Below are 57,671 nucleotides of genomic sequence, written 5' to 3'. Positions count from 1 at the left end.
ACACTATTTTTCAACGCTCTCCGGGAAGCAATTGATGAAGAAATGTCCCGCGACTCTAGCGTATTTATCTTAGGCGAAGACGTAGGACACTACGGCGGTTCTTATAAAGTAACTAAAGACCTGTGCAACAAGTATGGTGATCTGCGAGTTCTAGACACACCCATTGCCGAAAATAGCTTTACAGGCTTGGCTGTAGGAGCAGCAATGACAGGATTAAGACCTATCATCGAAGGGATGAATATGGGCTTTTTGCTCCTAGCATTTAACCAAATTTCTAACAATGCGGGTATGTTACGCTACACATCTGGTGGTAACTTTAAAATCCCGATGGTAATTCGTGGCCCTGGGGGTGTGGGAAAACAACTAGGTGCAGAACACTCTCAACGACTAGAAGCATATTTTCAAGCAGTTCCAGGATTAAAAATCGTCGCTTGTTCCACACCATATAACGCTAAAGGGTTACTGAAAGCCGCCATCCGCGATGATAACCCAGTCTTGTTCTTTGAACACGTTTTACTTTACAACTTAAAAGAAAATCTACCAGAAGAAGAATATGTACTACCACTAGATAAGGCGGAAGTAGTACGTTCTGGAAAAGACGTGACAATCTTGACCTATTCACGAATGCGGTATCATGTCCTGCAAGCGGTGAAAACCTTGGAAAAACAAGGATATGATCCAGAAGTTATTGATCTAATCTCCCTCAAACCTCTAGATTTTGATACTATCGGTGCTTCCATTCGCAAAACCCACCGTGTCATTGTGGTCGAAGAATGTATGAGAACTGGAGGGATAGGTGCAGAGTTAACCGCTTCCATCAATGATAGATTATTTGATGAGTTAGACGCGCCTGTACTGCGGTTATCTTCCCAAGATATTCCCACACCTTACAACGGTAATTTAGAACGGTTGACCATTGTCCAACCAGAGCAAATTGTCGAAGCTGTCCAGAAGATGGTAGCTGCGCGAGTTTAGGTGATTGGTGATTGGTGACAGGTGACATGGAACAAATTTTTCTCCTCCTCACCCCCTCACCCACTCCCCCTCTGAAATAACCTCTCACACCTGACAAAAAGAAAGCTATTATAACCTTTGTCAGTTGTGAGTGAAAGTATGCAAAAACAGCGATCGCTATTGGCGTTAATTATAGTATTGGTAATCGCCGCAATTACGGTGATATACACCATTCCCGTGCCTTTAGGACTAGACTTACGGGGAGGATCACAGCTTACAATTCAGGTGAAAACCACTGAAGACATTCAGGAAATCACCGAAAGAGAGTTAGAAGCTGTACAGAAAGTTATTGAAGGTCGTGTTAACGGTCTTGGTGTTTCTGAACCAGTTATTCAAACTGTTGGTACTGATAAAATCTTAGTCCAATTACCTGGAGTCAATGACCCAGAACAGGCAGAAAGGGTATTAGGTGGTACAGCACAGTTAGAATTTAAAGCCCAAAAACCAGATACAGATACCCAATTATTGGCGTTGAGAGCGTCACAAATTGAACTAAAAGACAAGCAAAAAGAGTTAAGAAAAAGCAATGATCAAGAGGCGATTGAGAAAAATCGGGCAGGATTAAAAAACAATAATGAAGCACTTGCCGAATTATTTGAAAGTACCGATCCACCATTAACAGGTAAATATCTCCAAGATGCTCAAGGAGAGTCAACCCAAGGTACTAACTGGGATGTAGCTTTACGGTTTGATGCCAAAGGTGGAGAACTGTTTGCTAACCTGACTAAAAACCTCGCTGGAACAGGGCGCACCATTGGTATTTTCTTGGATAATGAATTAATTAGTTCCCCTGGAGTTCCCGTAGAATTTGCCGCCACAGGTATTACTGGCGGAAGAGCAGTAATTCAAGGTAGCTTTACAGTAGAAGAAGCCAATGATTTAGGTGTACAGTTAAGAGGTGGCGCGTTACCCGTACCAGTAGAAATAGTTGAGCGCAGAACCGTAGGTGCGACATTGGGTAAAGATAGCATTAAAAGCAGTATTTACGCGGCTATTGGTGGTCTGATTTTAGTATTAATTTTTATGGTTGCATACTACAGACTACCGGGAGCTATTGCTGATGTATCCCTCGTTGTTTACTCTCTTTTCACTTGGGCTACCTTTGCTTTGTTAGGTGTTACCTTAACCTTACCGGGAATAGCTGGTTTTATTCTTAGTATTGGGATGGCGGTAGATGCAAATGTATTAATTTTTGAACGCACCAGAGAAGAATTACGATCAGGTAAGTCTTTATATCGTTCCGTAGAATCTGGTTTTTACCGGGCATTTTCCAGTATTTTAGATAGTAATGTTACTACCTGGATTTCTTGTGCAGCCCTATTTTGGTTAGGTTCTGGCTTAGTTAAAGGTTTTGCCCTGACCTTGGCTTTGGGAGTTGGCGTAAGTATGTTTACTGCTATTACCTGTAGTCGAACCTTGATGTTTATAGCTATTTCCAATCCTGCTTGGCGAAAAACAAACCTGTACTGTCCGAATCTGCAAGTAGTAAATAAAGCAGAGGTGGCAAAATGACGTTACATATAAATCAAAAAAGATCACTCTGGTGGGGTATTTCCGCTGTTATTATTCTCAGTGGCATCATCTCAATGGTGATATCTTGGCAAAATCCCAACATTAAAGCACCTCTGCGTCCTGGTTTAGATTTTATCGGTGGCACAAGATTGCAGTTAGTTAGGGATTGTAATCAGCCTGGTAACTGTGACCAACCCATAGATATTAATGTTGTCCGAGAAGTTGCCAAAGAACAAGGATTCGCCGACAGTAGTATTCAGTTAATCTCGGAGGATAACCGAGAAAATAATGGTATTACCATCCGCACCAAAGACCTGACCACTGAGGAACGCACCCAGTTACAAACAGCTTTAATTGAAAAAGTCGGTGCTTTTGATCCGCAAAAAAATCAAATTGACTCCGTCGGCCCAACACTAGGAAAAGAACTGTTTAGATCCGGGGTTTTAGCTTTAGTAGTTGCTTTTATTGGTATTACTCTTTACCTAAGCGTCCGCTTCCAGCTAGACTATGCAGTTTTTGCCTTGGTGGCTTTGTTTCATGATATCTTCGTGACTGTGGGGATATTCTCAATTTTGGGTTTGGTTGCAGGGATAGAAGTAGATAGTCTGTTTATTGTGGCACTGCTGACTATTACAGGTTTCTCGGTTAATGATACGGTGGTAATCTATGACCGGATTCGGGAAAATATAAAAACCCATCCTCAAACACCAATCGCAGAGATTGTTGATGATGCTGTTAATCAAACTTTGTCTAGGTCAATCAATACTACTTTAACAACACTGCTGTCATTATTGGCTATTTTCCTGTTTGGTGGGGAAACATTACGGTTCTTTTCCCTGGCTTTAATTATTGGTTTTATCGCCGGTGCTTATTCTAGTATCTTCATTGCTAGTACCTTACTGTCTTGGTGGCGAGAACGCACTGAAAAAGATACAATAGAAACAATTGATACAGCTATCGGTTCTGAGGATAGTTAGCTTAACCCTACGTCTGCCTAGAATAACCTATGGACTCACAGGAAGAACCAGCAATTAATGACTTTGATGTTGATACTTCTGATACTATTTTTGTTGAACAAGTACAGCGTTTACACCAGCTAACGGTATATGGTAGATGGTTATTTGTTGGCTGTTTGTGGGTAATAATTGTTCCTGTGAGTTTGTGGGACTTACGTAACGAGTTTTTATTGTGGAAACAATATTTTACTTGGGTAGCGGTGCGATACGCGCTGGCTTTTCATCCTTTTGCTGCTGTGGGTTTAGCCTTTTGTATTGGCATGACAGTTTCTGTGTTAGTTTGGCAAAGTCGCAATATTTTGATCGGTTTACCACAACCAGAAAAACAACGTTTAGAAAAACAGGTTTTTCGGATACGTCAACAAGGTTCTAGTCATCCTTTGTGGAAGTGGATAATTGGTAATTGGTAATAATTGGTAATTGGTTTATTAAACTTAACCTATTTACTGGTTCTAAAAAATGCTTTTTTAGGAAAATTTAATTAGTATCTGTTATACCAAATACTCCTTTTCCCAATTTAGCGCATCTTCATACAGAATTGGTATTAGGAATAGTAGCAGTAAAGGGTGTCAAGTTGATATTTTCCATGCTGGTAAAAATGTTAGACTGAAAATATAAGAAAATATAAACTTGCTAGATTTCACCGCATAACATGGGCAATATTTGGGAACTCGATTTTTACTCCCGTCCAATTTTGGACGAAAACCAAAAAAAAGTTTGGGAAGTTTTAATTTGCGAAAGTCCATCGGATGTCCGCGCTAAAACTGATTCCCTGTTTCGCTATGCTCAATATTGCCCTAGTACCCAGGTAAACTCAGTTTGGTTAAGGACGGCATTACAGGAAGCAATTGATAAAGCAGGTGAAGCTCCTATAAAAGTTCGCTTTTTCCGGCGGCAAATGAATAATATGATTACTAAAGCCTGTCAAGATGCGGGTATTCCAGCCTTACCTAGTCGTCGGACTTTATTTCTCAGCCAATGGATAAAACAGCGGATGGAGGAAGTTTATCCCCAAGAACCAGGATATCAGGGGAAAACAAACCCATCTGTACGGTTAGAAAGACCTTTACCCCAACGTTTACCAGATGCCTTAGAAGGTAAACAATGGGCATTTGTAACTTTAGAAGCTAGTGATTTTGCAGATATGCCAGAGTGGGAAATTGGCTTTGGTGAGGCTTTTCCCTTAGAATTAGCGCAATTATCACCAGAAACTCGTATTCCCGGAATTTTAATTTTCTCCCCCAGGGCTTTACCTATTGCTGGTTGGATGTCTGGTTTAGAGATGGCCTACTTGAGATATGAGACAAAACCAGAAAATAGACTGATTTTAGAAACCGGCGCAACAGAAAGCTGGGTTGTGGCTAATATCAGAACTCCCCAACTCCTCAAAGAAGCCGAAGGTTTTGAACAAACTAAGCAAAACGCCAATGGAGTGCATTTTATTGGTGTACAGTCTGACCCCGCAGCACAGTCTTTTGAGGGTTTTTGGCTGTTACAAGAGGTGAATGTTTAAAAGGTGATTGGTGATTGGTTAATAAACCTCCCCATCTCCCTCTGCTTCCCCTGACTCCCCATCTCCTAAAACTCCTGATCACTGGCAACTGACTAATGAGATAATGGCCAGGTCTATCTAAGGTTGACCATCTAACGTCCACAATTCAATAAGGGAAATGGGTTCTGCAAATTTGTCACAAGATACACTAGCGGAACAGCTGCTAGAAATTGCTTTGAAATCTGGCGCAGAGTCTGCGGAAGTGTATCAGTCGCGATCGCTTTCTCGACCTGTGTTTTTTGAGGCCAACCGCCTAAAACAAATAGAAACCAGTCAATCTGAAGGTACTGCACTGCGACTGTGGCGAAAGGGTTGCCCAGGACTCACAGTAGCCTATGGTTCTGTAGATCCTCAAGGGATGGTAGAAAGAGCATTAGCTTTAAGTCAACTCAATGAACGAGAACCTGTAGAATTAGTCACTAACTCCAAGCCCAATTATCCCGACTTGGGGAAAGATGTGTCAGTGCAAACCTTAATAGATTGGTCTAAACAGGCGATCGCCCTGATTCGGGAAGTATATCCTGATGTTCTCTGTACCAGTGACTGGGAATGCGATGTGGAAAATACCAGGTTAGTCAATAGCCAAGGTTTAGATTGCTACTACACCGACACTACTCTCAGTTGCTATATGGCAGCAGAATGGGTGAGAGGTGACGATTTCCTCAGTGTCGCTGATGGACAAACCCAACGAGGAGAACTTAACCCAGAAAAATTAGCACACCAAATCCTACAAAGACTAAACTGGGCTAAAGAAAACATTTCCACCCCCAGCGGGAAATTCCCCATATTATTTACCTCCAAAGCTGCGGATATGCTGTGGGGAACAGTACAAGCTGCATTAAATGGTAAACAAGTTTTAGAAAGGGCTTCCCCTTGGGCAGAAAGAATAGGTAAAGCCATTGTCAGTCCCACCCTTACCCTCTACCAAAATCCCGAAGCAGGACCCTATAGTTGTCCCTTTGACGATGAAGGCAACCCCACCAAATCCTTAGTATTCATCGAAAACGGTATTTTACGGAATTTTTACAGCGATCACACCACTGGCAGACAATTAGGAATAGGTAGTACAGGTAACGGTTTTCGCCCTGGCTTGGGTAGTTATCCCACTCCCGGCCTATTTAACTTCCTCATTCAACCCGGTACTGCATCCTTGCAAGAACTAATTCAAACCATGGATGAAGGTTTAATTGTTGACCAAATGTTAGGAGGAGGAGGAGGAATTTCCGGTGATTTCTCCATCAATGTAGACTTAGGTTACTGGGTCAAAAACGGAAAAATTATTGGTAGAGTCAAAGATACAATGGTGGCAGGTAACGTTTACACCACCCTCAAACAAATAGTGAAAATAGGTGGCGATCCAGAATGGAATGGATCTTGTTACACCCCATCATTGATACTAGAAGGACTCTTCACCACAGGGAAAAGTAGTTAATAGTTACGGTTGATCATCTCAGAGTTAAAAAAATGTAATTTGACTAAGGAGTAATTATAGAAAATCATGATTAATAGATACACTCAGCTTGAATTTTGAAGTTTAAACTCATATAAATATGCTGCTTCCCCAACAGCTGATCAGCAAGTTTCGCAACTTATGGAAGCCCAGACACAATTTAGCGATATCTTCCACGGGCTATGCTAACGCTGAAGCTGCCATTATTGGTATTGTTGCCGCTTTATCAGCAGTATTACTTAAACAAGGATCAGGATGGTTAGGCACATGGCGAGTCCACACAACCTATCTTTTACCAGCATGGTTAGTTTTACCAGCCATAGGAATGTGTTTTGGGTTTTTAGCCGGGTTATTAGTACAGCGGTTAGCAGCAGAAGCATCAGGTAGCGGTATTCCCCAAGTCAAAGCCACCTTAGCCAACTTTCCTGTTAATTTATCTTGGCGAGTAGCAGCAGTAAAACTACTGAGTGCCATGATGACTTTAGGTGCTGGTTTAACCTTGGGAAGACAAGGGCCAACAGTGCAAGTCGGTGCAGGTTTAGCAGCGGGAATGAGTGATTTAGTCCCCACATCCCCAGAACATCGTCGCCAAATGATTGCCGCTGGTGCTGGTGCAGGTTTATCCGCTGCTTTTAACGCCCCCCTGGCCGGCGTATTATTTATCATTGAAGAACTACTCAAAGATTTATCAGGTATAACTTTAGGTACGGCAATAATTGCCTGTTTTATTGGTGGGGTAATTTCCCGCTGGTTAGGTGGTGGCAGTTTACAACTGAACTTAGAATTAATGAATTATTCTAGTCAGTTTTCTTTACTAGAAATTCCGATTTTTTTACTATTAGGTGTACTCATTGGCTTGTTAAGTGCAGTATTTCATCACGGCTTAATTTTCAGCATTAAAACTTATCGGCGATTACATATTAGTTTACCCCTGCGAGTAGCCTTAGCTGGTTTAATTTCAGGTTTAATTGTGGCATTACTACCAGAATATTATCGTGATAATGCTGGTTTACGAGAATATATGATTGCCAGTGAACCTAATTTATTATTAGCAGGAATTACCTTTATTACTCAGTTTATTTTAACTTTAGTCGCCTTTGGTTCTGGCGCACCAGGGGGTTTATTTGCACCTAGTTTAATTTTAGGTTCTTGCTTGGGTCATATTGTCGGCGTTTGTGAATTTCAATTATGGGGTTTGGGATCTATTAACACCTATGCTTTAGCAGGAATGGGAGGATTTTTTAGTGCTGTTTCTAAAGTTCCCATTACAGCTATTGTTATAGTTTTTGAAATGACGACAGATTTTAATTTAGTATTACCTTTAATGATTGTTTCTGTCACCTCTTATTTAGTAGCTGATCAAATTGTCCCTGGTTCACTCTATGACAAACTTTTACTCCTCAATGGAATTAAATTACAAAAAGATGCTCCCATTGAAGGCATATTAACCCAGTTAACCGCCCAGGATGTCATGCAGCGACGGGTAGAAACTTTAGATATAGAAATGTCTATTGAAGAATCTATTCAAGCATTTTCTAGTTCTCATCATCGTGGTTTTCCAGTAGTAGAAAAAAATAAATTAGTGGGGATTATCACTCAATCAGATTTACAAAATCGTTATCCATCTAATCATGGTTTAGTGGGGGAAATAATGACACCTAAACCAGTCACAATTAAGCCTAAACAGACATTAGGAGATGTACTTTATTTACTGGATCGCTATCAAATTAGTCGTTTACCAGTAGTAGAAAAACAAAAATTAATTGGCATTATTACCCGTGCAGATATTATTAGAGCAGAAGCAGATCATCTCAATTGTAAAAATAGTATTTCTGGTCCCCAACCAGAACCTTCCTATGTAGTTTACCAAACCCGATCACCGAGTATTGGTAGAGGGAGATTATTAGTCACATTGGCTAACCCAGAAACCGCAGAAACTATTTTAAAAATGGCGGCTACAATTGCCCGCGATCGCCATTATGAATTAGAATGTCTGCAAATTATCTTAGTATCTCGTCATAGTTCCCCATCGGAAACCACAGTTAGAACCGCTAAAAGTCGGCGTTTATTAAGAAAGGCAGAAATTTTAGCTAAAAAATGGCATATTCCTATTCATACACAAATCCGAGTCGCTCATGATATTGCTGAAGCAGTTTTAGAAACAATCAAAGAACGACATATAGATTTAATTTTCATGGGTTGGAAAGGTAACACCTTTACCCCTGGACGTATTTTTGGCACAGTTGTAGATACTATAATTCGTCAAGCAAGTTGTGATGTAGTGGTTGTCAAATTAGGCAATTATTCCGAACATCTACATTTTAATCGTTGGTTAGTTCCCATGGGAGGCGGACCAAATGCACCCATAGCAATTAAATTATTACCAGCTTTAATTACTTTAGGAAATAACGCCGAAATTCGCCTTACCCAAGTATTTACACCTTCAGAATCACAACCAGATATGACAATTTTACAAGAATCTACTAAACAATTAATGCGTAATCTCAACTCAGAAACTAAAATAGTTGCTACACCGATAGAAGCTGAGTCTGTAACTGAAGGTGTGATTAATTTAGTGAGAAGAAGACGCTATGATGTGGTAGTTTTAGGTGCTTCCCGTGAAGGTTTATTACAACAAGCAATTCAGGGAAATATTCCCGAAACAATTGCTTCTGGTGTTGATAGTACAGTAATTTTAGTGCGCGGGGAAATTAATTAAAACTGAGTTTTATTGTTTAACTAGTTTCATTGATAAACCAATACGTTTTAATTTTTCATTTATTTCTAAAACCCTGACTTTTACTACTTGTCCAACTTTCACAACTTTGTTCGGATCATCTACAAATCTATCCGCAAGTTGGGAAATATGAACTAAGCCATCTTGATGAACTCCAATATCCACAAATGCACCAAAATTAGCCACATTGGTAACAATTCCTTCTAGTTCCATTCCTTCTTTTAAATCACTAATTTCTTTAATTCCTTCTTTAAAGGTCGCATACTTAAACTCTGCACGGGGATCTCTACCTGGTTTTTCTAACTCACTAATTATATCCCGCAGTGTGGGTTCACCAATACTATCAGTAACGTATTTTTTTAGGTTGGTTTTTTGCAGTTTTTCAGCTATTTGTGTTACCTGTTTTAAGGGTACTTGTAAATCTTTAGCTATGGTTTCTAAAACTTGATAACTTTCTGGATGTACTGCGGTATTATCTAGGGGATTTTCACTATCTCTAATTCTTAAAAAACCTGCCGCTTGTTCAAAGGCTTTTGGTCCTAGTTTCGCTACTTTTAACAGTTGTTTACGATTTTTAAAAACACCATTTTGGTTGCGGTAAGCAATAATATTGTTAGCAACTGTAGGGGTAATTCCAGATACAAATGTCAGCAATTCTTTAGATGCAGTATTCAAATCTACTCCCACATAGTTAACACAACTTTCTACTGTTTCATCCAGTTTCTTTTTCAGGAGTTTTTGATCAACATCGTGTTGATATTGTCCCACACCAATTGATTTGGGGTCAATTTTTACTAATTCGGCTAAGGGATCTTGTAATCTTCTGCCAATACTAATTGCACCTCTAACAGTAATATCTAAATCTGGAAATTCCTCCAGTGCAACTTTACTGGCTGAATAAATAGAAGCTCCAGATTCATTTACCATGACTTTAATCGGTTTTTGTTCACAGATTGTTAATACTTCTGCCACAAATTCATCGGTTTCACGGGATGCTGTTCCGTTACCAATAGCGATTAATTCAATGTTGTATTTTTCAATCAGTTGTTTAATGGTTTGTCCAGCTTTTCGTCTTTGTTCTGCCGCTTGGTGGGGGAATACGGCCTGATATTCTAAAAATTGACCGGTTTGATCCAAAACTGCAACTTTACACCCAGTCCTAAACCCTGGATCTATAGCTAAGGTTGGTTTCATTCCCGCCGGTGCAGATAATAATAATTCCCGGAGGTTGGTTTCAAAGGTTTTGATAGATTCAATATCAGAATAGGTTTTTTTAGCGGCAATGACTTCACTGATTAAAGATGTTTTCATCAAGCGGTTAAAGGCATCTTTTAACATCCCTTGATAGAAGTCTCTAATGTTTCTAACTCTGGTTTTTATTTCTTGAGATTCTAAATAGGAAAGAACAAAATCTTCATCAAAGGCAATATCAAAGTTTAGTATTTTCTCTGCTTCTCCTCGACATAATGCTAGGAGATTATGGGGGGCAATATTTTTAACTTTGATTTGATAGTTGCGGTACATTTCAAATTTGGTTGTACCTTCGGGATGTTCATTTTTAATGTGGGAAATAAATAAACCTTTATCTAATAAATAATCCCGTAAATAGGCTCGTGATTCTGCTTTTTCGGCAACTTCTTCTGCTAAGATGTCTGATGCACCTTTTAATGCTTCCTCTGGAGTTTTTACACCTTTTTCCTCAGAAATATATTTTGCTGCTGCTGTTTCTAAATCAGTAGATGCACCATTTTTAACATTTAATGATTTAATCAATGCTGCTAAAGGTTCTAGTCCTTTTTCCCTCGCAATGGTAGCACGGGTGCGACGCTTAGGTTTGTACGGTAAGTATAGATCCTCAAGTTCTGTTTTTTGTAAACAAGAGGTAATTTTATTTTGTAATTCCTCTGTAAGTTTACCTTGTTCGGCGATCGCATTTAAGATCACCTGCTTTCTTGCTTCTAATTCTGTTAGGTACGTGTAACGATCCGATAAGTCCCTTAATTGCACTTCGTTCATTTCTTCAGTGCGTTCTTTACGATAACGAGCAATAAAGGGAATTGTTGCACCTTCGGAAAACAGTTCTAATGCGCTCTGTACCTGATGGAGCTTGAGTTCTAGTTCAGTTGCTAGTAGCTGAGGAATGTTTAACATTCGATGTTGAAGTGAAAAATACTACTTAAAAAATGGCACATTTTACAGCCAGATTCCCATGCTGTTTTGATAATGTGGAAAATTAAATTTACATCTTCCAGTTTTTTTATCAGCTGAGGGTATTATACACATCATAATCTACCAGAAAATCACACAATATGATGGACTGATTTAAATATTAAATTTAAGCAAACTATTGTAAAGAAAACTTACTTAAGTGTATAATCAGTTCTTATTACCTCTATAGCTAGGAAATGTCATGCTTCCGGCTTATAAATGTTAGTTCAGGATTTAGGAAAATGCCATTATTCTTTTTGATTCCACTATTTACTGGGTTAATTACTGGTTACTTTTGGAACAAACATAATGATGAAGTTGCTTATATTGCAGGTGTGTTTACAGCTGTCACACTGATTCTCAGTTTGATTTTAGCACCTTGGCAAATACAGTTAGCTTTGTTAGTTTTTGTACTGTTCTTTTCTAACAAACTGCTGCAAAAATTTTACTAAAATAAGCGTGAATCAAAGTATTGTTTGCATCTTTCTTGATAAATATAGCCATTTGCGGTACTAATAGTTTTTCTATTTCATATTATGAAAAAACTATACTATGTGGGAAATAAACCAGGATTTACCCATCATTAAATAAGCATAAACTGCAAATGGTTAGCCAAATGATCATGCCCTACTTAATATTAGCTAATTCAGGAAGTGCATCAACATTTACAGGTACTTTGAGCATTTCTAGGACTTCAAGGAATAAATGAGTAACTCCAGAATAAATAAAAGTAGTAAACCAAGACAAGCACCACAAAAAGCAGAAATTCCCAAACTAACAAAAATTGTGCCTATAAATGTATTTGGTGCAAAATAATTTTTATTAGGAGTTCCATCAATTTTGATAATTTCACCTAATCTATATTTTAAAGCCATTTCCTGTTCAATTTTAGATGTTTTCATAAGTGATTAATAATTGATAATTAATAATTTCAAAATCTTGATTCATAACCTAATTGAGATGCTCCCAATCTTTTTGGATATCGGGCGATAAATGAAGCCATGCTTGCAAACCAATTGCATATTTTAGACTTCTAACTACAAGGTGAGCGCCAGATGTTGAAGAATAACAATAAATAGAAATTGGTCGTTTTTCTCCATTTTTCATTTCTAGAACAATGCGATCGCTCATCTCATCGTCATTTTGATCTTGATTATCTTCAACCTGAATGTCCTTAATACCTGCTATTTCATATTCATCAACTTCTTTACCATCAAGCTCGTAAATCAGCAATCCTTTCCTCTTATCAATCGTATAAGATATCATATCTGAATTTTTGTACATATCCAAAGTTTTATAAACTTTGTAAATATCCTCTGACTGCTCAATTATCCACTGTCTATTTAGTAGTTGTGTTGGCTGCTCTCTAAGAAATTCAGATACTTTTCTCCATAATATATGAAATTCACCATATCCTGAAGCTCTAGCTATAAAAATTTTGATTCCTCTGATTTGATTCGACTTTCTAAGCCAAACAATTAATTCAGTTGCGGACTTTATACCTAATTCTTCAATTCCAGTAACTTCAGATAAAGGATAATCATCAATGCTAGTATGAAAAAATCTTTTCTTCTGAATAGTAAATTTTTGTAGTGACTTATCAAACGAACAAATGATAACGCCAGAAAAGAAGAACAAAAAGTTAACTATTCCATAAGCTAAAATAAAACCACCTAGTATATAACTAGGTGCTAGAAAAGACTCTTTGGGAGCTTTATTAACTAAAGCTAACATACTTGGAATGACTCCTAGATATGTAAAGACAATGATAAAAATTCCAGCAATTGTGACACTTGTAAAAAGTATTTGTTCGCGTTTATTGCTGATTTGAATAGTCAGATGTTTAGAGCTATCTTCAAGAACTTTGTATTTCATGGCTTTATATACTCAAAAAATTAATTCGGATTCAATATAGAACTAAATAATGGCTTTCTGTCCGATCTAAGAATAGTGGATTTAGTCCATATATGGTATCCCCTCAATATTTCGGGGTTATGCAAAGGCAATTAAGTATCCTCTAATCCTAAAAGCAAATCAGAAATTTTCAGCAGCGTTATTTTTTTTCTCCTACCTCTACTTAATATTAGCTAATTCGTGAAACTCACCAAGATTGACAGGTACTTTGAACATTTCTAGGACTTCAAGGAATAGATGAGGGTTGTCAATGTGCTGAATATCTACAGTTCTATTACCGAAAGATCAGGACTTCCAGTTCTTGTTATTCTCGAATTCTGGCTTAGGTTGAAGTGTAAATCCATCATCATCACTATCAAGATAAAATCTTAACTCTTTAATCTGATCAATAGGAAAGAATGATTTTTGACTTGTTCTAATCCCTTGATTGCAGCTTTATCAGACCAAAACTCATAAAAGCGGCACTTGTCAAACTCAGGATAACATTCCTCATCAATTCATCACGTGCAAAATAATTTTTGCAAGGGATTTCATCAATTTTGATCAACCTGCCAAATTGATATTTCAGAGCTATTTCTCTTTCATAATCAGACAACTGCGTATACATATACCTTGCTCTCCTTTCGTTAATTGAACCTGAATAATCTACTCACATTTGACGATTGTGGAAATATATTTTTATGCTGTCAACCTGTTTTATTTAGAATAGTTTTTTTTCCAAGCATAGAAAATTGATCAAACAATAATTACTTATCAAGTTTTGTGTATCATATTGGCGACAGAAGATAAATTTTCTTTACTACTTTTTTAAAATCATCAAATTTAAATTTTTAGATTTAATTTTTGATGGACTTAGAAGCCATATAAGCTTGCAGTCCATCTAAATAATCACCAACTTTTACCGATTGTCGTCTTTCTCCAAGTTTTTCATATAGTATTTTGGATTGTTGTAACTTTTCGATAGCAGCGTCAAACTGATTAATACCCATAAAAGCTAATCCCAACATCAAACAAGCATCAGGATCATGAGGATTTTCTGCCAGTCTTCTTTGATTTTCTGTCATCATCATTGTGGCACTTATAGAAATTTTTTGATTGTGCGATACTAGGAAGTGATTCTTAATAAAAGAACTTGATAAATTACTTAAATCTTCGCCACAAGGCAAACTCAGAAACGTACTAATAATATCTAAAACTTGATTATTTTCCTTAATGTTTCTACTCTCTATAGTGGGAAAATATGTATTAGTCTTTGAAAAAAGAAGCATCACAAAATAAGTAAACTCATCACTTTTTTCAGAAGTATATCTATGAATAGAAATAATATCTGACAGTGGATATTCGTATTTTGCCTCAACCCATGAAGAAGCAAAATTAAAGTTGCCATTTTTGTAGATAATTAAAGGAATTGGATAGCGCGTAATTTTTTGAATCAGAGTATTTTGAGTTTTGCTAAAAATGGTAATCCTCTCTCTATAATAAGAGTAAGGAGATTTCCAAAAACTAATACCTATATACACAAAAAACAATAAAACTAATATTAGAATACAGTATAAAATTCCAACAGGAAAATTAGTGATCGCAATAAATAGACTCTGGGATAAAATTTGAATATTGGTCAAACTGATTAATAAAAATACTGAGATAAAAAATAGCAATCCTGATAAATATTTAGATAAATATCTAAAATATTTTTGTTTATTCTCTTCTCCCCAGATAAATAATTTTAGAGCCAACGATATAATCAAGAGGCTTAAAAAACCGATACTCCAATAATAATTTGTTGCAGAAGCAGTTAGTAAACTTTGTGCTATCTGATTGCGAGTAATTTCAATATTGCCTGTGTTCACAAACAAAAAACTAACTAATATCTGAATAGAAATAGCCAAGATGACTATGCCTATAACTTTAAAACTTACATAAAGACCAGTATCATTTTCGGTTGCTATCAATGTACTAGAATTCTTTTGCTCTATACAGCCATAGGACGTTACAAATGATTTCATGAAATTTATTCCTGTATTTACTATATTAACTATTAGATGAAACGTAATTGATATGATTCTCTATCATTTTTGTATGACGTTTATCACCAGATTTAATATAAAGTTGGTATGCCATTTTTAAATATTTAAGAGATGAGTCTTTCAGCCCTAAATTCAAATAAGCTAAAGCAATCATAAAATAAGTGTAGGAATCATTTGGATTCTCTTTGATTATGTGTTCATTACTTCCGAACATTAAAATAGCACTTAGCATAAGTCTTTGATCATAACTAAGGAAAGCCTTCCCAGTGTCGAATTTTTTATCTTTTGAATGTTTAAATGTAGCCTTAATTACATCATTTAAAATATTAAATATATTTAAAGAAAAAGAAAAAGAACTACTACCGATATTTTCACCAGTATCTTTTCCTAAAAAAATAGAAATTTCGTTAGGAAATTTATATCCATCAGAATCATGTTCCCAAATAGCTAGATAAGTATCAATTTCTTTAAAATAAAAAACCAAGTAATCTATAAACTCATCAACTGTATCAACTGTCATTGAATGAATTGAAGTAACTGAATTAATTGGATATCTCAATAATTCAGTAATAATTGGAGAAGCACTTTGAATCTGAAATTGATTATTAATGTAAAGCCATGGTTTTTTAACTTGTTTGATATAGGTTATTAACCCTGATTGCTTGTCAAATATTAGAGTTTCTTTTGAACGATAAGAAGCAGATATCAGAGATAGTCCTATATAAATCAAAATTGGAGCAATAATATAATTTACTAATATCATATTCATATTTGATTGCTCTTGAGATTGTGTTGAATATGAAGAAGAAAAGAAATATGCTCCGATCAAGAATAAGCCACTAAAAATAGAAGTAGATCCTTGAGTCTTTAGATGATCTTTACTAGGGTTGAGCTTTTTCAAGGTCAATTTATGTTTCTTTTTATCAATTCTAAATAATGCTGGAGTACTCATGATTTTGTTGGGAAATAATAATGAAAAACATTATTGGTAAATCTATTTAATATTAGCTAATTCAGGAAGTGCATCAAAATTGACAGGTATTTTGAGCATCTCTAGGACTTGAAGGAATAAATGAGGGTTATCAATGTACTGAATATACACAGTTCTATTACCCCAATGTCCCCAGTTCTTGTTATTCTTATTTAACAAAAAGAAAAAATAAAAAGAGCAAAAAAATTAGAATGCCACAAATAATTTATTTGTAGGGGGAAAGATCCTCCTAAATAGTGATTCTGGCAATAATTTTACTAGAATACATAATACGTGCTGCATCCCATTGTTTAATTTTAAACTGGGTAGCAGAAGTTATACACAGTATAATTAGGGGTTATTCCAAAATATTAGATACATAATTTCTTGATTTTAATATATCAATGTCAGAGCCAGAGCCTCATATTAAAATTCCCAGTATCAAGACTGGGAACAAGAAAAAACAAGGAAAAAGAAAATTTTAATACAAAGATTGCACCCACGCCCATTCCTGCTGTAAACCCTCTTTCAGAGAAACCTGTGGTTGATAACCAAGGATTTTTTTAGCTTTAGAAATATCCGCAGCAGTATGACGCGCATCACCCATAGCTTTTTCTATATGGTTGCGTTTGATGGACTTACCCACAATTGTCTCCATCGTCTCCAAAACTTCAGTTAAAACCACCCTACTACCACCACCAATATTAAAAATTTCCCCCACAGCTTCCGGTACAGTAGCAGCGGCTAAATTAGCAGCAACAATATCACTAATAAATGTAAAATCTCTGGTTTGTTTACCATCACCATAGATAGGAATGGCTTCATCTTGTAAAACAGCTTTAAAAAATTTATGAAATGCCATATCTGGCCTTTGTCTTGGGCCGTAAACAGTAAAGTACCTTAATGAAACAAAAGGCACACCAAAATTCTTATGATACAGTCCACATAACCTTTCCGCAGCTAACTTAGTAATGCCATAGGGTGAAACAGGTTGAGGTGCAATTTCCTCATGGGTAGGTAAAGTTTCTGCATCACCGTAAACACTAGATGTAGATGCAAATACTAACCTTTTCAGTTTTGGAGCATTCTTAGCAGCTTCCAACAAAACCTGTGTAGTGTTGATATTTCTTTCTGTATAAGCTCGAAAACCATCACCCCAAGAATTCCTCACCCCAGCTTGGGCAGCTTGATGATAAATTATCTCTACATCTTGAAAAAGTTTTGGCAAATCTAAATTTTGAATATTCTCTTTAACTAAAGTCAAATTTGGTGAATTGGCAAAAGTTGCAGCATTTTTCTGTTTTAATGCAGGATTATAGTAATCATTAAATTCATCAATTGCAATTACTTCTTCACCTTGTTGCAATAAAGCATTAACTAGGTTAGAACCTATAAACCCAGCAGCCCCAGTCACGATAATTTTAGTCATGTTCCTATTTTTTTTGATATTTTAATTATTATTTGATTTGATATTTCTGTCGGTATTGCTGTGACTATCTCCTCCTTGGTTTTGACTCAAGAAGAGAAATTCCGCAGATTTTATTACAGCCAATATTTTGATAGCAGATCATAGTGACCGGCTTGTTCTGGAGGATACGAACCAGATTCAATTTTGGCAATAATTTCTGGCAACTCTTTGATAAACTTAGGACTACGATCTTTAGGGTGTAGTGTCCAAGCTAATGGTGAGTCAAGAACTGCTCTCACATAAGATGTTTTTTCTAACTTATCAGACACCATAATTTCCCATGAATCTAAGTTACCTTTACCAGTGGTATTGTTTAAGATAGTTTTTATCTTTGTGGGCAAGTTATTGAGTATTTCGTTATTATAACTACGCCATAAAACATTTAAAGGCAGCAACTTATCAAAACGCTGACGATCTATTAAATAAACACGACTACCAAAAAATTTAAATTTAAAAAAGCCTTCTGGATCGCGTTCATAGGGCTTAGTTTGATATATACTACCATCTTCAGTTGGTGGACCAGTGAGTGGTCTTACTGCCATCACTTCTGGATGTTTTTGCAGTAATTTAATACCTTCATCTATCCAACTATAATTTGGTTGTTGGTGAAGTAACATATCGCTGTCATAATGCAGCATATAATCACTTTTAGCAGATTCAATATGAAAAATTGTTCCTAAAATTGGATAGCCTTTATAATTATGTGTTTTGCGAATAGGACTCCCAAAATGTTTGGTATATACTTGGTCGTGATAGGTTTGGGAATAATTGATATCAACTACCTTATCTATAATGCCATCTTTTATTAATTGTTCACAACAAGCACGCAATTGTTCTAAAGTTCCAATTCCCGGTCTCAGAAGTTTATCACCAGATAAAGGTGCTGTATCTATAGCTAATACACGTTCACTAAAATTAAATTTACTCATCTTTACAAGATGAGGTATCGTGTGCATCATAAATGGCAAATCGGTTCTAGCTGCCAAAATCCATAGTGAACAATTAGGAGAATTCATCAACTTTGCCTCTGTTATAGAAAGTTAACATATTTTAGAAATTGAATAAGCCAATTTGCATTGAAGTTGCAACATAAATAAATAACTATTTTTTTCTTTCAATACCTTGTCCATTTTTTGTAGGTTGGGTTTCATGCTGATTTCTCCGCGTTCACGCAGTGTCCCGCAGGGATACGTTCACGTTCCACAACCCAATCTACGAATCAATAGTTTTTCAAATTTGGACAAGGTATTGTTCTTTGCTTCTTATTTGAATTTGATCAGGTAGCTTATTCAGTTAAAGATGTTAACTCATATACAGATGGCAGTGCAACATCTACTCATTTTCAGTTACTCAAGTTATTCAGAGACTCCTGATGGCATTCCCAGTTCAGAGACTGGGAACAAGGACATAACTACACGTTCAATGGTTGTCTAGTATTAACCGCCTGATAATGTGCATTACCTTCAACTGGTACAGGGTTAACAATATCTTTCCCTGTAATTAATCTCGCGCCACGATTGCGAGTAAAATAGCTCCAAACCCATTGAATCATCACCACTAATTTGTTATCAAATTCAATCAGGAAGTAGATGTGAATAAATAACCAGAAGAACCAAGCTAGGAAACCTTTCAGTTTGATAAACCCTAAGTCCACAACTGCGGCGTGTTGACCAATCATTGCTAAACTTCCTCTATCCACATAATTAAATTGTGGTAAGGTTTCACCTTGAAGACGTTTTTTAACAAGTTTGGCTACATATTCCCCTTCTTGCATCGCTACTGGTGCAACACCAGGTAAGGGTTTACCGTTTTGATGGGCAAAATGGGCTAAGTCTCCCACTACAAAAATATTAGAGTGTCCCTTAATACTTAGGTCTGGTTCAACCATAACACGACCAGCGCGATCGCATTCTGCCCCAGTTTTTTCCACTAATACTTTACCCATTGGGGAAGCTTTCACACCAGCCGCCCACAATACGGTTTTAGAAGCTAAGGTTTTCACTTCCTCACCTTGCTTCATCGTCACAATATCATTTTCAATATTGGTTACTAAGGTTTTGGTTTGCACATCCACACCCAAAGCCTCTAAAGATGCTTGTGCTTCTTGTGATAGTTCTGGTGCAAAGGGAGGTAGAACTCTATCCATACCTTCCAACAGCACAACCTGAGTTTCTGATGTGTCTATGTTGCGGAAATCTTCCTTCAGGGTTTTACTAGCTAATTCTGCGATCGCACCCGCTAATTCTACACCAGTCGGACCACCACCAACCACCACAAAAGTTAACAATGCCCGACGTTTAGCCGCATCAGTTTCCTTCTCTGCTGCTTCAAAGGCCATGAAAATCCGACGGCGCATTTCTAGTGCATCTTCTACAGTCTTCAACCCAGGTGCAAACTCTTCCCAGTTATCCTTCCCAAAATAAGAATGCTTTGCACCAGTGGCAACAATCAAGGTATCATAAGGTACAGTTTCATCACCAACAATTACTTTTTGTTCTGTGGTGTCAACATCATTTACCTCACCCAACAAAACCTTTGTATTCTTACTCTTACTGAGAACAGAACGCAGTGGTGAAGAAATATCAGCAGGAGACAAAGCACCTGTAGCTACTTGGTACAGAAGAGGTTGAAATAGATGGAAATTCCGTTTATCTATCAGCGTCACATTGACATTAGCTTTAGATAAGGCTTTCGCTGCATATAGACCACCAAAGCCACCACCAACGATAACTACCTGATGAGGTGGTTTTTTGTCATGTAAATCAACCATAAGAAATATTTCCTTCTATTACAGGTGCTGTAACTATTCTTAACATTTTTGTATCAAAATTATCATAAATTTTCTGTTAATTATGAACTTTTGCTAAAAATTAGGAAGTATAGCAGATGACAGGGGTCAGTGGGTGAGTGGGTGAGAGGGAGAATAAATAACCAATTACCCATTACCAATTTACGGTATAATCAGAAGTCTGCCAATTTTATAACCATGCTTTGCGGACAGGAGATGCTTCTATGGCCCGGATGTATTATGACGAAGATGCGAATTTAGACCTTTTGACTGGAAAAACCGTTGCTATTATCGGTTATGGTTCACAAGGTCATGCCCACGCCCTCAACCTAAAGGATAGTGGTGTAAATGTAATTGTGGGACTATATCCGGGCAGTAAGTCCACAGCTAAAGCCGAAGCAGCGGGCTTAACTGTCAAGAATGTTGCTGATGCTGCCAAAGCTGCTGACCTCATCATGATTTTGTTACCTGATGAAGTGCAGAAGACAGTTTACAAGAATGAAATTGAACCCAATTTAGAAGCAGGAAACGTTTTAGCCTTTGCCCATGGCTTCAACATTCACTTTGCACAAGTTTTACCCCCTGCTGACGTTGATGTAGTCATGGTTGCACCCAAAGGACCAGGACATTTAGTCCGTCGGACTTACGAACAAGGACAAGGTGTACCTGCTTTATTTGCAGTATATCAAGATGCTACAGGCAAAGCACGCGATCGCGCCATGGCCTATGCTAAAGGTATCGGTGGTACACGGGCAGGTATCTTAGAAACCACATTCCGCGAAGAAACCGAAACTGACTTATTTGGTGAACAAGCGGTATTGTGTGGTGGTTTAAGCGCCTTAATTAAAGCCGGTTTTGAAACTCTAGTAGAAGCAGGTTATCAACCAGAATTAGCCTATTTTGAATGTCTGCACGAAGTTAAATTAATCGTTGACTTAGTTGTAGAAGGTGGTTTGGCCACCATGCGCGATAGTATTTCTAATACTGCGGAATATGGTGATTATACCCGTGGACCCCGCGTTGTCACTGCTGAAACTAAAGCAGAAATGAAAAAGATTTTAAGCGAAATTCAATCTGGACAATTTGCAAGGGAATTTGTCCTAGAAAACCAAGCTGGTAAACCAGGTTTCACCGCTATGCGTCGTCAAGAAGCTGAACATCCCATTGAGGAAGTTGGTAAAGACTTACGCGCTATGTTTAGCTGGTTGAAAAAAGTGTAACTACTGGTAATAGACATCCAGCCAGAATAATGTAAACACGAGAATTAAAACTCTTGTGAGGTGGGCATCTTGCCCGCCCTGGTTATACAAATTCACCCGTGAAAAACATTTTTTCCTGAGTAATATTAACAGTAATATATATCTAGTTTATAGAAATAAATTCAATGCCAGATTTACAAGAAACACTAAAAATTACTCGTCAAGTTGGTTGGGGTGCAGCTAAGTTACTACGCTCTTACTATCAAGGAACAGCTGAAAATTACAACCTAGAAGTAGAATACAAACAAAATGAACCCATAACAGTTGCTGATAAAGCTGTAAGTGAATATATCCTATCTCAGTTACAAACAGCATTTGGGCATGAAGATTTCGGTTATATCAGTGAAGAAACTTATCAATCTCAACAGGCTAAAAATTCTGCAAAATTGGTATGGATAATTGATCCTTTAGATGGAACTAGAGACTTTATTAATAAAACTGGGGAATATGCAATTCATATTGCTTTAGTTCAAGACACAAGACCGATTTTAGCGGTAGTAGCCATACCAGAAGCCGAAAAGCTATATTACGCCACCAAAGGTGGTGGTACTTTTGTGGAAACTGTTAATGGTTCTCAACCTTTGAAAATTGCAGGGGATAAACCCATAGAAGATTTAACTCTAGTAGTTAGTCGTTCTCATCGCAACGAGAGATTAGAATATTTGCTCAAAAGCTTACCATGTCAAAATCAAAAAGCCATTGGTAGTGTAGGTTGTAAAGTCACTGCTATAGTTGAACAAGAGGCAGATATTTATATTTCCCTGTCTGGAAAATCAGCCCCCAAAGATTGGGACATGGCAGCACCTGAACTAATTTTAACAGAAGCTGGTGGTAAATTTACTCACTTCGATGGCAAGTATTTAGAGTATAACACTGGTGATATTAATCAATGGGGTGGTTTACTGGCGAGTAGTTCTCAAGATCATGAAATATTGTGTCAGAAAGCAGAGCAAGCCTTAATAGAATTTGCAGCCAGTCAAAGAAATTAAAATTAAAATATCCTGAATCATAGAACTCCTGACTCCTCAATATCCTCAGAAAAGACTTTGATGCCTATTGCTTTGGTGACGAAGTAGGGCTTGCTGTCCGCGTAGCGTGCCGTCAGGCATATAAACTTGAAAACATTGTAGGTAAAGGATTTTAGGCTATTTGAAATTGAGAAAGTACAAGCTTTTAGGCGGTGAGAACTCGAAAACCTTGCATTTAAGTTTGATTCAAAGGAAAAATCGCTCCCATCCAACTCTTGAAACTGTCACCGTGGCGTAGCACCTGTCTCCACGACAAGACTTTTATGGCTACGCCACGCTCGGCGAACAGCAAACCCGAAGTAGGAGTCACACAGCCCGGTAAGCAGATCTATGCCCACAGGGCTTTACAGCAAACCCTACATAGGTTTTTCACAAAATGTTACTCGTTATGAATTCATCCCCAAAGACTGTGCTATAGTTGCTAATATAATGATTATTTTCGGTTAAGTAGTTCGTTTTAATTTATTTTAAATGCGCTTGTCCGGATATAACACTCTACACAATTTGGTTTGGAAAGCCGTCCATTTATGTCGATTTACGTTGGAAATTTGTCCTACGAGGTTACGGAAGATAACCTAAGAGAGGTTTTTGCTGAATACGGTACAGTTAATCGTGTACAGTTACCTACTGATAGGGAAACAGGCCGCCCACGTGGTTTTGGTTTCGTAGAAATGGAATCAGAAGATCAAGAAACAGCAGCTATTGAAGCACTTGATGGTGCTGAATGGATGGGAAGAGGTCTGAAAGTGAACAAAGCTAAACCCCGTGAAGACAGAGGTCCTCGTGGTGGTGGTGGTAGCTGGGGCAATAATACTCGCAGCAATCGCCGTTATTAATCCTGTTCTGAAGAATTTTTAAATGCTAGAGTATCCAGCAGATAAAACCCAAGGTTATACCTGCTGAGATATTTTTTAAATCTAGCCTGTAAGTATTAAACCAATCAAGGAGGAATAGGAATGACACAAGTAGTTTTAGGTGAAAATGAAGGTATTGAGTCAGCTTTGCGGAGATTTAAACGTGAAGTTTCAAAAGCTGGAATTTTTCAAGATATGCGGAAAAACCGCCATTTTGAGACACCGTTAGAAAAAGAGAAGCGTAAAGCAATCGCTAGACATAAGCAACGTCGTCAACAACGTTCTCGTTTTAAATAAGAAACTCTAGATAAGTATTTACTGTTACTGGAAATTCAGTCATTGCCTCTTCATTGTGTTCTATGTGGCGATATGTTTGACTAGCCACGAGTAATTAGTGAATATTAGTAGGGATTCTTGTTTGTAGTAGTGCTGTATTTGATGTCGGCACTACTACAACTTGTTTTTGGAAATAAAAAATAATAAGCCGCTACAGGTAAATCCTGAAACGACTGTGAGATTTTAAGTTTATATTGAGTGTAACTATTGGGGATGCAATATCATTTCCGGTTAAGCACTGGCTACAGGTTTGGTTGGTGATATTATTGATTATTAAAATCACCAACTACCAGTAAGCTGAAAATAAATCATGTTTTACCAGACACAACAGAAGTTGTGAAACATGGGCAATTATTAGCCAGCAACACTGCGACGACGAGCAATTACCATTCCACTAGCAACTAAACCTAAACCAAGCAAGGAAGTGGGTTCAGGAACTCTGGTACGAGGAGGAGTGGGAGTAGTTTCCTGTCTGTGGTAAACACTGATGTGAGATACATCTTTAACATCCCCACCATTGAACCCAAATACACTCTTCAGGAAGGGGCTGTCCCAAGTACCAGAGGTTACTCCATCTTGAACATCATAAGCTGTCAAGAAAGTGCCATTACCACTTTTGAAGACGAGCATAATATCATTGCCGATACTTTGGGAAACGCTAGAGATATCCCAAGTTCCACTTAGTCCGTCTTTAGTACCTGCGTAACCAGTGTCGCTACCAATCTTGCCACCGAATACCCAGTCAGTATTACCAAAAAAGCCTTCAGCGTTAACAGTCATTGGGTCAGTATTCAAAAAGTCTTGGCTTGCACTGTTACTGCGTTCACAAGCGGAAGTACCTGATACTAGACCAGATAGACTAGCTTCACAGGTCAAGGTCGCAGCATGAGTAGGTGCAGCTAGTGTAACAAAAGCACCAGTAAGAACAGCACTAGAAGCTAATAAAGCAGAGAATTGAGTTTTCATTTAACTGAGTACCCTGAGTGGTTAGTGTAACTTTTTGTGTATATTCCGATGTTTTATAGTTTACGACACCCTGTAAAACCTCGCAAGAGTACGAGTATTATCTTCATTATCTCTTCATGCAACAAGATTCTGTTTGAAGTACGGATAAAAAAGCAGCTAGATTTATTTGGATTTTTGGGGATTTTTCAGTATTAATAGTCTGCTATTTAGCTAAAAAGCGTATAAACCCGGTATTTTCTTGCGTATTTTCACGAAAAACCTATCTTGAAAGCAAAAAATATCCCCGACTTCTTATGAAAATCAGGGATATTTAGGGTTTGCTGAATAAACATGAAAAGATTACAGGTAAAGGCTTTGAGCCGTTTTCAGGTAAAAAAAGTGCAAGCTTTTACGAGGTGGAAACTTAAAAACCTTGCATTTAATTCCTACTCCAAGGAAAAATCGTTCCCATCTAACTCTTGAAACTGTCACCTGTCACCTGCCTCCACGAAAGGACTTTTTCACCCTATTTAGGGATTTATGTTGATGATTCTATTGGGCTTACTACGGTTAAATACTGACAGTGTAATATGTAAAGTTTTGTTACGCCATTTAACATCCCTGCTTTCTAGCCTACCTACTCATGCTATTTCTTTCCCAACGCTTGATTGATCTGATTTAACAACTCTGCCATAGAAATCGAACGAGGTAATATTTGAGTAGCAATACCTGCGGTAAGTTCATTTAAACCATCAACCACATTTTCTTTCGATTTATGATGACTCTTTCTCGTTGGTCTTGGTTTCCTCTGATCCTGATTTAACCTGTGATCAATGACTAAAACAGGGGGCAAATTCAAAGATAAATTTGACAAATCATTAAATGCCTTTTGTACTTCTTTATTAACAGCAGATTGTCCTACATAAATCAATAATAAATCCACACTTTGATGACGCAGTTGTTGTATAACTTCTCCCCAAAAAATACCCATAACTGCCTTTAAACCAGCAGTTTGTAAATACTGAATTAATGCTTCAAACCATTCTGATCCCAAACCTATTTTAGTATTAGTTAAAATCTCATTTTTTTCATCTTTTATGAAAGATTTAACTTGCTTTTCTTGAGGCTGTGGGAAATCTTGTAACATTGTTACATCCACCACCAAAATATTCGGTGGGCAACCAATATTAGAAGCAATTTGCAACACCGACAACAAAGGATCTGGCTTTCCTTTACCACTACTATTTTCCTTACCTAATGGTGTTAAACAAGGAAATACCCCTAAACCTGGTATTTGGGAAGCTGCCAAAGTAGTAGCCACATCACAAGTGACTAAAGGTAATTTTGCTAACCTCTGATATTTAGTTAACTTTTGTAGATAATTTCGGGCTGTATCAGTATCAACATCCAACAAAATGACATCAAATTGCCATACCCGTGCTAACAGTTCAGCTTGATCCAAATCATCCACTTCAATCACTCGGTGTTCTCCCAGAGAAGCATGGGGACTCATCGGATCTAATTCTGGATTCACCAACCGCAAAATTCGCAGGGGATTTGTAATTATTTCTACATCTTGATTTGCTAAACTCACCTGCTCAACTTCTGGCACAGTACACAATCTTGCTAAGATAGGTACTAAGGCCTGATGTTCTACTGGTAAGCTCAAGAAATCATCAGCGCGATGAGTATAAGCCTGTTCTTTTTCTGCCCCTGTAGCTGTGACAATGACAGGAATATGTCCAGTTGCAGTATCCGATTTAAGTAAAGTCAGTACATCCCAACCAGAAAGCAAGGGAAGCAATGGATTCAAAAATATAGCTTTTGGTTGTAAACGACGGGCTTTTTCTAAAGCTTCCGTTCCCGAACGAGCAATTACCACCCGATAACCTAAACTTTTCAGATGTTGGGTTAGGTCTTCAATATATCTAGCTACAGCTTCCACCACCAAGACTAAACGTTGCGAAGAAATAGGTGGATGAGATTCTGTAGTTCCCCCCTCTGACTCGGCAAAGCTAGTTTTAGGAGGAGATGGTGGTAATAGTAGGGTAAATTGGCTACCCTTGCCTTCACGGGATAAAAAACTCACATCTCCACCATGTAAACGAGCTAAAGCTCTGGTTAATACCAGTCCTAAGCCAGTACCCTCAAATTGACGCGTCAGGGGATTTTCTAATTGTTGGAATTTTTGAAAGATCAGATGTTGCTGATGTTCGGGAATACCAATACCTGTATCCCAGATAGTAAAGGCAATCCAGCCTTCCCAACGATTTACTCTCAGTCCGATTTCTCCACCTGTTTCAGTGAATTTAAAAGCATTGGAAAGTAAGTGTACCAGCATTTGCCGCAAGCGTAACTCATCAGCCACCATCTCCTCTAAACCCGGTTCAATAGTCAAGCTAAATTGATGATCTGATTCATCACTTTCATCAACTGCATGAGGGTTATTAGGTTGACTGTGGATTGTTTTGACTTCTGCTAAAGCGCGATCGCACACCTCCCGAATTTGCACCGGAGAAGGAGTAAGTTCCATCTGTCCCGTTTCCATCCGGGTCAAATCCAAAATATCATTAACCACACTCATCAAATGACGACCGCTTTGATGAATTAAAGTAGCATAACGAGCTTGTCGTTCATTCAGTTTTCCCAATTGTTGATCAGACAGTAACCTTGATAAACCTAAGACTGCCGTTAATGGGGTTTTGAGTTCATGACTAATGCAGGCTAAAAACTCATCTTTCAAGCGATTGAGTTGAATCAAATCCGCATTTTTAGCTGCCAGTTCCTTAAACAATTGTTGCTGTTCTGTAATATTAGTGGCAAAAATTAAACACAGATCCTCTTCAGAAAGTTCGGTGTGATTATTTTTGAATGTCATTTCTAAATCAGCATTCCAAACCTTAAACTCGGAAGCATTTAAAGGGATTTTGGCAAACTGCCAAACCTGTTCTTGACCACTATGCACTTCCACAACACAAGTACAAGTACCATGTTGAGAATTCAAAAAACAGTGACTTGATGTGTTATTGGTCAATCCTTGACCATCCTCTATCATCGTTAACACAGATTTCAACGGTCTGCCACGTTTAGAAGGCAAATTATCGCCCCTGTGAGTCTCAGGATTAAACTTAATCTCTGAATGATTGATATCTTCCAAATCTTGAAAACTTACCGAAGAGAGTATATTTTCTACTTGTATCCTAATTCCTTCGGGATCTTTCAAACCTCCCAACTGTTGCCACCAAGCGGGATTTTTGGTAATCACCTCACCCTTATTTGTTTGTAGCATCAAAGGCCAGGGTAGTTTTTCTAGCAACAGCACCAACGGACTATTTTTGACGGTTAACGGCTCTTTTTGCTGATATGAGCAAGATTTTAACTCAGCCACGTTTACCGTATTTTCTGAATAAATAGATTTAATTGATACTCTTTTTCTAGCAAAAAATCCGAGTAAGCGGTGATGATCTAGCAGCCCCAGAAACTTATTATCTGCATCAATTAAAGCCCAATCTAAATTTCTATTTTTTTGGTTTTGTGGGTAATTTAAAAATAAACTCAAATTTTCCAGTTGCTCAGAAGCTGGAATCGTTTGTATGGTAGAAATCAGACTCGCACTCAAAGTAGAAATTGGTTGCTGTAAATTTAAAAATGTTTCTCTACTCGCTGCTGCTAATAATTTGGGGAGCAGACAACTAGAATACAACACCCCCATAGGGTACTGTTGTTTATTCACCACTACCAAGCGATCGCACTGCTCTTTCTCCAAAATCTCCAGCACAACAGCCAGGGTCGTTGTTTCTCGACAGCTGGGTACGGTTGCTAGAAAGTCATAAAGCGGGTACTGTAGCATTAACATAAAGCTTAGGGGGTTTTCTTCCTGTGGTAGCCTCTGGCATTATGTCTGCCAAAGTGCTGATGATTTTTATGCCTGAAGCAGTGTCTTCTCAGAAGAGGCTAAATTTCTTAGTTAAACCTAATATCTATCAAAGCCGTAAAATCAGCTTGGGTAGGAAGTCATTCACTACCATGAATCCCAGAGTAGCTATATCTGTGCCGCTCTTGCTAATGAGCAAACACTTTGAACATAACTTATCGGTGTTCCACAACTCCTAATTGATAGTTAAAGCTTAAAACAATTATCGCTCCAAAGATTCGTTTTAGAACCTTGAGGAATTATAATGATTTAGAATGAAACATTACTTTAATATCTTTCATGTATCTTCATTAAGGAGTGAAATAAAAAAACATACAGCATATTACAGCTACGATAGGCGAATAATAGGGAAATGTTTTAATTACCAAAGCCTCGTACTAAAAAAGTTTTAACCACTGAAACCCAATAGCACCTGTATACTTTGATATATTCCTTTGTAGACGCATTGAGTTAGTGCTTGTCAACACGTTTGATTATCATCTGAAATATATAAACTACTAAAAGATAAATGATATTACCTGTGTTATTGATTTGTCCACAACAGATTAAAAAGTATTTAGATCACAGTTATACAGAGAATAAACTGCAAAGTTTAACTGATCATGTCAAAAATTTTATTCACCAGACATACCATCAATTATTTAACTGGCAATTAACATTTATTACCCATAGTAGTCACTATTTAATTCCTAGTAAATTAGTAAATGATAATCCTTTATTAATTCATAACGATAAGTATTTTCAGATATTAGCTTGTCATGAACAAAAAAATCAGCAAATTTTCCAAGAAATGAGTCCTGCCGAAAAGCAGCAAACCTTGCGAAATTTAAAATTGGAATACCGGGAAATTTTGATTGATTACTTTGTCTCAGAGCAAAACCTAAAGATAAAAATAGATAAATTTATCAACACATTATTTTGTGCTAATATTCCTGTGCCGCAAATTATAAAAATTCACATGGAACTAATAGACGAATTTTCCAAACAATTAAAACTTGAAGGCAGAAGCGATGAAACACTACTAGATTACAGATTAACATTAATAGATATTCTGGCAAATTTATGTGAAGCTTATAGATCTGCAATTTCTAAACACAACTAAAACAACTAAAAAAATCAACTACCAACAAATATCTGTGGTCAATTGATCAAAAAAATGAACTATTTAGCATTACTATTTGTCAGAAATAACCTGTAAATTTATGAATAAAACCAAAAAAACCTATGTTCTCAAGCTATATGTAGCAGGGAACACGCCTAACTCCGTACGCGCATTAAGCACACTCAAAAACATCTTAGAACAAGAGTTTCAAGGCGTTTACGCATTAAAAGTAATTGACGTTCTCAAAAATCCTCAATTGGCAGAGGAAGACAAAATATTAGCTACACCCACATTATCTAAAATTTTACCCCCTCCAGTTCGTAAAATAATTGGTGATCTTTCAGATAGAGAAAGAGTTTTAATAGGCTTAGACTTACTGTATGATGAATTAACTGAAGAAGACTGGGAACAGGAAGATATTTAGTTATAAAATTCATATTTAGTCCCAATTAAGTACCAATAAAAGTTTAAAAAAACAGTTTAAATACCTATTTATTGAGCAGCGATGAGTGACCAAGAACAACAAGAACCAAAACAATCATCTATGGGAGGCGTAGAAAAAATTCGCACCATGATTGAAGGCTTTGACGATATTAGTCATGGCGGCTTACCAGTGGGTAGAACCACCTTAGTTAGTGGTACTTCTGGTACAGGGAAAACCTTATTATCTCTACAATTTCTCTATAATGGCATCACCTACTTTGATGAACCAGGAGTTTTTGTTACCTTTGAAGAATCACCCAGCGACATTATTAAAAACGCCCATATTTTTGGCTGGAATTTACAACAACTCATTGAAGAAGGAAAATTATTTATCCTCGATGCTTCCCCCGACCCAGAAGGTCAAGATATTGTTGGTAACTTCGACCTCTCAGCCTTAATTGAGCGTCTACAATATGCCATCCGCAAATACAAAGCTCATCGGGTTTCCATTGACTCCATTACAGCAGTGTTTCAACAGTATGAAGCTGTAGGAGTAGTCAGAAGAGAAATATTTCGGTTGGTAGCACGTCTCAAACAACTATTTGTCACCACCATCATCACAACAGAGCGTGGAGAAGAATATGGGCCAGTGGCTTCCTTTGGGGTTGAAGAATTCGTTTCCGATAACGTGGTCATTGTTCGTAACGTTTTGGAAGGAGAACGTCGCCGTCGCACCATAGAAATTCTCAAACTGCGCGGTACAACCCACATGAAAGGTGAATATCCATTCACAATCACCAATGCTGGGGTCAATATCTTCCCCTTGGGAGCAATGCGTTTAACTCAAAGATCATCTAATGTACGAGTATCTTCAGGAGTTAGTACCCTAGATGAAATGTGTGGTGGTGGTTTCTTTAAAGACTCAATTATTTTGGCCACCGGAGCAACTGGTACTGGTAAAACACTCTTAGTCAGTAAATTTATTCAAGATGGTTGTGTCAGCGGTGAGCGAGCAATTTTATTTGCATACGAAGAATCCCGCGCTCAATTATCTAGAAATGCCTATTCTTGGGGTATTGATTTTGAGGAACTAGAACACCAAGGTTTATTAAAAATAATTTGTACCTATCCTGAATCTACAGGTTTAGAAGACCACTTACAAATTATTAAATCAGAAATTGCTGATTTTAAACCAGCCCGGATCGCCATTGATTCCCTCTCCGCATTAGCTAGAGGTGTTAGCAATAATGCTTTTCGTCAGTTTGTAATCGGGGTTACAGGTTACGCTAAACAAGAAGAAATCACGGGTTTCTTTACCAATACCAGCGACCAATTTATGGGGTCACATTCCATCACTGATTCTCATATTTCCACGATTACTGATACAATTCTCATGTTGCAATATGTGGAAATTCATGGTGAAATGTCGCGGGCAATTAACGTATTCAAAATGAGAGGTTCATGGCACGATAAAGGAATTAGAGAGTACAATATCACGGCAGATGGCCCTAATATCAAAGACTCCTTCCGCAATTACGAACGCATTGTCAGTGGTGCGCCAACCCGCGTTATGATGGACGAAAAGACAGAACTTTCTCGCATTGTCAAACGTTTTGAGGATAAGCAGGGGTCTGACTCTTAAATCTGTTCTCATAACCTACTTTTTGCCTCAATTTATTATCGTGCTATATTCTGTGTGAAGACAAGTTTTCTGCCGCTAGATAGAGTTTTGTGTGAGGAGATGCGGTGAAAGGACAACAATTATTTCATAGTTTCTTACCTAGTGTAACAGTAGCAGTATTAACCACTCAGTCAGCTTGGGCTACCACAGTCACAGTTGATACAGTTAAACTGGTTTCTTTTCCTAGTGTTGCCAGTGCCACTAATGTTAATGATTCAGTGGTAGACAAAAACAACAGACAGCAATTTTATAACTTAGTTGATAATTCGTCAGTTTTATTACCTGGGGAACAATTTAGTAACCTTGGAATTAAGCCCACAACTAATAATAATGTTGCAAAAATCACTTTACCTAATATTGCTAAAGTTGGGACAGAAGCAAATACGAAAACGGTCTTACCAATAGCAATAGCAAATTCAAATGTAGTAAAATCAACATACGTAAATAAGTGTTTACAGTTAGATTCAAAAAATAAGCCAGCTGCTCTTTTATTGCCGGAAGGTTGTTCACAAACAAAAAACTCTTCCCAGCAGATAGCCCAGGTAAACGAGCCTGTAGAAAACCAGCCTGTAGAAAACCAGCCTGTAGAATCAGAAAATCCCAATTCTACAGAAACACCGGATCTAACTCCAGAACCTACACCCACAAATTCTACAGAAACAACACTGCCAAATTTACATCCTAGCCCTAATCGCTTGTTATTTCCCACGAAACCAGAGGAAGTGCAACTTCAGGAAAATCAACCCCTGACCTTGGAACAAGCATTGGCAGTAGCCAAGCGGAATAATAACGATCTCCAAGTATCTATTCTGGAGTTAGAACGCAGTCAATCTGCTCTCAAAGAAGCTCAAGCGGCTTTACTGCCAACTTTGGGTGTGAATGGCAGAATTAGCAATAGCCGTAGCGCCAACAGCACATTGTCAGCAAAACAGGCGCAACAACTGAATCCCAATTCCCCTGATGCGGAATCTAACACGGCTTTTGATAGCCAAGCACAACTCAGATATGACCTGTACACATCTGGTCGAAGAACAGCCGCCATTACAGAGGCGGAAGAGCGGGTAAGGGTTCAAGAATTGGAAGTAGAAAGGCAATTTGAAGAAATTCGGTTAAGTGTAGCGACAGACTACTACAACTTGCAACAAGCTGATGAAAATGTCCGTATTTCTCAATCCGCAGTGGAAAACTCGGAAGCCAGTTTAAGAGATGCAGTGGCATTAGAAAAGGCTGGCGTGGGAACAAGGTTTGATGTGTTGCGATCGCAAGTGAATCTAGCCAATGCTCAACAAGACCTAACTAACGCTCTTTCTCAACAAGCGATCGCTAGAAGAAGGTTAGCTGTTAGGTTAAATCTGCCTCAGTCCGTAAATATTAGTGCCGCTGATCCCGTACAGTTAGCAGGTCTTTGGGAACGTGGGTTAGAAGATAGCATCATCTTGGCTTATCAAAACCGTCCCGAACTACAACAACAACTAGCACAGCGGAATATTAGCGAACAACAAAGAAAGCAAGCTTTAGCATCACTCGGTCCACAGATTAGCTTAATTGCCAGCTATGACCTGTTAGATGTGTTTAATGACAGTATCAATGTCAGTGATGGGTATTCAGTGGGAGTGCAAGCTACCATAAATCTATACGATGGTGGAGCAGCAAAAGCCAGAGCCTCCCAAGCCAAGAAAAATATAGCGATTGCTGAAACTCAATTTACTGAACAGCGTAACCAAATTCGTTTCCAAGTAGAACAAGCTTACTCTACCCAACTATCTAACCTGGAAAACGTCCAAACTGCCAATGTAGCTTTAGAACAAGCTAAAGAATCTTTAAGATTAGCTCGTTTACGCTTCCAAGCAGGTGTAGGAACTCAAACAGACGTAATTAACGCCGAAAATGAACTAACTAGATCCGAAGGAAATCGAGTTAGAGCTATTTTGGATTACAATCGCGCCTTAATTGAGTTACAACGCTACGTCACTTCTAGAGCTTTTGAAAAGTAAAAAAGCTGTCAGTTGTCAGCTTAAATGAAAACTTTTAAAAGCTTAAAAAGCCTCATTTCCAGTAATTACACTGTAAAATGAGGCTTTTATCAATTAACAGGTAATTGGTGAACATTACTAATACCCAATGCCTAATGCCTAATGTCTAATGTCTAATGCCTAATGACCTATGAAAATCACATCCCAAGAAATCGCTCAATTTCGCTCCCAACTAGCAGATGATGCTCAAGCTATGGAAGTATTAGACTTAATAGAGGACTGCGAAGGGGATTTAGAAGATGCAGCTATGACACTAGCTATTAAAGCGGGACAAGAACCAGGTACAACTAATTCTGAATGGTTAGACGCTTTAGCCAAAAAATGGCGCACACTTCTGTGTGAACAACAATATCGAGATGATTTATTAAATGGTTCAGTTGCTGGGATGATGTCACACCTCAGAAGTATTCCCGAATTTCCCAAAATTTTGGCAACTCCTGTTTTAATCTATGTCCTCAAGCAAGGTGTGAATAATTTTTGTGAACCCTTAGATTTTCTAAAATGATATTTAGGCTGAGTCCGGCGTGAAAGTGCTGATACTCTGTTAATTAATGACTATTTTTGAGATAATTGTTTGAAATCCATGAATTACCTTGTTGCCGTATTATCAGACCGTATCCAAGCAGAATCTGCTTATTTGGGCTTAGAAAAAGAAGGCATTAACAGCACTATCCTGGGTAGAGGATACAAAACTGCTGATGAGTTTGGTTTAATTGATCCGAACGAAGAAGCGAAAAAACAAGTAAAGTTAATGTCCATCTGGTTAGTACCATTCGGCTTTTTTGCCGGTGCTACTTTTAGTCTCATCACTGGTTTAAATACCTTTGCTTGGGCTGGCGAAATCGGTAATCATGTTATTGGTGGTTTACTGGGTGCTGGTAGCGGTGCTATGGGTAGTGTGTTTGTTGGTGGTGGTGTCGGTTTAGTTTTCGGTGGTGGAGATGCTTTACCCTACCGTAACCGTTTGAATGCCGGTAAATACATTGTCGTCGTTCAGGGTTCAGAAACTCTGACTCGCCAAGCTACCCGTATTTTACGCCAGTATGACCCCGAAAATCTCCAAGGTTATGGGGAAAATGGGTAATTAATTCGTAATTCGTAATTCGTAATTCGTAATTCGTAATTAATAAAAACTCTTTTCTGTCACCTGTCACCTGTCACCTGTCACCTGTCACCTGTCACCATGCTACCAAGAGAAGAAATTTTAAAGGGTGTTGAAAATCGAGATAGCACCGCCCGTGTAATTGACCAAGCAGAACAAGCTATTAAGACCTGGGAAGTGGTATTTACTGATTTTTTATCTCCGCCAGAGTTGGCAGAAATTCAACGGGCTTTTAGCCGCTTGACAGAGGTGCATATATTTGCCTGGGGTGGATATCCGCAAGCAGAAAGAAAAAGGGTGGCGATCGCCCGTGCTGAATTGCCTTTAGATGAATCTCAAGTTGCTGTTACTGCTTTAGAAATTGCTGGTAATTTCCTGTTTGATACTGCTACCCATCGGGATTTTTTGGGAGCAATGTTAGGTACAGGAATTGTCCGGGAAAAAACCGGGGATATTATTATTTTGGGTGAAAGAGGAGCGCAAGCAATTGTAGTTCCTGAATTGGTGGATTTTTTAGAGATGAGTTTAAAACAGGTGCGTTCTGTACCAGTGAAAACTCAACCCATTGATATTAATGAATTAAAAATTAGAGAACCGAAAAAGAAAGAATTAACTACAGTAGAAGCTTCTTTAAGATTAGATGCGATCGCCTCTGCTGGTTTCGGTATGTCTCGCAGTAAAATGGTAGACTTAATAGACTCCGGTGATGTGCGGGTAAATTGGAAAGAAATCACTCAAGCCAGTTCACAGGTAAAAACCGGAGATTTAATAGCAATTCGTGGGAAAGGACGTTTAGAAGTTGGGGAAATTGCTGTCACTAAAAAAGAACGTTATCGTGTGCAGCTAACAAAGTATGTGTAAATTTCTATCATCAGTGATAAGTTTTGATTTTTGAGTAGCGTAATATTTGAAAACATTTGAATTTATAGTCAATGGTTCAAACTAAACAACTCGAAAGAGAAAAAATACTGGAAGTAGCACAGGAATACCGTCAAAAAGGTTATGAAGTAATACTTTCACCAAATCATGAACAATTACCTACTTTTCTACAAAACTATGGCTATAGTCCTGACATGATCGCACTTAGAGGAGAACAAGGTGTTATAGTTGAGGTAAAATCACGTCGTTCTTTTAGATTATCTGCAAACAATATACAAACATTAGCTCAGTTAGTTGAACAAGCTCCTAACTGGGGATTTGATTTGGTAATTACTAATCCCGATGATGAATTATATACGGATCAAATAGAAGGATCTCTACAAATAGATGAAATAAAATCTAGGTTACAAATTGCTAAACAACTTATAAATAATCATCCAGAATCAGCGATTTTGTTTATTTGGTCTTTAGCTGAAGCAACTTTGAGAATTCTGGCTGAAAGTGAAGGATTGATTTTGCAAAAACCAGAATCACCACCATATTTATTAAAGTTATTAGTGACTGAGGGTGTGATTTCACAAACTGACTATCAATTATTAATTAATAACCTTCAGTTACGTAATGCGATCGCTCACGGGTTCAAAACTAACTCACTCAGTCTCAACTCAGTAATTGAGGTGATTGAAGTTATCGAAAAGTTATTAGATTCACTCAATTGTGTCTCGTCAACCATAGATTCAATATAAAAGTCAGTTCTTGACTTGGTTAGTAACTTGTTACAAAAGTTAATCATCTCCTCAAAAAAATAAATACAACCTAAATAAATAGACTATTTTTGTATTCACAAACCATAATTGAATGGGTAAATGGCTAAGGTATTACAGTGGTTGGTATTGTTATTGTTTCCCACAGTAAACAACTGGCTCTAGGAGTACAAGAACTAGCTGCACAAATGGTTCAAGGTCAAGTATCCTTGGCTGTAGCAGCAGGTATTGATGATCCAGTAAATCCACTAGGTACAGATGCGATACAGGTTTATGAAGCGATCGCCTCCGTATTTTCTGATGATGGTGTTCTCATCCTCATGGATCTAGGTAGTGCTTTAATGAGCGCAGAAATGGCACTAGAATTTTTACCCCCAGAACAACGAGATAAAGTATATCTATGTGCAGCACCATTAGTAGAAGGTACTATTGCTGCTGCTGTTGCTGCTGCTGCTGCTAAGAATATCCAAGAAATCATTACAGAAGCACAGGGGGCATTAGTCGCCAAAGCAACACAGTTAAATTTTATCAGTATTCCCTTATCAGAAGTTAGTAACCAGAGTATCAGCAGTGCCAAAGTTTCTACCCAGGAAATTCGTATTCTAGTACGTAATCGTTTGGGTTTACACGCTCGTCCTGCGGCTCAGTTTGTGGCTACAGCCTCTAATTTTCAATCTCAAATCAAGGTACAAAATTTAACTAGAAATACAGAAGCCATCCGTGGTGATAGTATCAACCAAGTTGCTACTTTGGGAGTGCGTCAAGGACATGAATTGCTAATTACAGCCACTGGTATTGATGCTCAAGCAGCACTGGCAGCTTTACAAGCATTGATTATTAATAATTTTGGCGAAGACGATAGTATTATACAATTACCCACACCAAGGACAGAAGTCTCTGATCTGAATCAAGGGGAACTCAAAGGGATTGCCACTTCGGGAGGAATAGCGATCGCTCCTTTAGTTTATTTTCAATCTGCCTCTATTCCAGTTATGGAATATCACATAGAAAATGTAGAAGTAGAGTGGCAAAGATTACAGTCAGCTATTCAAGTCGCTAAACAGGAAATTCAGACCTTACTATCCCACGCATCACTACAAATTGGCGATGCAGAAGCCGCTATTTTTGATGCCCATTTGTTATTTTTAGCAGATCCAGTCATGTTAGATGCAGCGCGACAGCATATTGTTGAAGACAGACTCAATGCAGAAGTAGCTTGGCAAACTGTAGTCGAAGAAGTGGCAAATTCCTACCGGAAATTGGAAGATTCTTATTTGCAAGAACGAGTAGATGATGTGGTGGATGTAGGGCAAAGGGTGTTAAGAATATTACTTGGTAATTTGCCCACGGACTTACAATTAAGCGAACCATCAATTATTGTCGGTACAGATTTAAGTCCCTCTGATACCGCTAAGTTAGATCCGAATAAAGTCATGGGTATTTGCATGACTGCTGGTAGTGCAACTTCCCACAGCGCTATCATTGCCAGAACTTTAGGTATTCCCGCTGTTTTAGGTGTAGATTCTCAAGTTTTGAGTTTAGATAGCGGTACTTTAATGGCACTGGATGGGGAAAGTGGCAAGGTTTGGATAGCACCACCAGTAGATATATTAACTACCCTAGAAGCCAAGCGAGAAGCATGGCAAATTGCCCAAGCAGAAGCAAGACTGAAAGCTCATCAACCAGCAACTACCAGTGATGGGCAGCATATTCAAGTTTTTGCTAATATTGGCAATATTGCAGATGCTAAAGCTGCAATAAATTATGGTGCAGAAGGAGTAGGATTACTACGGACAGAGTTTTTGTATTTAGAAAAAACCAGTCCACCCACAGAAGAGGAACAACTAGAAGTTTACCAGGCGATCGCCGAAATTTTAGACAACAGGCCTTTGATTATTCGCACCCTGGATGTTGGAGGAGATAAACAACTTCCCTATCTCAGTTCTTTGAGTGCAGAAACTAATCCCTTTTTAGGTGTGCGAGGAATTCGTTTATGTTTAGAACATCCTCAATTATTAATCACCCAGTTGAAAGCAATTTTACGAGCTAGTGTCAAAAACCATAATATTAAAATCATGTGGCCAATGATTGCCACCTTAACAGAATTAAGAGCAGCTAAAGAGATATTACTTCAGGTACAGTCAGAACTACGACAAGCTAGTATAGCTTTTGATGAAAATATGGAAGTAGGGATGATGATTGAAACACCTGCATCTGTAGCCATCGCCGATCAATTAGCCCCAGAAGTAGACTTTTTTAGTATCGGTACAAATGATTTAAGTCAGTATGTCATGGCAGGCGATCGCACCAACCCCAAAGTAGCCACCTTAGCTGATGCCTTACAACCTGCGGTATTAAGAATGATTAAACAAACCGTGCAAGCTGGTCATGCTGCTAATATTTGGGTAGGACTATGTGGGGAAGTGGCAGCAGAAACCCTAGTTGCACCCATTTTAATCGGCTTGGGATTAGATGAATTAAGCGTCAACCCCCAAGCCATCGCCCCACTAAAACAAGCAATTTCCCAATTAACCATAACAGAAGCTCAGGCGATCGCCTCAGTAGCATTGCAGCAGGACTCCGCCACTAGCGTCAGAGAATTAGTTTATCCCATTGGTTAAGACACATCTAACCAAAATCAACGCAAAAAGCTACAAATTAACCACAACAATATAAAAGTCAGCACAGTAGACAACTGATTTGGGCTGATATTGGTCAGCTGTACTTGCGACAATAACCATGTAGCAATCAGTCCGCCGATAATCAAACCAACAATCAGACCACCCAAGCTGAGTAACACCGATCTACCAAATTTGTTTTCCTTGCGGTTAAGAAAATAAACACTTACCCCTAACCCCAACAACAAACCCAATTGTAAAACTTGCTCACTGGTGGCAGGAATAAATAAACTAATAGCACTTAGTCCTATATACCAAGCACCAGGTAAGAGAATTTCTGGTAGGCTTGGTTGGTCTAAAGTTTGTTGTAACCATGCTGGTGACTGCTCACGGGGAGCAGGGCTTTCTCTTGGAGGAGATGGTATTCGCATATCTGGAAAGCGGATACGCTCAGGTACTTTAATTTTACCTTCTTGGCGCATTCGTAGGCGATCCATGAGAACCGCATCATAAGCTGCTTCAATTAGTTCTCTATTGTTACCGTCACCACCATGTTGTTCTAACAGGCGATTACGCGCATTTTGAACTTCATCGAAACTAGCATCTTCTGATACCCCAAGTTTTTCGTAGGGATTTTGATCGCTCATGACAGTATGTTAATTTAGCCCTAGTCAACGGCAGTCTTGTGTTGAATAAAAAACAACTTGGTCGTCTTGGTTGTGTTGAAACAATTGTCCCAACGTATTTTCATCCTCTTCCAGGATATTAACACGGCTGAGTTTGTTCCACCCAATAAATTTAACTATAGTTATAGAAGTTTAGTTGTATGACTTAGTTCAAATGCTAGGATTCAGACATTAACTAGATCAGTGTAAATATTTGTAGTTGGGATCTGCCAGGAGAGTAACAAGTTTTAGCTTATTTCATTTTTCTTTACATAGTTGCATCTGCCCACCGACTTACATAAAAACATTGTCCAATCCCAAATCCTACTGAATAGACGATATGCAAAATTTAAGCAAAAGCTACAAATCAAGTCATAATTGACATTTAGTAGATATACTGAATTGCAGACCTGATTATTATCAAGATGAGTGTCTACGTTGTTCATAATTATAATCGCAGTTCTTAGTTACAGTCAATTTTGAACAATCAGGATACTTACACCTACCCCTTGTAGATTTGTCAGAACTGCCAAAGTAAAGAATGCGTTTCTACGCAACTTCCCTGTTAATCATAATGAATTTTTGTGCAAAGTGATGATCATGGCTCCTGCCAAGATTCTTGTAGTTGATGACGACCCAGCCGTGCGGAATTTAATCCAACGCTTTTTGATCAAACAGAATTATCAAGTAGAGGCTGCCGAAGACGGTAAAGCGGCCTTAGCTCTTTTCGAGCAATTTAACCCAGACTTGGTAATTCTCGATGTCAATTTACCAGATGTGATCGGTTTTAATCTGTGCCAGGAAATGCAAAGCCGAAATGGTGTGTTTGTCCTCATGCTCACCAGCCGTACAGATGAAGCCGACAAAATTCGTGGTTTTTCTAAAGGTGCTGACGACTATCTCACTAAACCCTTTGGTCTAGGAGAACTAGAAGTCAGAGTAGCAGCTATTTTGAGGCGACAGCGAGTAGTAAACACCAGTGAACAAAAACGCCTCATATTTGAAAAGCTGATAATTGATCCGGTACGCAGAGAAGTAACACTCAATGATCAACCGGTTCTCTTAACCGCCTTAGAGTTTGATTTGTTACATTTCTTAGCCAGTCATCCAGGTCGAGTTTGGCGGCGTGCAGAACTAATTCAACAAGTCTGGGATTATGAATATGTCGGAGATCAGCGAGTTGTTGATGTCCACATCGGTCAAATTCGTAAAAAAATTGAAATTGATGCCAGTCAACCAACATTGATTCAAACTGTACGTGGTGTTGGGTACAAATTTGAAAATACCACTGCTACCCAAACAGAATAAAATTAATACTTAGGGTGTAGGGTATGGGGTAACATCTTTCTAGTTTTTTCTAGTCCCCATCTACCCATCTACCCATCTACCCATCTACCCATCTACCCATCTACCCATCTACCAATATTCTCAGCCTATTTTTAGCACTTTTGAAACAAAGTCTCTAGATAAACACGAGCAGCATAGCGATCGCTATCTCCGTTTTGTAGTAAAAACAATGATAGTGCCGCAGTTAGTACCCGATTTTGATCCCAGTCTGGGTGAGTCTCTAGGTATTTTTTCAATGATTCATGAAGTGTTTCGGGAATCTCCGTCAAGATGTTTACTGTTGCGTTCATAATCTTGTCCTTGCGGTGATGGCTACGTAAAATCAATCCCAATACTGATCGGTAGGTGGCAGAAAAGAGTAAGTAAACACGAGCAAGAAATGATCTTGACCCTGTAACCCTATCCGAACCCAAGCACAAGCTTTTATATTCTTAACCGAGCAGTATTGCAGACAATTCCTAGTCAGGTTGATAACCCAAGCTAACATCTCAATTTGATCTAACAAATTTGATACCAACTATTGAACGGAGTCACAAGCCGACTAAAAAAGTAAGTCGAATCATTTTGCACTCAGAAGGGGTAATTTTGTCAATGCTGCGAAATGTTAAAAATCAGCAGCCACAAAACTACTTTTCACGAAAAAACAAGCATTTAAGCCATATTTTTGTTACATAACTCAATAAAAACTCAGTTACTACCCTGCCTGTTGATAAAACTAGAAAATCCCCAACAAATCAGCCAAAGTTGATTTATGCGTCAAGAGCCTGTGGAAAACCCATAAATTTCCTGTGGAAAACCTGTGAAATAGATGAGGATATTGGCAGTCAATAATAAGAATTACAAAAATCTTGATTTTGATGAATTTTGCCTGAAAATGCCCCATAAACTTATCCAGTATTAACTGGATACAAGTACAGATTGATTATCATTTGTTTAATAAAACATATAGAAAATTTTAATAATAATTTTGATCCACATTGGATACAAGTAGTATTTAATAGAACTACTGGAATATTGTGGTAAAAAATTCTTACCAGTAATTGCAACTACCCAACAGAAATTACTGACTTTAGCAATTTTAAATCTAAAAACAACACAGCAAATCCCAGTTATACAAGGTTTTTCATACTAACAGATGACAGGTGAAAGCTGATTTAGATTTAAAAATATTGATTGAGTAATGGTATTGCTGATTATTTATAGAAGAAGCAAATAAGCACTAATGTAATCAACCAATTTTGAGTATCAATCAGTTTTGGCTATTACTGATGCCATCAACTTCTTATCTATAGCTATAAATAGCCAATGTATACTCGATTAATCTGGAGAATATAGAGCCACAATGATTATTAATCCGAAACGATAAAAATTTGGTAGTGAGGAGTGATTATGAAAATCAATTTACGAAATACCGATAAAATAGGTTTACTGTGCTTACTATCTGGACTTTTTCCCCTCCAAGCTGTAGCCCTGGAAAGTCCCCAACCAACTGCAAACCAAGCAGATCAAGTAACATCTGTTTCCCAACTCTCAGACGTACAACCAACAGACTGGGCATTTCAGGCTTTACAATCCTTAGTAGAAAGATATGGATGTATAGCGGGATATCCTAACAGCACATATCGCGGTAATCGCGCTATGACCCGCTATGAATTTGCAGCCGGGTTAAACGCTTGTTTAGATAGAGTAAACGAACTCATCGCCACTGCGACAGCAGATATGGCCACAAAACAAGACTTAGCCACCATCCAAAAACTACAAGAAGACTTTGCCGCTGAACTAGCAACCCTCAGAGGTAGAGTAGATGCAGTAGAAGCACGTACCGCAGAACTGGAAGCAAATCAATTTTCCACCACCACCAAACTCACTGGAGAAGCCATTATCAGTGCTATTGGTGCAACTGGAGGAACTCCCGGAGGAGACGATCCCAACATTATCCTTACCAACCGAGTCCGCTTAAACCTGATGACCAGTTTCACAGGTAAAGACTTACTGATCACAGGTTTGCAAGCTCATAACTTTGCAGGTGGTATAGACGGTTCTGGCAGTCTTCAAGATAGTTTAGGACTAGCATCACCATTACTTAGTGCTAGTAGTGCGCGAACAGGTATTGAACCCCAATTTCCTGGAGTTGATGTAAAAACCCTAAATGCCACAGGTGCAAACTCCTTAGAACTATACAAACTGCTGTACATCTTCCCAGTTGCCAACAAACTTACCCTATTTGCAGGAACTGCGGCTGAAGTTTCCGACGCTTTCCCAGCTATTACACCCTTCTATGGAGAAGGAAAAGAATCTATTTCCCGCTTTGGTAACTTAAACCCCGTGCTGAGAGTTTCCGGTGGTACTTCCGGTAGTGGTTTAGCATCTGCGGCCGGGTTTATTTACAGTTTTTCCCCAAACCTGGATTTAAGAGCCTTGTATGGTAGCGTCAATGCTAACCTACCCCAAGAAGGCGCAGAAGTTTTACCAGGAGTATCAGGAACACCTTTAGGTGCGGGTGTATTTAGCGGTAGTAGCGTAGCAGCTGCCCAGTTAACGTTTAAACCCAGTAAATCTATAGATGTGGGATTAAACTACGCTCATAGTTACCATGAGATTAATATTTTAGGTACAGGTTTAACCAGCCAAGATATCGGATCGTTAAACGTACCATTGGGAACACCTGTAAAAATGAACTCCATCGGGGGAACAGTCACCTGGAGATTTTCTCCACAAGTTGCTTTTTCTGGTTATGGTGCAGCTATCTTTGCAGAAGATTCATCTCCAGATTTTGACGACTCTGCTACTTTCACTAGTTGGATGGTAGGTTTACACTTCAAGGACTTGCTGCAACAAGGTAGTTCTGCTGGTTTATTATTTGGACAACCTTTGTATAGCAGTGAGTCAGGTAATCCAGTCAATAGAGCCACACCTTACCATTTAGAAGGTTATTATCGTTTCCGAGTTAGCGATAATGTCAGCATTACCCCTGGTGCGTTTGTGTTATTTAACCCCGAAGGTGACAGCAACAACGACACCACATTGGTAGGGGTACTAAGGACAACGTTTACATTTTAGGTAATTGGGCATGGGGCATTGGGCATTGCTAAAAAAGTCTTTTCTCCCCCTGCCTCCCCTGCCTCCCCTGCCTCCCCATCTCCCCATCTCCCCACCTACTTCCGGCGTTCTTGTAATTTCCGATAAACGGCTTTTAAATCAACTTGATGATGAGCGATCGCAACGAGGGTATGATAAAACAAATCTGCAACTTCACCGGCGATCGCCTCTGGATCATCATCTTTACAGGCCATGACTACCTCGGCACTTTCCTCACCAACTTTCTTTAAAATCTTATTATCACCACCAGCCAATAATTTACAGGTATAGGAATTTTCATTGGGATGATCACGGCGATCGCAAATTACCTGAAATAATTGAGATAACATATCAGCGGGTGGAGGTGTAATTTTCCCATCAACCTGATGAAAACAACTTCTTTCCCCAGTGTGACAAGCAACATCACCCAACTGCTCAACACCGATTAACAGAGCATCACTATCACAATCATAACGAATACTTTGTACCTTCTGAATATGACCAGAAGTAGCTCCCTTATGCCAAAACTCCTGACGGGAACGACTCCAAAACCAAGTCTCTCCAGTTTCCAAAGTCTTTTGTAGAGATTCCCGATTCATCCAGGCCATCATTAACACCGTACCATCCAGATAATCTTGGATAATTGCCGGTACTAAACCTTTGTCATCATAGCGAATTTGTTCTACAGGAATGGCAGATGAGAGCGTTAGTATTTCAGAAGAAGACATGACAGGTTATTTGGTCTAAGAATGATCAATGGTTTTAAGATATCATTACTGAAAAAAATTAAAAAATTAATGTCTATATTTATCAACATGGGGTTTAGCAGTGCTGAACCCCTACCAGTCTTTAATTGCCGTATTTATTATAAGATAGTTCTTCCTTATCAATTTCATGATAACAAATCTAAAAGCTGTTGTCAACCCCTGAATACTGTTTTTTTGTGCTTTTTTTCTGAATCAGAATATCTTCTTGGAGTCGTCAAAAGAAATTAAAAATTTAATATTAAAAATCTGCGTTTATCTGCGTTTATCTGCGTTTAATATATAATTTGTCTGAATCAGGATTTACAGGATTTAAGGATTTACAGGATGTAATTTTTTCCAACATCGTAATTTTCAAACTTGGTAATTTTTGTCTGAATCAGAATTTTCAGGATTTAAGGATTTACAGGATGTGATTTTTTCCAACATCGTAATTTTAGTAATCAAGCAGTAATAATAACCGTAAAACATGAAAGCTAATTATATTTTTTGTAGGAGTTTATCTATAGTTTATCTGATGCTAATTTCAACTACATAATTGATTTCAATAAACAAACTTTTAAACATTCAAAGCACCCTAATAAACCATCCTGTTAATCCTATAATCCTGGAAATCCTGATTCAGACAAAATCATAATCCTAAAAATCCAGATTCAGACACTTTTAAACATTCAATGCACCCTAACAAACCATCCTGTTAATCCTATAATCCTGTACTTCGACTTCGCTCAGTAACCAGATATCCTGATTCAGACAAAATTAAACAACAGTATCCCCAGAATCAACAACAACTTTCTTCACTGCTAACCGCTTTTTAGCCTGTCTCATCAATCCTAGAGCAAAGAGAGAACCGACTGTGGGAATAGTTGCACCACCAGGAACGTCAAAGGGGACAGCAGTAGCACCGGTCAAAGATACGTTGTCTAAATAAGTCCCGCCCAACAAACCATCATCGTAAGCAGTAAAAGTCAATACATCTGAGGGTTGTGAGGCTACAAAACTGGTGGAAAAGGTAGTGAAAGCAGGAGTATTGTTATTCGTTAGAGAGGCTAGAGTTGTAGAACCCAGTGTGGCGGAAATATTATTTGGAAGTCCGGAGAACAGCTGATAATAGTCAAAACTAAAGTTATAGGTCTGTCCTACAACTAGACCGCTTATAACTTGCGATAAACTGGCTGGAGAAGAGGAAAGAGCATCTGCATAAGCCCTATTAGACGAATTGCCAGATATATTCGTATTATTAGGAGACCAACCACCATTATTAGTCCATCCAGTCAAACCATTTTCAAAATCCCCATTAGTGACAAATTCTAGTGCTTGCGCTGGAGATGCAGCACTAACAACCATCCCAGCCACAGCACCACCAACCACTAACGGCAAAATCCGAGATAATTTCATCACGTTGTCCTTTTTTTGTTTGCAAATAACATCAACCACAGAAAGCAAAAGGTGAGTCAGTTCAACACCTAAGCATTCTCATATTGACTGCATTGTAAAAAAAAAACAACAAACTTGTCTAGTTGTTTCACCGAAGAATTACACAATTTAATATAATTTGTTACCTCTGCCCCTTACCCATACCCCACTTCAGAAATCACAACAGTCACAAAAATTACCACAGTAGCCAATTCCATAAGCATAGAAACTTTCAGCCTGATTTTGTCTTATCCTCAAATAAAGGCTTAGTTTGATTACCACCCATAGGAGATAACCTTGGTCAACACCACAATTAAAACCACAAAATCACAAGAAATCTTTACCGCTGCTCAAAATTTAATGCCAGGAGGAGTTAGTTCTCCCGTGCGTGCTTTTAAATCCGTCGGTGGACAACCCATAGTATTTGATCGAGTTAATGGCGCGTATATTTGGGATGTAGACGGAAATAAATATATAGACTATGTAGGTACTTGGGGCCCTGCTATTTGTGGTCATGCACATCCAGAAGTAATTTCTGCACTCCAAGAAGCATTAGTTAAAGGTACTAGCTTTGGCGCTCCCTGTGCGTTAGAAAACGTTCTTGCAGAAATGGTGATTGATGCTGTTCCTAGCATCGAAATGGTTAGATTTGTGAACTCTGGTACAGAGGCTTGTATGGCCGTACTCCGATTAATGCGAGCCTACACCAAACGCGATAAAGTTATCAAGTTTGAAGGTTGCTATCACGGCCACGCTGATATGTTCTTGGTGAAAGCTGGTTCTGGTGTAGCAACACTGGGTTTACCTGACTCTCCTGGAGTTCCCAAAGCTGCAACCAGCGACACCTTAACAGCACCTTATAACGATTTGGAAGCTGTCAAAGCCCTATTTGAAGAAAACCGCGACCAGATTGCTGGTGTCATTCTTGAACCAGTAGTTGGTAATGCAGGGTTTATTACTCCCGATGCCGGTTTCTTGGAAGGTTTACGGGAACTCACCCACGAACATGGAGCTTTATTAGTATTCGATGAAGTAATGACTGGTTTCCGTATTGCTTACGGTGGCGCTCAAGAGAAATTTGGTGTAACTCCAGATTTAACCACTTTGGGTAAAGTTATTGGTGGTGGTTTACCAGTGGGTGCTTATGGTGGCCGTCGTGATATTATGTCCATGATTGCCCCCGCAGGCCCAGTGTATCAAGCTGGTACTCTTTCTGGTAATCCTCTAGCGATGACTGCGGGAATTAAAACTCTAGAACTACTGCAAAAACCTGGTACTTATGCTCGTTTAGAGGAAATTACCAAAAAATTAGCTGATGGTTTACTGCAAGTTGTTCAAGAAACAGGTCACGCTGCTTGTGGTGGTAATATCAGTGCGATGTTTGGCTTATTCTTTGCTCCGGGTCCTGTTCATAACTATGAAGATGCCAAAACTGCTGATACAGCTAAGTTTGGGCGTTTCCACAGAGGAATGTTAGAACGGGGTATTTACTTAGCTCCATCTCAGTTTGAAGCAGGTTTTACCTCTTTAGCGCACACAGATCAAGACATTGAAGCAACTTTGGCAGCTGCTAAGGACGTGCTTTCTAGTCTCTAATTTCTGGAAGTGACGGGTGACAGGTGATAGGTGACACAAGTTTATTGTTACCCCTCACCCTACACCCTACACTTTAACAACCACATCCTTTATGTCCACAGCCTTGGATAGTTTGATGTCCTTCCGCACAGCCCTCGGAACAATAGTATTTACCTTCTTTCAAGATCGAGTTCTCTAGGGAAACTATACACAAGCACTTAGGACAAGCGCACTTCATTTGATTCACCATAGTCATTGCTGTTCTCCAAATTTTTATGTAGAGATTATACTCTAACATATGAACAGGTATTCATGTATAAATAACTTAATAAAAGTTATCAATACACAATATACTGAAGTAAAATACTATTTTTGATACCAAAAAAATGTATTAATAATTATTCTATTTCCAGTAATTTTACATATAAAAAATTGCGCTTATAGAATGATTTTCATGAGATAATAGAGAAGGAAGAAAATAATTCTCTGTGTATTTAATTTTCAAATGTTCTTCATAATTTGAATTTGTATCAGTATAACTTTAGCAACTCTTTAAAAACATTCCAGTAAAACTTCCCTAACAAAATATAAATTTACTCTTAATAATGTAATAAGAGTAAAAGTACTTTCTCTACCCGTCGTGCAGCGAGTTAACAGTGCATGAGCTACTGCTTCAATCCCAACTGTTCCCAGCCCAAAAATTCCGCCTCTAGCCAAAAGTGTCAATCTTGTGGCTCTCCACTGCTATTGACTGGCAAATGCGGTCAATATCGAGCAGTCAAACAACTAGGTCAAGGAGGTTTCGGAGCAACGTTTTTAGGACAGAACGAAGTCTTACCAGGAAATCCCAGTTGTGTGATTAAGCAACTACGTCCATCAGGAACAGCCCCACAGGTATTAGAGATGGCAAGGGAATTATTTGAGAGAGAAGCCAAAACTCTGGGTAAGATAGGTAATCATCCGCAAATACCCCGTCTACTAGACTACTTTGAACAAGATAAGCAATTTTACTTAGTTCAAGAATATATTAGTGGTGCTACTTTGCAACAGGAAGTGAAAAGAACAGGATGTTATAGCGAAGCTGGGGTGAAACAATTTCTCAGTGAAGTTTTACCATTAATCGAATACATTCACGACCTCAAAGTAATTCACCGTGATATTAAACCAGCTAACTTAATTCGGCGTTCTCAAGATGCTAGATTAGTATTAATTGACTTTGGTGCTGTCAAAAACCAAGTTAGCCAAGCTAGTTATAACCCATCAGGGCAGACAGCATTAACAGCCTATGCCATAGGTACACCTGGATTTGCGCCTCCCGAACAAATGGCCATGCGTCCTGTGTATTCCAGTGATATATACGCATTAGGTATTACTTGTATTTATTTATTAACAGGAAAAACTCCCAAAGATTTACCATACAATCCCACCACTGGGGAAATTATGTGGGAACAATTGGTGAATCTCAGTGAACATTTAACAAATGTATTAAAGAAAATGTTAGATGTTTCTGTGCGTAATCGCTATCAGTCAGCCCCAGAGGTACTCAGAGCATTGGAAATGGAGCCATATTTAGATAGTTTAGCCAAGGGGTTAATTGTTAAAAGTGATGTAGATGTTAAGGAAAGAACAAACAGCGACCAAGAAAATTCTGATATTTTGTCCAATGATCCTTCCTCCAATAGTAACAATGGTGTAGCCCAATTAGCAGCTGCTATTCGCGCTAGACGAGCTAAGTTAGGAGATATGCCTAGATCTCCGTTGGAACGTAGAGAACGCAGACCATTGAGACCTAAAACTCAGACTAATGTAATTAACGTTGCTAATAGCAACAGCAATGGGTCACAAATGCAACGCAAAGTCACTCCCCAACTTTTGCTAAATGCTTATGCGAAGGGAAGACGAGATTTTGCTTCATATAATATTAGTCTATTGAATTTGCAAAGTGCGGATTTATCAGTAACTAACTTCCATTGCGCTCAATTGACAAAAACTAACTTACAAGGTGCTAACCTTGAGAACAGTGACTTTGGTAGAGCTAGTCTGAAACAAGCAAATCTCAGAGATGCTAATTTAAGCCGAGCTTATTTAAGTCATGCTGATTTAGAGGGTGCAGACCTCAGAGGTGCAGACCTGAGTCATGCTTATATGAGTCAAGCAAATCTCCGGGGTGCTAACTTATGTGGTGCTAATCTCACTGGGGCTAAAGTGACTGATGAACAACTAGCACTAGCCAAGATTAATTGGTTAACAGTGCGTCCCAATGGGAAAAGGGGATTTTTATAAAAACACTCAAAAGTCAAGATAGAGAATAAAAGAATACTGAGAACCGATTATAAAACCTTAAAATACTTAATTTGTAGTGGTTTGGAAACACAAACCCTGATAATTTAGTCTTACTTTCACCAGTAATAAATTTTTTAATCTCAGATGACTACCAAAACTCAAACTATAAATCTTCAAGGTAAGTTACAGCGTCTTGGTGTCAATAGGATCACGAAGATTTTGATAGGCATATTGGCCACTGTTCCCGTTGCTGTAAGTTTACCCGTACAGGCCTTAGAAGTAGAAATCCTACCTAAAAAAGCACGATTGGGAGATACAATTTCTGTATTAATTGAGCTAGAAAGTCAAGACCAACCTGGTATTCCTACTGTCGCCGTAGGAGAACAAACCTATCCAGCTTTTGAAATTGCACCCAATAAGTACCGCTCTTTTATTCCTACCACTCCTCTAGAAAAACCAGGAGTGAGAAAAGTGACCATTTCCGGAGAAGGACAAAGACAAAGAAACATGGCAGTGTACGTAGGCGATCGCAAATTCCGCATCCAACGTATTACACTACCACCTGGAAAAGCTGGAACTCAAGCCACAGAATATGAACTACAGAAAGTAAAAGAGTTTAAAGCCCTACAAACACCAGAAAAATATTGGAATGGTGTTTTTTTAACGCCCAACAAAGGCAGAATGACAACAACCTATGGTGTAAGACGCTACTATAATGGTAAATTTGCTAATGATTATTACCATCGTGGTCTAGACTACGCAGGTGCAGCTGGTTCAGCAGTAATTGCCCCAGCTGCGGGGAGAGTTGCCTTAGTTGGTACAGTATCCCAAGGATTTAAGGTTCATGGTAATGTCATTGGCATTGACCACGGACAAGGAATAATCAGTATTTTTATGCACCTCAGCCGTATAAATGTTAAAGAGGGTGATATTGTCAAACCTGGACAGCTAATTGGTGCGGTAGGTTCTACAGGTGCTTCCACTGGACCTCATTTACACTGGGGTTTGTATGTGAATGGACAATCCATTGATCCCATGACTTGGAAAACCAAGACCATGGATTAATAATTCGTAATTCGTAATTCGTAATTCGTAATTCGTAATTCGTAATTTATAGCCGTAGACAAGGCCGTTAGGACATTAACCAACAATAGAACTTAGACACTGAAAGGCTTTTAGGACTGTCACCTATCACCTGTCACCTGTTCCCTTTCACCTGCTATAAATAACAATTATGAATTATGAATTATAAAAGATATGGCTTAAATTTAATTGATTGATTGCGAGAATTATGAGTATTGAAAAAATTGTTGAACAAGCTCTTCAGGATGGCTATCTGACACCAGCAATGGAAGCAGAAGTTGGGAGAATATGTGATAACGTTTCCGACCTGTCAATTGAAGAGTATGTAGCGCTTGATAGATTGATGGGTTCATTGCTAACTGGTGAGGTAGTAGCAGTACCTCGTAAACAGTTTATCAACGTCATGGAAGAATTGGTACTCACTGACGTAATCGCTAAGGTAGCAGAAATTGAAGCCAGCAGTGACAAATCTTTAGACGTGGGAGATATCACTGCTTATGCTCTAAATCGTCTTCCACCTCTTTATGCCACCACAGAAGAAGGTGCAAATTACCAACGTCAGCGAGCGAAAACTGAACTTCAGGATTTAATTTCCCAGCAGGTCAGGGAGGCAGTGGATCGTTACTTGGATCAGCCAGAGTTCTTCCCAGAGCGTCAGATTTTAGGTAAAACCGAAGTTCTCAGTCAAGTCAGCAGTTTGCTAAAAGTTTATGCACCTAATTTTGAGCAGACACCACCATCTTAGTCATTGGTCATTGGGTTATTGATCTTCTTTTGCTGTCTAACTCTTAGAACTGCTGACTCCTAATTTTAATCACGCACTAATACTGGTGTATCTAATTTGACTTGCTCATATAACATTCGTACATCAGCATTACGCATTCTCAGACAACCATGAGAAACAGCTGCTCCTATTAAGTCAGTATTAGGCGTACCATGAAAGCCTATTTCATTTTTGCCATCTGACCAAAAACCGATCCACCTATCACCCAATGGACTGTCCGTGCCAGGTTCAAAGATTTGGCCAGTAATTGGGTGCTTCCAAATTGGATGATGTTCTTTGTGGATGACTTGAAAATTACCAGTAGGAGTTTCCCAGCCTTTTTTACCGATAGCGATAGGATAACTGGCAATCACCTCATCATAGCGATAAACATAAACCTGGCGATCGCTTAAATCCACTATTAACCTTGTTTTTATAGTATCTAAACCCTGAACTGATTTAGCTTCAGCCACATCAGAAAAGAAAAAACCTCTAGGTTTGTTGTTTGTTTTTTGATGATTGACTGGACTGGATACTCGCAGTTTTGTCTGACTTGGTGTATTTTCAGGATTTTCACTGACCATAACATCTTGAGAGCGACTTTTACCAGAAGTTCTATGATTCTGGTAATTTTGCCCATCAGTTGCGGATACAGTTGGATTTTGCGCTGTGGTTTTCATGGTGTGCCAATGGACAGCCAGAGACAAAATGGCTGTACCAAAACAGAGGAACATCACCATTCGCGCTACAGATTCATTTCTTGCCATTGCTATTGTTTATTTTTTTATCCCTGACATATCTGGCTCATTTAAGATTATGGACTGGCCAGAGCAGCCAATTAGCAAAAAATTTATCAATAATTATCAGTTATCCTATTACTCTGACATAGCTTCACAATTAGACGATTAAAGATATAGTAAATTTCTGCTTGTATGTCAATTTTTCTTCAGAGTAGGTAATTTTTGTCAAGGGTGAGGAGTCAGTTTTTTACCTGAATACATTTTTATCATCATGTTTTGCTGTAAACACTATATCTCACACCCTAATCAGTTGTTACTGTTATATATTTCCGTGTTCCGATCATTAATCCGTCACTTAACTTGGGAACATTTGAGAAATAATCAGGTCTAATAGTAGGGGATGATTTAAAGCCAATTCGATCTATGAGTCAATCGCTTACTGTATCCTGGTCAACTGTTGATGCCAATTATTCACAAGCATCGGTGCAAGTTGACAAACTCTCAAATCACGATCTTATTTCGCGCTGTCAAGTAGAATTGCGCCCAGATAAAGCTGCCTTTGCTGAACTCTTACGGCGTTATCAGAGTCAGGTTGATAGGGTTTTATACCATCTAGCTCCTGACTGGTCTGACAGGGCTGACTTAGCTCAAGAAGTATGGATTCGCGTTTATCGGAACATTAATCGCCTACAAGATCCGGCTAAATTCCGGGGTTGGTTGAGTCGCATTGCTACTAACTTGTTTTACGATGAATTACGTAAACGTAAACGTGTAGCTGCACCGCTTTCTCTAGATGCCCCCCGCACGGTAGATGACGGCGAGATGGATTGGGAAATTGCTGGTGATACACCAGGCCCAGAGGAAGAACTCAGCACTAGAGAATTTTACGAACAACTGCGAGAAGCGATCGCGGATTTGCCAGAGGTATTCCGTACTACAATCGTCCTCCGAGAAATTGAAGGACTACCCTATGAAGAAATTGCTGAAATGACTGGCGTTTCTCTAGGAACTGTAAAGTCGAGAATAGCTAGGGCTAGAACTAGATTGCAATCTCAGTTACAAACCTATCTAGATGCGTAAGTCTAATTGAAGATGATATTCCTCAATTCAATGGTAAATTTAAAACATAGTTAGTCATAATCGTGGTAAAAAATAGATTTTCCTGCTATTTACCAGTAAGGTTGCTTAAATTCTCAAATTTATCCGCAGTGTTTACCCGTGTATGAATTGGTAAAAACGTTAAAATGAATACTGATTCTCAGTTTGATGACCACAACTGCTCGCAACTCCCTGATTATGTATCAAAGGAAATAGTTGATCACACTAAGGTGATGCGAGCCATAAATACCAATGAATCAACGGGTAGAAAGGATATGGAGAAGCATAATTCCGTACAACATAATGAAGTTGACCGCTTTGAACTACTCAGTGCTTATCTTGATGGCGAGGTAACTGCTGCCGAACGAAGACAAGTAGAAGAATGGCTAGACACTGATGAATCAGTTAAGTGTCTATATGCAAGACTGTTAAAACTGAGGCAATGTGTCAAAACTATGCCGATGCCAGCATCTGAGCAGACTCCAGAAGCTACATTCCAAGAAGTTTGGAAGCGGGTACAACGCCGCACTCGCATAGGTTGGATGATTGGTGGTGCTGCTGTAGCGGCTTGTGTGGTTAGTACAGTATCGGGTTTTATTCCTGGTAACACATCCAGATTACAATTAGCACAACAGACAATTCAACCAACAGTAGTAAACACAGAATCAGCATCCCCTGTTTCACCGCTGATGGTAGCCTTAAACAACCCAGTGATTGAAATTCCTAAAACTGCTGTAGCTGCACCAGAAAAGGAAATTAATCAATCGTCAACTATAGAACAAGGTACAGGTTTAGATGTCAACTAGGTGAGAGATTAGCTGTCACCAGTCCAACAGCCGTTAAGTTGAGGAATTCCACTTAATTGATCAACTTTTTCTGGTGTCATTAAGTACACCCAAGCCCAACCTAAAAATTCTCCGGTTGGCTGAAAAATTTCTATATATTCCCGTTGATAAAGATTTTCAGATCCTGATTTGTTAGGGTGATAATCTTCTAATTCGTCTAGGATTCGTAAAACTTGGGAGTCGGGAAAAGACAGTAAGTAACCATGTACCTGATCATCTCCCGGTGTCATGGCGGGATAACCCTCTGGGAGATGAAATAGTTTACCTCTTGCTACAGCTTGTTTTGCTGCTATCACATAATTTTCACACAGGTAATAATTTGATTCACCGGGTTTTAAAGTACCGTATACGAAAACGTTAATCACATTTTTAAATTCAGTTTTAGACTTATTCAGCATCCCCTAATTAATCAATCTTTCCACTTGCAAAATATCCAAATTTGTTAACTGTGCTACTTGTTCTACAGACATTCCATTCTGTAACAAATTAATAGCAACTTGTCTTAATTGCAATTCAGCTTGTTCTGCACGTTGTTTCTCTTGTTCTGCACGCTGTTTCTCTTGTTCTGCACGCTGTTTCTCTTGTTCTGCACGCTGTTTCTCTTGTTCTGCACGCTGTTTTTCCTGTTCTAATCTTTGTTGTTCCTCTTCTAATTTTTGTTGTGCCATTAGTGCATTTTCTTGGGCTGTAGGAAATAACTCACCATCCAAAGTAGCCCAGCGTAACCAAGTCGTATCAACCCCTCTATAAATACCCTGCCAACGCACCAAAGCTAAATTTAAAACTTTACTCACCAATTGATTTTTTTCATTAATAGGAATTGGTTGATATACACCACTATTCAGATCAAAACCTGCAAAATCATCCGGGTTAAAAGGATCATACCAAAAATATTCAGACACCCGCATTTGATTTTGATAAATCAATTTTTTGGCATTTTTATCATTATTAGCTGTACTTTCTGAAAGTAATTCAATGACTACATCAGGCGGTTTTCCTTCTTCCCAAACCACCCAAGATAAACGTTCCGTTTTTGGCACATCCAAAACAGCAAAGAAATCTGGCCCACGAAAATCTTGATTTTTTAATTGGGCTAAACTGTAGTAGACAAACATATTGCCTCCCACATATCCATCATTCCTTTGATCTAACCAAGGCTGAATGGTATCAATTAAAATATCCATTTGTAATTTATGTCTTTGTGTCTCCATCGGGATACCATCATCACAAGGAAGTTCTGCCTGGGTGGGAGGCATTTTCACGTTAGGTTCAGCCAAAACAGTTTCTAACATAGCTGTTAAATTTAGTTAGAAATTACTTGATATATTTATACTAATATGAAATGTTCAGAAATTGACAAGATAATAATAACTAATAAAGATGACTTTGTAGCTAAAGACGCTGATTTTAAAGCAGTTTATGAAATTTATAAATACTTTTGACGCGGATGTATGCGTGGAATAATTTGAATGAGGGCAGTTTTAGCCGTTATGCTTATGGGAAACTCAAGTAGATGACAGGTAACAGTTTCAGTTATCAAATTATTTACAAGTACAGGTATATGAGGGATTGATAAAGGTCACTATGCTTTATTATACAAATAATTGCTGTATTGTAATGACAATTTTATAAATTACGCATTATTTATGGAATAAATGAACCACAGAGGCACAGAGAACACAGAGGAATCAGGGTTCGGTAGTTATTCAATATTATATTTTTACACAAAGCCGGATTAATACATTCGTAAATTTAGGATTATTACCAATCTCTAAAATAAAAAATAAAAGGATTACAAACACTGAAACAAGTACATCCATCTAAGACTTGATGAGTTTCTTCTTGAATATATTGACAATACTCATATACCATAACTCTATCATGCTCAAAATTTGACTCTTCATTCTGTTTTTGTTTCCTCAGTTCCCAGAGTTTTGCATGATATATTTCATCAATTATTTCATGTCTTTTGTGAACTTCCTCTTCTATATAATCATACTCTTCTTGTGTATCTAAATAGCTATACTGCTCATTAGCCCATTCATCTACTTCTAGATGTTCATTAATTGCTTCTTCTTTTAATACATCTTGTATTGTTTCATCATCTTTCATTAAATAACGATATTCAAAATAAACCTCTTCTAAAGAATCTTGTAAATATTCATCTATTTTTTGCTCAATAAAATCATGAGTATCTTCAACATCTCTCATGGTTTTTCCTAAGACAATTACTTTAACTTCTTTTGCTCCTGCGTCAAGTAACAACTTTTTACAAGCTTCAATTGAACTTCCTGTTGTTAATACATCATCTAGCAATATAACTTTTTTATCTTTTATAGCTGATGATTTATTTACCTTAATTGTGCTTAAATGATTATCTATAGTTCGATTACGATGTGA

At 38.3% G+C, this 57,671-nt stretch carries 48 protein-coding genes (2 of these 48 running past the window's edge); 29 read left to right on the top strand and 19 right to left on the bottom strand.

The features are described from left to right. The 7 genes from WJM97_RS10700 to WJM97_RS10670 all read left to right on the top strand — a co-directional run. Positions 1–975, top strand: partial view of an alpha-ketoacid dehydrogenase subunit beta gene (locus WJM97_RS10700; RefSeq protein WP_353933008.1) — the 3' portion only. It extends 9 nt beyond the left edge of the window; 975 of the gene's 984 nt are visible here — the last part of the coding sequence; its start codon lies off the left edge, out of view; it ends in the stop codon at positions 973–975. Positions 976–1,113: 138 nt separating this feature from the next. After that, the gene (gene secD, locus WJM97_RS10695) at positions 1,114–2,526 is read left to right on the top strand and encodes a protein translocase subunit SecD (RefSeq protein WP_353933145.1); all 1,413 of its coding nucleotides are present in this window, start codon (positions 1,114–1,116) and stop codon (positions 2,524–2,526) included. Then, the gene (gene secF / locus WJM97_RS10690) at positions 2,523–3,503 is read left to right on the top strand and encodes a protein translocase subunit SecF (RefSeq protein WP_353933007.1); all 981 of its coding nucleotides are present in this window, start codon (positions 2,523–2,525) and stop codon (positions 3,501–3,503) included. The genes secD and secF overlap by 4 nt, the downstream gene beginning before the upstream one ends. Before the next feature lie 29 nt (positions 3,504–3,532). Further along, positions 3,533–3,952, top strand: coding sequence for a hypothetical protein (locus tag WJM97_RS10685; protein ID WP_353933006.1), 420 nt, complete (start codon positions 3,533–3,535; stop codon positions 3,950–3,952). A 242-nt stretch (positions 3,953–4,194) separates the two neighbouring features. Further along, positions 4,195–5,055, top strand: coding sequence for a Tab2/Atab2 family RNA-binding protein (locus WJM97_RS10680; RefSeq protein WP_353933005.1), 861 nt, complete (start codon positions 4,195–4,197; stop codon positions 5,053–5,055). 157 nt (positions 5,056–5,212) lie between these two features. Continuing rightward, positions 5,213–6,526 carry a TldD/PmbA family protein gene (locus WJM97_RS10675; RefSeq protein ID WP_353933004.1) on the top strand — a complete coding sequence of 438 codons (1,314 nt, stop codon included), beginning with the start codon at positions 5,213–5,215 and terminating at the stop codon, positions 6,524–6,526. A gap of 118 nt (positions 6,527–6,644) precedes the next feature. Then, on the top strand, positions 6,645–9,263 hold the full coding sequence (locus tag WJM97_RS10670) for a chloride channel protein (protein WP_353933003.1): 2,619 nt from the start codon (positions 6,645–6,647) through the stop codon (positions 9,261–9,263). A 9-nt stretch (positions 9,264–9,272) separates the two neighbouring features. Here WJM97_RS10670 and WJM97_RS10665 read toward each other — a convergent pair whose 3' ends face one another. Beyond that, complete coding sequence (locus WJM97_RS10665) at positions 9,273–11,432, bottom strand: Tex family protein (protein WP_353933002.1); 2,160 nt, start codon at positions 11,430–11,432, stop codon at positions 9,273–9,275. A gap of 299 nt (positions 11,433–11,731) precedes the next feature. Between WJM97_RS10665 and WJM97_RS10660 the strand changes: the two genes are divergently transcribed. Then, positions 11,732–11,941, top strand: coding sequence for a hypothetical protein (locus WJM97_RS10660; RefSeq protein WP_353933001.1), 210 nt, complete (start codon positions 11,732–11,734; stop codon positions 11,939–11,941). Between the two features lie 234 nt (positions 11,942–12,175). Here the strand turns inward: WJM97_RS10660 and WJM97_RS10655 are convergent, their stop codons facing one another. From WJM97_RS10655 to WJM97_RS10625, 7 genes are all read right to left on the bottom strand, one after another. Then, a complete protein-coding gene (locus WJM97_RS10655) occupies positions 12,176–12,391 on the bottom strand; it encodes a hypothetical protein (protein ID WP_353933000.1) in 216 nt (71 codons plus the stop codon). A gap of 49 nt (positions 12,392–12,440) precedes the next feature. Further along, the gene (locus WJM97_RS10650; protein WP_353932999.1) at positions 12,441–13,364 is read right to left on the bottom strand and encodes a hypothetical protein; all 924 of its coding nucleotides are present in this window, start codon (positions 13,362–13,364) and stop codon (positions 12,441–12,443) included. 875 nt (positions 13,365–14,239) lie between these two features. Further along, positions 14,240–15,409 (bottom strand): hypothetical protein, encoded by a 1,170-nt coding sequence (locus WJM97_RS10645; RefSeq protein ID WP_353932998.1) that lies wholly within the window; start codon positions 15,407–15,409, stop codon positions 14,240–14,242. A gap of 25 nt (positions 15,410–15,434) precedes the next feature. Next, complete coding sequence (locus WJM97_RS10640; RefSeq protein WP_353932997.1) at positions 15,435–16,382, bottom strand: hypothetical protein; 948 nt, start codon at positions 16,380–16,382, stop codon at positions 15,435–15,437. A gap of 499 nt (positions 16,383–16,881) precedes the next feature. Continuing rightward, on the bottom strand, positions 16,882–17,829 hold the full coding sequence (locus WJM97_RS10635) for an NAD-dependent epimerase/dehydratase family protein (RefSeq protein ID WP_353932996.1): 948 nt from the start codon (positions 17,827–17,829) through the stop codon (positions 16,882–16,884). A 113-nt stretch (positions 17,830–17,942) separates the two neighbouring features. After that, positions 17,943–18,797, bottom strand: coding sequence for a hypothetical protein (locus WJM97_RS10630; RefSeq protein WP_353932995.1), 855 nt, complete (start codon positions 18,795–18,797; stop codon positions 17,943–17,945). 482 nt (positions 18,798–19,279) lie between these two features. Beyond that, entirely contained in the window at positions 19,280–20,638 is a 1,359-nt protein-coding gene (locus WJM97_RS10625) for an NAD(P)/FAD-dependent oxidoreductase (protein WP_353932994.1), read from the bottom strand. A 242-nt stretch (positions 20,639–20,880) separates the two neighbouring features. On the opposite strand from WJM97_RS10625, the gene ilvC reads away from it, so the two are divergent. From ilvC to rpsU, 4 genes are all read left to right on the top strand, one after another. After that, a complete protein-coding gene (gene ilvC, locus WJM97_RS10620; protein ID WP_353932993.1) occupies positions 20,881–21,876 on the top strand; it encodes a ketol-acid reductoisomerase in 996 nt (331 codons plus the stop codon). A gap of 164 nt (positions 21,877–22,040) precedes the next feature. Further along, positions 22,041–22,904: a 3'(2'),5'-bisphosphate nucleotidase CysQ gene (locus WJM97_RS10615; RefSeq protein ID WP_353932992.1), complete on the top strand. Its 864-nt coding sequence runs from the start codon at positions 22,041–22,043 to the stop codon at positions 22,902–22,904. A gap of 566 nt (positions 22,905–23,470) precedes the next feature. Next, complete coding sequence (locus WJM97_RS10610; RefSeq protein WP_353932991.1) at positions 23,471–23,779, top strand: RNA-binding protein; 309 nt, start codon at positions 23,471–23,473, stop codon at positions 23,777–23,779. 120 nt (positions 23,780–23,899) lie between these two features. Further along, positions 23,900–24,094, top strand: coding sequence for a 30S ribosomal protein S21 (rpsU, locus tag WJM97_RS10605; RefSeq protein WP_013192888.1), 195 nt, complete (start codon positions 23,900–23,902; stop codon positions 24,092–24,094). A 393-nt stretch (positions 24,095–24,487) separates the two neighbouring features. Here rpsU and WJM97_RS10600 read toward each other — a convergent pair whose 3' ends face one another. Both WJM97_RS10600 and WJM97_RS10595 read right to left on the bottom strand, forming a co-directional pair. After that, on the bottom strand, positions 24,488–25,099 hold the full coding sequence (locus WJM97_RS10600; protein ID WP_353932990.1) for a PEP-CTERM sorting domain-containing protein: 612 nt from the start codon (positions 25,097–25,099) through the stop codon (positions 24,488–24,490). A gap of 625 nt (positions 25,100–25,724) precedes the next feature. Continuing rightward, positions 25,725–28,934: an ATP-binding protein gene (locus tag WJM97_RS10595; RefSeq protein WP_353932989.1), complete on the bottom strand. Its 3,210-nt coding sequence runs from the start codon at positions 28,932–28,934 to the stop codon at positions 25,725–25,727. Positions 28,935–29,520: 586 nt separating this feature from the next. Here WJM97_RS10595 and WJM97_RS10590 point away from each other — a divergent pair. The 9 genes from WJM97_RS10590 (at position 29,521) to ptsP (ending at position 39,617) form a co-directional block, all read left to right on the top strand. Then, entirely contained in the window at positions 29,521–30,114 is a 594-nt protein-coding gene (locus WJM97_RS10590; RefSeq protein WP_353932988.1) for a KaiA family protein, read from the top strand. Positions 30,115–30,214: 100 nt separating this feature from the next. After that, a complete protein-coding gene (gene kaiB / locus WJM97_RS10585; protein ID WP_353932987.1) occupies positions 30,215–30,538 on the top strand; it encodes a circadian clock protein KaiB in 324 nt (107 codons plus the stop codon). 81 nt (positions 30,539–30,619) lie between these two features. Then, positions 30,620–32,179 carry a circadian clock protein KaiC gene (kaiC, locus tag WJM97_RS10580; protein WP_353932986.1) on the top strand — a complete coding sequence of 520 codons (1,560 nt, stop codon included), beginning with the start codon at positions 30,620–30,622 and terminating at the stop codon, positions 32,177–32,179. A gap of 104 nt (positions 32,180–32,283) precedes the next feature. Next, on the top strand, positions 32,284–34,212 hold the full coding sequence (locus WJM97_RS10575) for a TolC family protein (protein WP_353932985.1): 1,929 nt from the start codon (positions 32,284–32,286) through the stop codon (positions 34,210–34,212). Between the two features lie 169 nt (positions 34,213–34,381). Beyond that, positions 34,382–34,756 carry a hypothetical protein gene (locus WJM97_RS10570; RefSeq protein ID WP_353932984.1) on the top strand — a complete coding sequence of 125 codons (375 nt, stop codon included), beginning with the start codon at positions 34,382–34,384 and terminating at the stop codon, positions 34,754–34,756. Between the two features lie 78 nt (positions 34,757–34,834). Further along, positions 34,835–35,335 (top strand): hypothetical protein, encoded by a 501-nt coding sequence (locus tag WJM97_RS10565; RefSeq protein ID WP_353932983.1) that lies wholly within the window; start codon positions 34,835–34,837, stop codon positions 35,333–35,335. Between the two features lie 99 nt (positions 35,336–35,434). Next, complete coding sequence (locus WJM97_RS10560) at positions 35,435–36,214, top strand: photosystem II S4 domain protein (protein WP_353932982.1); 780 nt, start codon at positions 35,435–35,437, stop codon at positions 36,212–36,214. Between the two features lie 71 nt (positions 36,215–36,285). After that, positions 36,286–36,978: a hypothetical protein gene (locus tag WJM97_RS10555; protein WP_353932981.1), complete on the top strand. Its 693-nt coding sequence runs from the start codon at positions 36,286–36,288 to the stop codon at positions 36,976–36,978. A 137-nt stretch (positions 36,979–37,115) separates the two neighbouring features. Beyond that, the gene (gene ptsP / locus WJM97_RS10550) at positions 37,116–39,617 is read left to right on the top strand and encodes a phosphoenolpyruvate--protein phosphotransferase (RefSeq protein ID WP_353932980.1); all 2,502 of its coding nucleotides are present in this window, start codon (positions 37,116–37,118) and stop codon (positions 39,615–39,617) included. 17 nt (positions 39,618–39,634) lie between these two features. Here ptsP and WJM97_RS10545 read toward each other — a convergent pair whose 3' ends face one another. Then, positions 39,635–40,261 carry a CPP1-like family protein gene (locus WJM97_RS10545; RefSeq protein WP_353932979.1) on the bottom strand — a complete coding sequence of 209 codons (627 nt, stop codon included), beginning with the start codon at positions 40,259–40,261 and terminating at the stop codon, positions 39,635–39,637. A gap of 618 nt (positions 40,262–40,879) precedes the next feature. Between WJM97_RS10545 and WJM97_RS10540 the strand changes: the two genes are divergently transcribed. Next, complete coding sequence (locus tag WJM97_RS10540) at positions 40,880–41,587, top strand: response regulator transcription factor (RefSeq protein ID WP_353932978.1); 708 nt, start codon at positions 40,880–40,882, stop codon at positions 41,585–41,587. 131 nt (positions 41,588–41,718) lie between these two features. On the opposite strand, the gene WJM97_RS10535 is transcribed toward WJM97_RS10540, so the two are convergent. Then, the gene (locus WJM97_RS10535) at positions 41,719–41,916 is read right to left on the bottom strand and encodes a DUF2811 domain-containing protein (RefSeq protein WP_353932977.1); all 198 of its coding nucleotides are present in this window, start codon (positions 41,914–41,916) and stop codon (positions 41,719–41,721) included. A 1,099-nt stretch (positions 41,917–43,015) separates the two neighbouring features. On the opposite strand from WJM97_RS10535, the gene WJM97_RS10530 reads away from it, so the two are divergent. After that, positions 43,016–44,686, top strand: coding sequence for an iron uptake porin (locus WJM97_RS10530; RefSeq protein ID WP_353932976.1), 1,671 nt, complete (start codon positions 43,016–43,018; stop codon positions 44,684–44,686). 95 nt (positions 44,687–44,781) lie between these two features. Here WJM97_RS10530 and hisIE read toward each other — a convergent pair whose 3' ends face one another. Then, positions 44,782–45,432, bottom strand: coding sequence for a bifunctional phosphoribosyl-AMP cyclohydrolase/phosphoribosyl-ATP diphosphatase HisIE (gene hisIE, locus WJM97_RS10525; RefSeq protein WP_353932975.1), 651 nt, complete (start codon positions 45,430–45,432; stop codon positions 44,782–44,784). Between the two features lie 795 nt (positions 45,433–46,227). Further along, positions 46,228–46,866 carry a carbohydrate binding domain-containing protein gene (locus tag WJM97_RS10520; RefSeq protein ID WP_353932974.1) on the bottom strand — a complete coding sequence of 213 codons (639 nt, stop codon included), beginning with the start codon at positions 46,864–46,866 and terminating at the stop codon, positions 46,228–46,230. Positions 46,867–47,181: 315 nt separating this feature from the next. Between WJM97_RS10520 and hemL the strand changes: the two genes are divergently transcribed. Next, positions 47,182–48,480, top strand: a complete 1,299-nt coding sequence (hemL, locus tag WJM97_RS10515) for a glutamate-1-semialdehyde 2,1-aminomutase (RefSeq protein WP_353932973.1) — start codon at positions 47,182–47,184, stop codon at positions 48,478–48,480. A gap of 73 nt (positions 48,481–48,553) precedes the next feature. On the opposite strand, the gene WJM97_RS10510 is transcribed toward hemL, so the two are convergent. After that, positions 48,554–48,715, bottom strand: coding sequence for a metallothionein (locus WJM97_RS10510; RefSeq protein ID WP_353932972.1), 162 nt, complete (start codon positions 48,713–48,715; stop codon positions 48,554–48,556). 404 nt (positions 48,716–49,119) lie between these two features. On the opposite strand from WJM97_RS10510, the gene WJM97_RS10505 reads away from it, so the two are divergent. From WJM97_RS10505 to WJM97_RS10495, 3 genes are all read left to right on the top strand, one after another. Continuing rightward, positions 49,120–50,742 (top strand): serine/threonine-protein kinase, encoded by a 1,623-nt coding sequence (locus tag WJM97_RS10505; protein WP_353932971.1) that lies wholly within the window; start codon positions 49,120–49,122, stop codon positions 50,740–50,742. A gap of 144 nt (positions 50,743–50,886) precedes the next feature. Continuing rightward, entirely contained in the window at positions 50,887–51,807 is a 921-nt protein-coding gene (locus WJM97_RS10500; RefSeq protein WP_353932970.1) for a M23 family metallopeptidase, read from the top strand. Between the two features lie 226 nt (positions 51,808–52,033). After that, entirely contained in the window at positions 52,034–52,570 is a 537-nt protein-coding gene (locus WJM97_RS10495; protein ID WP_353932969.1) for a late competence development ComFB family protein, read from the top strand. A gap of 65 nt (positions 52,571–52,635) precedes the next feature. Here WJM97_RS10495 and WJM97_RS10490 read toward each other — a convergent pair whose 3' ends face one another. Then, on the bottom strand, positions 52,636–53,361 hold the full coding sequence (locus WJM97_RS10490; RefSeq protein WP_353933144.1) for a L,D-transpeptidase: 726 nt from the start codon (positions 53,359–53,361) through the stop codon (positions 52,636–52,638). A gap of 390 nt (positions 53,362–53,751) precedes the next feature. On the opposite strand from WJM97_RS10490, the gene WJM97_RS10485 reads away from it, so the two are divergent. Continuing rightward, a complete protein-coding gene (locus WJM97_RS10485) occupies positions 53,752–54,408 on the top strand; it encodes a sigma-70 family RNA polymerase sigma factor (RefSeq protein ID WP_353932968.1) in 657 nt (218 codons plus the stop codon). Positions 54,409–54,572: 164 nt separating this feature from the next. After that, a complete protein-coding gene (locus tag WJM97_RS10480; protein WP_353932967.1) occupies positions 54,573–55,232 on the top strand; it encodes a zf-HC2 domain-containing protein in 660 nt (219 codons plus the stop codon). Between the two features lie 8 nt (positions 55,233–55,240). On the opposite strand, the gene WJM97_RS10475 is transcribed toward WJM97_RS10480, so the two are convergent. The 3 genes from WJM97_RS10475 to WJM97_RS10465 form a co-directional block, all read right to left on the bottom strand. Beyond that, the gene (locus WJM97_RS10475) at positions 55,241–55,669 is read right to left on the bottom strand and encodes a gamma-glutamylcyclotransferase family protein (protein ID WP_353932966.1); all 429 of its coding nucleotides are present in this window, start codon (positions 55,667–55,669) and stop codon (positions 55,241–55,243) included. Between the two features lie 3 nt (positions 55,670–55,672). After that, positions 55,673–56,563, bottom strand: coding sequence for a Uma2 family endonuclease (locus WJM97_RS10470; RefSeq protein WP_353932965.1), 891 nt, complete (start codon positions 56,561–56,563; stop codon positions 55,673–55,675). Between the two features lie 469 nt (positions 56,564–57,032). Next, a protein-coding gene (locus WJM97_RS10465) for a phosphoribosyltransferase family protein (protein WP_353932964.1) crosses the window boundary here: on the bottom strand, positions 57,033–57,671 show its 3' portion. The gene runs 330 nt beyond the window's last position; 639 of the gene's 969 nt are visible here — the last part of the coding sequence; its start codon lies beyond the right edge, outside the window; the stop codon is at positions 57,033–57,035.

The organism is Okeanomitos corallinicola TIOX110 (assembly GCF_038050375.1).
Classification (GTDB): domain Bacteria; phylum Cyanobacteriota; class Cyanobacteriia; order Cyanobacteriales; family Nostocaceae; genus Okeanomitos; species Okeanomitos corallinicola.
This window is presented reverse-complemented; position numbering and strand designations above follow the sequence as displayed.

What these genes read in the sequence shown, in the direction of transcription:
- WJM97_RS10680 (WP_353933005.1), top strand. Translation starts at nt 4,195, where the DNA reads ATGGGCAATATTTGGGAACTCGATTTTTACTCCCGTCCAATTTTGGAC.
- WJM97_RS10635 (WP_353932996.1), bottom strand. Translation starts at nt 17,829, where the DNA reads ATGACTAAAATTATCGTGACTGGGGCTGCTGGGTTTATAGGTTCTAAC.
- WJM97_RS10475 (WP_353932966.1), bottom strand. Translation starts at nt 55,669, where the DNA reads ATGCTGAATAAGTCTAAAACTGAATTTAAAAATGTGATTAACGTTTTC.
- WJM97_RS10670 (WP_353933003.1), top strand. Translation starts at nt 6,645, where the DNA reads ATGCTGCTTCCCCAACAGCTGATCAGCAAGTTTCGCAACTTATGGAAG.
- hisIE (WP_353932975.1), bottom strand. Translation starts at nt 45,432, where the DNA reads ATGTCTTCTTCTGAAATACTAACGCTCTCATCTGCCATTCCTGTAGAA.
- WJM97_RS10615 (WP_353932992.1), top strand. Translation starts at nt 22,041, where the DNA reads ATGCCAGATTTACAAGAAACACTAAAAATTACTCGTCAAGTTGGTTGG.
- WJM97_RS10600 (WP_353932990.1), bottom strand. Translation starts at nt 25,099, where the DNA reads ATGAAAACTCAATTCTCTGCTTTATTAGCTTCTAGTGCTGTTCTTACT.
- WJM97_RS10650 (WP_353932999.1), bottom strand. Translation starts at nt 13,364, where the DNA reads ATGAAATACAAAGTTCTTGAAGATAGCTCTAAACATCTGACTATTCAA.
- WJM97_RS10685 (WP_353933006.1), top strand. Translation starts at nt 3,533, where the DNA reads ATGGACTCACAGGAAGAACCAGCAATTAATGACTTTGATGTTGATACT.
- ilvC (WP_353932993.1), top strand. Translation starts at nt 20,881, where the DNA reads ATGGCCCGGATGTATTATGACGAAGATGCGAATTTAGACCTTTTGACT.
- secF (WP_353933007.1), top strand. Translation starts at nt 2,523, where the DNA reads ATGACGTTACATATAAATCAAAAAAGATCACTCTGGTGGGGTATTTCC.
- WJM97_RS10510 (WP_353932972.1), bottom strand. Translation starts at nt 48,715, where the DNA reads ATGACTATGGTGAATCAAATGAAGTGCGCTTGTCCTAAGTGCTTGTGT.
- WJM97_RS10590 (WP_353932988.1), top strand. Translation starts at nt 29,521, where the DNA reads ATGATATTACCTGTGTTATTGATTTGTCCACAACAGATTAAAAAGTAT.
- WJM97_RS10675 (WP_353933004.1), top strand. Translation starts at nt 5,213, where the DNA reads ATGGGTTCTGCAAATTTGTCACAAGATACACTAGCGGAACAGCTGCTA.
- WJM97_RS10660 (WP_353933001.1), top strand. Translation starts at nt 11,732, where the DNA reads ATGCCATTATTCTTTTTGATTCCACTATTTACTGGGTTAATTACTGGT.
- secD (WP_353933145.1), top strand. Translation starts at nt 1,114, where the DNA reads ATGCAAAAACAGCGATCGCTATTGGCGTTAATTATAGTATTGGTAATC.
- WJM97_RS10665 (WP_353933002.1), bottom strand. Translation starts at nt 11,432, where the DNA reads ATGTTAAACATTCCTCAGCTACTAGCAACTGAACTAGAACTCAAGCTC.
- WJM97_RS10470 (WP_353932965.1), bottom strand. Translation starts at nt 56,563, where the DNA reads ATGTTAGAAACTGTTTTGGCTGAACCTAACGTGAAAATGCCTCCCACC.
- WJM97_RS10630 (WP_353932995.1), bottom strand. Translation starts at nt 18,797, where the DNA reads ATGAGTAAATTTAATTTTAGTGAACGTGTATTAGCTATAGATACAGCA.
- WJM97_RS10520 (WP_353932974.1), bottom strand. Translation starts at nt 46,866, where the DNA reads ATGAAATTATCTCGGATTTTGCCGTTAGTGGTTGGTGGTGCTGTGGCT.
- kaiC (WP_353932986.1), top strand. Translation starts at nt 30,620, where the DNA reads ATGAGTGACCAAGAACAACAAGAACCAAAACAATCATCTATGGGAGGC.
- WJM97_RS10645 (WP_353932998.1), bottom strand. Translation starts at nt 15,409, where the DNA reads ATGAAATCATTTGTAACGTCCTATGGCTGTATAGAGCAAAAGAATTCT.
- WJM97_RS10480 (WP_353932967.1), top strand. Translation starts at nt 54,573, where the DNA reads ATGAATACTGATTCTCAGTTTGATGACCACAACTGCTCGCAACTCCCT.
- WJM97_RS10625 (WP_353932994.1), bottom strand. Translation starts at nt 20,638, where the DNA reads ATGGTTGATTTACATGACAAAAAACCACCTCATCAGGTAGTTATCGTT.
- WJM97_RS10500 (WP_353932970.1), top strand. Translation starts at nt 50,887, where the DNA reads ATGACTACCAAAACTCAAACTATAAATCTTCAAGGTAAGTTACAGCGT.
- WJM97_RS10505 (WP_353932971.1), top strand. Translation starts at nt 49,120, where the DNA reads ATGAGCTACTGCTTCAATCCCAACTGTTCCCAGCCCAAAAATTCCGCC.
- WJM97_RS10560 (WP_353932982.1), top strand. Translation starts at nt 35,435, where the DNA reads ATGCTACCAAGAGAAGAAATTTTAAAGGGTGTTGAAAATCGAGATAGC.
- WJM97_RS10540 (WP_353932978.1), top strand. Translation starts at nt 40,880, where the DNA reads ATGGCTCCTGCCAAGATTCTTGTAGTTGATGACGACCCAGCCGTGCGG.
- WJM97_RS10565 (WP_353932983.1), top strand. Translation starts at nt 34,835, where the DNA reads ATGAATTACCTTGTTGCCGTATTATCAGACCGTATCCAAGCAGAATCT.
- WJM97_RS10545 (WP_353932979.1), bottom strand. Translation starts at nt 40,261, where the DNA reads ATGAGCGATCAAAATCCCTACGAAAAACTTGGGGTATCAGAAGATGCT.
- WJM97_RS10555 (WP_353932981.1), top strand. Translation starts at nt 36,286, where the DNA reads ATGGTTCAAACTAAACAACTCGAAAGAGAAAAAATACTGGAAGTAGCA.
- WJM97_RS10610 (WP_353932991.1), top strand. Translation starts at nt 23,471, where the DNA reads ATGTCGATTTACGTTGGAAATTTGTCCTACGAGGTTACGGAAGATAAC.
- WJM97_RS10495 (WP_353932969.1), top strand. Translation starts at nt 52,034, where the DNA reads ATGAGTATTGAAAAAATTGTTGAACAAGCTCTTCAGGATGGCTATCTG.
- WJM97_RS10655 (WP_353933000.1), bottom strand. Translation starts at nt 12,391, where the DNA reads ATGAAAACATCTAAAATTGAACAGGAAATGGCTTTAAAATATAGATTA.
- kaiB (WP_353932987.1), top strand. Translation starts at nt 30,215, where the DNA reads ATGAATAAAACCAAAAAAACCTATGTTCTCAAGCTATATGTAGCAGGG.
- WJM97_RS10535 (WP_353932977.1), bottom strand. Translation starts at nt 41,916, where the DNA reads ATGAACGCAACAGTAAACATCTTGACGGAGATTCCCGAAACACTTCAT.
- WJM97_RS10570 (WP_353932984.1), top strand. Translation starts at nt 34,382, where the DNA reads ATGAAAATCACATCCCAAGAAATCGCTCAATTTCGCTCCCAACTAGCA.
- WJM97_RS10640 (WP_353932997.1), bottom strand. Translation starts at nt 16,382, where the DNA reads ATGAGTACTCCAGCATTATTTAGAATTGATAAAAAGAAACATAAATTG.
- WJM97_RS10530 (WP_353932976.1), top strand. Translation starts at nt 43,016, where the DNA reads ATGAAAATCAATTTACGAAATACCGATAAAATAGGTTTACTGTGCTTA.
- rpsU (WP_013192888.1), top strand. Translation starts at nt 23,900, where the DNA reads ATGACACAAGTAGTTTTAGGTGAAAATGAAGGTATTGAGTCAGCTTTG.
- WJM97_RS10595 (WP_353932989.1), bottom strand. Translation starts at nt 28,934, where the DNA reads ATGTTAATGCTACAGTACCCGCTTTATGACTTTCTAGCAACCGTACCC.
- WJM97_RS10485 (WP_353932968.1), top strand. Translation starts at nt 53,752, where the DNA reads ATGAGTCAATCGCTTACTGTATCCTGGTCAACTGTTGATGCCAATTAT.